This window comes from Paenibacillus sp. PastF-3, assembly GCF_029893135.1.
GTDB classification, from domain to species: Bacteria; Bacillota; Bacilli; order Paenibacillales; family Paenibacillaceae; genus Paenibacillus_AQ; species Paenibacillus_AQ nitricinens.
The window spans coordinates 115,344-173,014 of sequence record NZ_JARXWM010000013.1 but is presented as its reverse complement, the minus strand read 5'-3'; the positions used below and the strand labels follow the sequence as shown (position 1 = coordinate 173,014).

Annotated in this window: 60 protein-coding genes (1 of these 60 only partly in view); 6 read left to right on the top strand and 54 right to left on the bottom strand. The window is 38.6% G+C overall.

Translation table 11 applies throughout. The features are described 5' to 3' along the window. Nucleotides 1-61: 61 nt before the first annotated feature. The 43 genes from M2444_RS23445 to M2444_RS23235 form a co-directional block, all read right to left on the bottom strand. A complete protein-coding gene (locus tag M2444_RS23445; RefSeq protein WP_280788209.1) occupies nucleotides 62-409 on the bottom strand; it encodes a LytTR family DNA-binding domain-containing protein in 348 nt (115 codons plus the stop codon). 144 nt (nucleotides 410-553) lie between these two features. Further along, complete coding sequence (locus tag M2444_RS23440; protein WP_280788208.1) at nucleotides 554-1,093, bottom strand: accessory gene regulator B family protein; 540 nt, start codon at nucleotides 1,091-1,093, stop codon at nucleotides 554-556. A gap of 1 nt (nucleotide 1,094) precedes the next feature. Next, nucleotides 1,095-1,763, bottom strand: coding sequence for a hypothetical protein (locus M2444_RS23435; RefSeq protein ID WP_280788207.1), 669 nt, complete (start codon nucleotides 1,761-1,763; stop codon nucleotides 1,095-1,097). 286 nt (nucleotides 1,764-2,049) lie between these two features. Next, the gene (locus M2444_RS23430) at nucleotides 2,050-3,390 is read right to left on the bottom strand and encodes a hypothetical protein (protein WP_280788206.1); all 1,341 of its coding nucleotides are present in this window, start codon (nucleotides 3,388-3,390) and stop codon (nucleotides 2,050-2,052) included. A gap of 122 nt (nucleotides 3,391-3,512) precedes the next feature. Next, the gene (locus M2444_RS23425; RefSeq protein WP_280788205.1) at nucleotides 3,513-4,019 is read right to left on the bottom strand and encodes a hypothetical protein; all 507 of its coding nucleotides are present in this window, start codon (nucleotides 4,017-4,019) and stop codon (nucleotides 3,513-3,515) included. 102 nt (nucleotides 4,020-4,121) lie between these two features. Beyond that, nucleotides 4,122-4,637, bottom strand: a complete 516-nt coding sequence (locus tag M2444_RS23420; RefSeq protein ID WP_280788204.1) for a putative metallopeptidase — start codon at nucleotides 4,635-4,637, stop codon at nucleotides 4,122-4,124. A gap of 41 nt (nucleotides 4,638-4,678) precedes the next feature. Further along, on the bottom strand, nucleotides 4,679-5,014 hold the full coding sequence (locus tag M2444_RS23415) for a hypothetical protein (RefSeq protein WP_280788203.1): 336 nt from the start codon (nucleotides 5,012-5,014) through the stop codon (nucleotides 4,679-4,681). A 522-nt stretch (nucleotides 5,015-5,536) separates the two neighbouring features. Continuing rightward, entirely contained in the window at nucleotides 5,537-5,941 is a 405-nt protein-coding gene (locus M2444_RS23410) for a hypothetical protein (protein ID WP_094878503.1), read from the bottom strand. A gap of 223 nt (nucleotides 5,942-6,164) precedes the next feature. Next, on the bottom strand, nucleotides 6,165-6,554 hold the full coding sequence (locus M2444_RS23405) for a hypothetical protein (RefSeq protein ID WP_094878502.1): 390 nt from the start codon (nucleotides 6,552-6,554) through the stop codon (nucleotides 6,165-6,167). 542 nt (nucleotides 6,555-7,096) lie between these two features. Further along, complete coding sequence (locus tag M2444_RS23400) at nucleotides 7,097-8,131, bottom strand: replication-relaxation family protein (protein ID WP_256990706.1); 1,035 nt, start codon at nucleotides 8,129-8,131, stop codon at nucleotides 7,097-7,099. Nucleotides 8,132-8,572: 441 nt separating this feature from the next. Continuing rightward, entirely contained in the window at nucleotides 8,573-9,064 is a 492-nt protein-coding gene (locus tag M2444_RS23395; protein ID WP_094878822.1) for a hypothetical protein, read from the bottom strand. A 33-nt stretch (nucleotides 9,065-9,097) separates the two neighbouring features. Then, nucleotides 9,098-9,490 (bottom strand): hypothetical protein, encoded by a 393-nt coding sequence (locus M2444_RS23390; protein ID WP_280788202.1) that lies wholly within the window; start codon nucleotides 9,488-9,490, stop codon nucleotides 9,098-9,100. A gap of 156 nt (nucleotides 9,491-9,646) precedes the next feature. Then, entirely contained in the window at nucleotides 9,647-10,753 is a 1,107-nt protein-coding gene (locus tag M2444_RS23385; protein ID WP_280788201.1) for a ParM/StbA family protein, read from the bottom strand. Between the two features lie 114 nt (nucleotides 10,754-10,867). Next, nucleotides 10,868-11,179, bottom strand: a complete 312-nt coding sequence (locus M2444_RS23380) for a hypothetical protein (protein ID WP_094878825.1) — start codon at nucleotides 11,177-11,179, stop codon at nucleotides 10,868-10,870. Further along, on the bottom strand, nucleotides 11,172-12,080 hold the full coding sequence (locus M2444_RS23375; RefSeq protein ID WP_094878826.1) for an AAA family ATPase: 909 nt from the start codon (nucleotides 12,078-12,080) through the stop codon (nucleotides 11,172-11,174). The genes M2444_RS23380 and M2444_RS23375 overlap by 8 nt, the downstream gene beginning before the upstream one ends. Before the next feature lie 32 nt (nucleotides 12,081-12,112). Next, entirely contained in the window at nucleotides 12,113-12,430 is a 318-nt protein-coding gene (locus tag M2444_RS23370) for a response regulator transcription factor (RefSeq protein WP_094878827.1), read from the bottom strand. A gap of 245 nt (nucleotides 12,431-12,675) precedes the next feature. Then, nucleotides 12,676-13,068, bottom strand: coding sequence for a hypothetical protein (locus tag M2444_RS23365; protein WP_094878828.1), 393 nt, complete (start codon nucleotides 13,066-13,068; stop codon nucleotides 12,676-12,678). Between the two features lie 199 nt (nucleotides 13,069-13,267). Continuing rightward, nucleotides 13,268-14,194 carry an alpha/beta fold hydrolase gene (locus M2444_RS23360; protein WP_179283797.1) on the bottom strand — a complete coding sequence of 309 codons (927 nt, stop codon included), beginning with the start codon at nucleotides 14,192-14,194 and terminating at the stop codon, nucleotides 13,268-13,270. Between the two features lie 133 nt (nucleotides 14,195-14,327). Beyond that, on the bottom strand, nucleotides 14,328-15,191 hold the full coding sequence (locus M2444_RS23355; RefSeq protein WP_094878830.1) for a hypothetical protein: 864 nt from the start codon (nucleotides 15,189-15,191) through the stop codon (nucleotides 14,328-14,330). A gap of 41 nt (nucleotides 15,192-15,232) precedes the next feature. Next, nucleotides 15,233-16,159, bottom strand: coding sequence for a type II secretion system F family protein (locus M2444_RS23350; protein ID WP_094878831.1), 927 nt, complete (start codon nucleotides 16,157-16,159; stop codon nucleotides 15,233-15,235). 2 nt (nucleotides 16,160-16,161) lie between these two features. After that, nucleotides 16,162-17,673 (bottom strand): TadA family conjugal transfer-associated ATPase, encoded by a 1,512-nt coding sequence (locus tag M2444_RS23345; RefSeq protein WP_280788200.1) that lies wholly within the window; start codon nucleotides 17,671-17,673, stop codon nucleotides 16,162-16,164. 83 nt (nucleotides 17,674-17,756) lie between these two features. Beyond that, nucleotides 17,757-18,701 (bottom strand): CpaE/TadZ family protein, encoded by a 945-nt coding sequence (locus M2444_RS23340; protein ID WP_094877622.1) that lies wholly within the window; start codon nucleotides 18,699-18,701, stop codon nucleotides 17,757-17,759. After that, nucleotides 18,698-19,597, bottom strand: a complete 900-nt coding sequence (locus tag M2444_RS23335) for an SAF domain-containing protein (protein WP_280788199.1) — start codon at nucleotides 19,595-19,597, stop codon at nucleotides 18,698-18,700. The genes M2444_RS23340 and M2444_RS23335 overlap by 4 nt, the downstream gene beginning before the upstream one ends. 22 nt (nucleotides 19,598-19,619) lie before the next feature. After that, nucleotides 19,620-20,036 carry a hypothetical protein gene (locus M2444_RS23330; protein WP_094877624.1) on the bottom strand — a complete coding sequence of 139 codons (417 nt, stop codon included), beginning with the start codon at nucleotides 20,034-20,036 and terminating at the stop codon, nucleotides 19,620-19,622. Between the two features lie 20 nt (nucleotides 20,037-20,056). Beyond that, nucleotides 20,057-20,641 (bottom strand): hypothetical protein, encoded by a 585-nt coding sequence (locus M2444_RS23325; protein WP_280788198.1) that lies wholly within the window; start codon nucleotides 20,639-20,641, stop codon nucleotides 20,057-20,059. 68 nt (nucleotides 20,642-20,709) lie between these two features. Further along, nucleotides 20,710-23,757, bottom strand: a complete 3,048-nt coding sequence (locus M2444_RS23320) for a CARDB domain-containing protein (RefSeq protein WP_280788197.1) — start codon at nucleotides 23,755-23,757, stop codon at nucleotides 20,710-20,712. Further along, entirely contained in the window at nucleotides 23,754-24,800 is a 1,047-nt protein-coding gene (locus M2444_RS23315) for an S-layer homology domain-containing protein (RefSeq protein ID WP_280788196.1), read from the bottom strand. The genes M2444_RS23320 and M2444_RS23315 overlap by 4 nt, the downstream gene beginning before the upstream one ends. Nucleotides 24,801-24,992: 192 nt before the next feature. Further along, a complete protein-coding gene (locus tag M2444_RS23310; RefSeq protein ID WP_280788195.1) occupies nucleotides 24,993-25,757 on the bottom strand; it encodes a stalk domain-containing protein in 765 nt (254 codons plus the stop codon). 149 nt (nucleotides 25,758-25,906) lie between these two features. Next, complete coding sequence (locus tag M2444_RS23305) at nucleotides 25,907-28,108, bottom strand: CpaE/TadZ family protein (protein WP_280788194.1); 2,202 nt, start codon at nucleotides 28,106-28,108, stop codon at nucleotides 25,907-25,909. 162 nt (nucleotides 28,109-28,270) lie between these two features. Next, on the bottom strand, nucleotides 28,271-28,705 hold the full coding sequence (locus M2444_RS23300) for a hypothetical protein (RefSeq protein WP_280788193.1): 435 nt from the start codon (nucleotides 28,703-28,705) through the stop codon (nucleotides 28,271-28,273). An 88-nt stretch (nucleotides 28,706-28,793) separates the two neighbouring features. After that, nucleotides 28,794-30,614 (bottom strand): peptidoglycan DD-metalloendopeptidase family protein, encoded by a 1,821-nt coding sequence (locus M2444_RS23295; protein WP_280788192.1) that lies wholly within the window; start codon nucleotides 30,612-30,614, stop codon nucleotides 28,794-28,796. 171 nt (nucleotides 30,615-30,785) lie between these two features. Then, nucleotides 30,786-33,353, bottom strand: coding sequence for a hypothetical protein (locus M2444_RS23290; protein ID WP_280788191.1), 2,568 nt, complete (start codon nucleotides 33,351-33,353; stop codon nucleotides 30,786-30,788). A gap of 4 nt (nucleotides 33,354-33,357) precedes the next feature. Next, complete coding sequence (locus tag M2444_RS23285; protein WP_280788190.1) at nucleotides 33,358-35,259, bottom strand: VirB4 family type IV secretion system protein; 1,902 nt, start codon at nucleotides 35,257-35,259, stop codon at nucleotides 33,358-33,360. Then, a complete protein-coding gene (locus M2444_RS23280) occupies nucleotides 35,256-36,056 on the bottom strand; it encodes a hypothetical protein (protein WP_280788189.1) in 801 nt (266 codons plus the stop codon). Before M2444_RS23280 ends, M2444_RS23285 begins: the two co-directional genes overlap by 4 nt. Before the next feature lie 145 nt (nucleotides 36,057-36,201). After that, complete coding sequence (locus tag M2444_RS23275) at nucleotides 36,202-36,498, bottom strand: hypothetical protein (RefSeq protein ID WP_280788188.1); 297 nt, start codon at nucleotides 36,496-36,498, stop codon at nucleotides 36,202-36,204. A gap of 12 nt (nucleotides 36,499-36,510) precedes the next feature. Further along, nucleotides 36,511-36,888: a pilin gene (locus M2444_RS23270; RefSeq protein ID WP_280788187.1), complete on the bottom strand. Its 378-nt coding sequence runs from the start codon at nucleotides 36,886-36,888 to the stop codon at nucleotides 36,511-36,513. Between the two features lie 697 nt (nucleotides 36,889-37,585). Next, nucleotides 37,586-38,029: a type II toxin-antitoxin system PemK/MazF family toxin gene (locus tag M2444_RS23265; RefSeq protein WP_280788186.1), complete on the bottom strand. Its 444-nt coding sequence runs from the start codon at nucleotides 38,027-38,029 to the stop codon at nucleotides 37,586-37,588. A 17-nt stretch (nucleotides 38,030-38,046) separates the two neighbouring features. Continuing rightward, nucleotides 38,047-38,550, bottom strand: a complete 504-nt coding sequence (locus tag M2444_RS23260; protein WP_280788185.1) for a metal-dependent hydrolase — start codon at nucleotides 38,548-38,550, stop codon at nucleotides 38,047-38,049. A gap of 139 nt (nucleotides 38,551-38,689) precedes the next feature. Then, a complete protein-coding gene (locus tag M2444_RS23255; protein ID WP_280788184.1) occupies nucleotides 38,690-39,094 on the bottom strand; it encodes a hypothetical protein in 405 nt (134 codons plus the stop codon). Between the two features lie 93 nt (nucleotides 39,095-39,187). Next, the gene (locus M2444_RS23250; RefSeq protein ID WP_280788183.1) at nucleotides 39,188-39,646 is read right to left on the bottom strand and encodes a thioredoxin family protein; all 459 of its coding nucleotides are present in this window, start codon (nucleotides 39,644-39,646) and stop codon (nucleotides 39,188-39,190) included. A gap of 29 nt (nucleotides 39,647-39,675) precedes the next feature. Next, nucleotides 39,676-40,416 (bottom strand): transcription termination/antitermination NusG family protein, encoded by a 741-nt coding sequence (locus tag M2444_RS23245; RefSeq protein ID WP_280788182.1) that lies wholly within the window; start codon nucleotides 40,414-40,416, stop codon nucleotides 39,676-39,678. A gap of 50 nt (nucleotides 40,417-40,466) precedes the next feature. Then, nucleotides 40,467-40,862 carry a hypothetical protein gene (locus M2444_RS23240; protein WP_094877643.1) on the bottom strand — a complete coding sequence of 132 codons (396 nt, stop codon included), beginning with the start codon at nucleotides 40,860-40,862 and terminating at the stop codon, nucleotides 40,467-40,469. A 230-nt stretch (nucleotides 40,863-41,092) separates the two neighbouring features. Continuing rightward, nucleotides 41,093-41,317, bottom strand: a complete 225-nt coding sequence (locus M2444_RS23235) for a helix-turn-helix transcriptional regulator (RefSeq protein WP_256990570.1) — start codon at nucleotides 41,315-41,317, stop codon at nucleotides 41,093-41,095. A 228-nt stretch (nucleotides 41,318-41,545) separates the two neighbouring features. Here M2444_RS23235 and M2444_RS23230 point away from each other — a divergent pair, with 228 nt between their 5' ends. Further along, nucleotides 41,546-42,427, top strand: a complete 882-nt coding sequence (locus tag M2444_RS23230; RefSeq protein WP_280788181.1) for a helix-turn-helix domain-containing protein — start codon at nucleotides 41,546-41,548, stop codon at nucleotides 42,425-42,427. Between the two features lie 114 nt (nucleotides 42,428-42,541). Here M2444_RS23230 and M2444_RS23225 read toward each other — a convergent pair whose 3' ends face one another. Then, on the bottom strand, nucleotides 42,542-43,522 hold the full coding sequence (locus M2444_RS23225; RefSeq protein ID WP_280788180.1) for a site-specific integrase: 981 nt from the start codon (nucleotides 43,520-43,522) through the stop codon (nucleotides 42,542-42,544). A 41-nt stretch (nucleotides 43,523-43,563) separates the two neighbouring features. After that, nucleotides 43,564-44,892, bottom strand: a complete 1,329-nt coding sequence (locus tag M2444_RS23220) for a replication initiation protein (RefSeq protein WP_280788221.1) — start codon at nucleotides 44,890-44,892, stop codon at nucleotides 43,564-43,566. Between the two features lie 1,239 nt (nucleotides 44,893-46,131). Between M2444_RS23220 and M2444_RS23215 the strand changes: the two genes are divergently transcribed. Continuing rightward, the gene (locus M2444_RS23215) at nucleotides 46,132-47,034 is read left to right on the top strand and encodes a hypothetical protein (RefSeq protein WP_280788179.1); all 903 of its coding nucleotides are present in this window, start codon (nucleotides 46,132-46,134) and stop codon (nucleotides 47,032-47,034) included. 44 nt (nucleotides 47,035-47,078) lie between these two features. Here M2444_RS23215 and ltrA read toward each other — a convergent pair whose 3' ends face one another. The 6 genes from ltrA to M2444_RS23185 form a co-directional block, all read right to left on the bottom strand. Then, on the bottom strand, nucleotides 47,079-48,437 hold the full coding sequence (ltrA, locus tag M2444_RS23210; protein WP_280788178.1) for a group II intron reverse transcriptase/maturase: 1,359 nt from the start codon (nucleotides 48,435-48,437) through the stop codon (nucleotides 47,079-47,081). Nucleotides 48,438-49,001: 564 nt separating this feature from the next. Then, nucleotides 49,002-49,322 carry a hypothetical protein gene (locus tag M2444_RS23205; protein ID WP_280788177.1) on the bottom strand — a complete coding sequence of 107 codons (321 nt, stop codon included), beginning with the start codon at nucleotides 49,320-49,322 and terminating at the stop codon, nucleotides 49,002-49,004. Between the two features lie 523 nt (nucleotides 49,323-49,845). Beyond that, nucleotides 49,846-50,709: an ATP-dependent DNA ligase gene (locus M2444_RS23200; RefSeq protein ID WP_280788176.1), complete on the bottom strand. Its 864-nt coding sequence runs from the start codon at nucleotides 50,707-50,709 to the stop codon at nucleotides 49,846-49,848. A gap of 81 nt (nucleotides 50,710-50,790) precedes the next feature. Beyond that, a complete protein-coding gene (locus M2444_RS23195) occupies nucleotides 50,791-51,309 on the bottom strand; it encodes an AP2/ERF family transcription factor (protein WP_280788175.1) in 519 nt (172 codons plus the stop codon). 190 nt (nucleotides 51,310-51,499) lie between these two features. Then, nucleotides 51,500-51,736, bottom strand: a complete 237-nt coding sequence (locus M2444_RS23190) for a hypothetical protein (protein ID WP_280788174.1) — start codon at nucleotides 51,734-51,736, stop codon at nucleotides 51,500-51,502. A 44-nt stretch (nucleotides 51,737-51,780) separates the two neighbouring features. Beyond that, entirely contained in the window at nucleotides 51,781-52,158 is a 378-nt protein-coding gene (locus M2444_RS23185; RefSeq protein ID WP_280788173.1) for a hypothetical protein, read from the bottom strand. Nucleotides 52,159-52,324: 166 nt separating this feature from the next. Between M2444_RS23185 and M2444_RS23180 the strand changes: the two genes are divergently transcribed. The 3 genes from M2444_RS23180 to M2444_RS23170 are packed head-to-tail and all read left to right on the top strand — an operon-like array spanning nucleotide 52,325 to nucleotide 53,299. Then, nucleotides 52,325-52,522 (top strand): hypothetical protein, encoded by a 198-nt coding sequence (locus M2444_RS23180; RefSeq protein ID WP_280788172.1) that lies wholly within the window; start codon nucleotides 52,325-52,327, stop codon nucleotides 52,520-52,522. Beyond that, nucleotides 52,500-52,814 carry a hypothetical protein gene (locus tag M2444_RS23175; protein ID WP_280788171.1) on the top strand — a complete coding sequence of 105 codons (315 nt, stop codon included), beginning with the start codon at nucleotides 52,500-52,502 and terminating at the stop codon, nucleotides 52,812-52,814. The genes M2444_RS23180 and M2444_RS23175 overlap by 23 nt, the downstream gene beginning before the upstream one ends. 11 nt (nucleotides 52,815-52,825) lie before the next feature. Further along, a complete protein-coding gene (locus tag M2444_RS23170) occupies nucleotides 52,826-53,299 on the top strand; it encodes a YhjD family protein (RefSeq protein WP_280788170.1) in 474 nt (157 codons plus the stop codon). Nucleotides 53,300-53,572: 273 nt separating this feature from the next. On the opposite strand, the gene M2444_RS23165 is transcribed toward M2444_RS23170, so the two are convergent. The 3 genes from M2444_RS23165 to M2444_RS23155 form a co-directional block, all read right to left on the bottom strand. Then, nucleotides 53,573-53,806, bottom strand: coding sequence for a hypothetical protein (locus M2444_RS23165; protein ID WP_094877654.1), 234 nt, complete (start codon nucleotides 53,804-53,806; stop codon nucleotides 53,573-53,575). A gap of 134 nt (nucleotides 53,807-53,940) precedes the next feature. Further along, nucleotides 53,941-54,789, bottom strand: a complete 849-nt coding sequence (locus M2444_RS23160) for a tyrosine-type recombinase/integrase (RefSeq protein ID WP_280788169.1) — start codon at nucleotides 54,787-54,789, stop codon at nucleotides 53,941-53,943. A gap of 268 nt (nucleotides 54,790-55,057) precedes the next feature. After that, nucleotides 55,058-55,711: a hypothetical protein gene (locus M2444_RS23155; protein ID WP_280788168.1), complete on the bottom strand. Its 654-nt coding sequence runs from the start codon at nucleotides 55,709-55,711 to the stop codon at nucleotides 55,058-55,060. A gap of 149 nt (nucleotides 55,712-55,860) precedes the next feature. Here M2444_RS23155 and M2444_RS23150 point away from each other — a divergent pair, with 149 nt between their 5' ends. Continuing rightward, a protein-coding gene (locus M2444_RS23150; protein ID WP_280788167.1) for a type IA DNA topoisomerase crosses the window boundary here: on the top strand, nucleotides 55,861-57,671 show its 5' portion. Its footprint extends 325 nt past the window's final position; only the first 1,811 of its 2,136 coding nucleotides appear in the window; its start codon is at nucleotides 55,861-55,863; its stop codon lies beyond the right edge, outside the window.

Genomic DNA, 57,671 nt, shown 5'->3' with positions numbered 1-57,671 from the left:
GTGATAACATATCCTGCCGAAATGACACCAATAAAAAAACCTATCTCAGAAGAGATAGGTTCTATACTTTAGGTAAATGATTTAACCAGGACCTGAGCATTTTCGCTAGATTTCCAGATACATTAGCTCTGCTCTTATTTTTGAACAACACCTGTGACCATGTCGGATCAAAGGCAACAACACGTGATTGATTTACCACAAAAGGTCTGTCGGTTTGAGCAAAACCATCCAGATGAGCATAATCCGTAATGGTATGCAGCATTTGAAACTTTCCGTTTGGAGTAAATGCCCAGACTCGATTATCTATGAACTCAAAAAATTCGATGTCCTCAAGAGCAACATAATCAACAGAGAAAGAGTGGCCGTCTTTTCGCAGTACTGGGAATACAATTCTTTCTGATTCACCCAACTGAATTCATCCTTTTTTCATTAGTATTTTAATCTTTGTTTGGTACATCAGTAGTGAATAACCACCATTTTTGCGTTGTCGCTAATCTTGCCGAACCAGACATCATGATTTTGGTAGCTGAAGAAGCTATCATCTTCTTGATAATCAAATTTTCTCACCGCCTTTCATATTCGAAGTGAATGGAATTATCGTTATAGCTTGAAACATAAAGATATTGATTATTACTGAGTTCCCCCATAACATACTTCCAACAACCAGTAAGACGGAAATTAACTTATATCGTACTTTATGATTTTCTATTCCTTTCACAAGATCGTTCGAAGGATTAGGTGCAAATAATAAGATTATACCGAGCGTTGCCAAATGGAATAACCATTCTAGGAGTACCCCTAGAGAAAATATAGTTGCTCCATAAGCTGCTATGACAGTGACAAGGATACATCCTTCCGGCGACTTTAAATGAAAGCCACCGGAAAATCTCCTTAAAACTGCCAAGCTTATGATAGCAGTAAACATACCACTCAATTCCCCGCTCGCAATGCCAAGAAATATGGATACTACAATAACTCCTGTATTCGTGAGTAAATGAAGCATAAAAAACATCATATGACTTTCTGAATATTGATTTTCATCAGTATACTTGATGGTCCATTTCACTATTTTCTGTGCAAGCAACTCTATCATGTTATAAAAATTCCTTTTTAAAAACCAACCTTAAGATATACACCAATAATATTAAAAGTGTTAAGCCGCTGATTTCGATTAATGTATCTAGTCTAAAGTGAATAGCAATTAAAGATAGCATGAAAGCTCCAATGATACACACTGCTGCTATAAATATTCTTTTGTTAATCCCAATTAATTCTACTGGTTCCTTCGGATCATATGGAACAAACGTCACGCCCCAATGAAATCGATTCATGAGGAAGGCAAGGATAAATCCGATAATAACAGTTCCACCCTGAAGTAGTAATGCACCACTGCTGAGACCGTCTTGAGTTAAGAACTGTACACCCTGACTGCGCGTTATTAACCAATAAACAACAAACTGTATACCCGAATACAAAGCCAAAGCGCCGGCAGCTACAATAATGACCGAATAAATCCACCCAATACTAAATATCATGCGAAGTGCCAGGATCATTAGAATAATCTGGAGCAGAGTGTCCCACCCAGTAAGCCCAAACTCTCTCATTTTAAAAGAGATATAAGATAGGATTACTCCAATCAAAACGATTTGATCTAGCTTCTTGCGAAAAGAAATACGAAATAGCAACAATGAGAGAGACAAGATCATTACTATCTCAAGTGTAGAAAATACTATTGAAAGAAAAACCATCCATCCTGCATTCATTAACTTGCTCCCTACTATCTATTTCCTTTTGGATATTGAAAGACCCATTAGAAATCTCCTAATTATTATATCGTCATAAACTTCTTCTTTTTTATGCATTTATTTTAGTATAGTCTCCTAGCAAATTACTGCATTCAGCCCCCCGATCTCTTCATCAAGATTTGATTAATTGGTAACAGATGGTGCATGATAAAACAAGATTAATTTTCCAAGAATACTACGACCTCCATATATATTACCTTACTACAAAAAAACACCAGCACAAGTATCATGCTGGTGTTTTTCATTACTTTTGGGTAGCAGCAGACCAATATAGTTCTCCTAGAGGAGCCTCGACATTTAGCTGCATACTAAACAGATTCGATTGAACATTGAATTTCTCACCTAAGATATTAAAAGTATAGTTACCGCTTTTGACAACAGAAGTAGCTGGAATCTTAATTTGTGCAAGCGCTAAGTCATTGCTTTCTTTGGTATATCCTCGTGCGATTTCAATACCGCTTGGATCCATCACCTTCACTAGATATTTACCTTCTTTTGAGTAGAAGGGTAAAGCGGCTTTAATGATTACCTGGTCCGCTTTATATTCTCTAAATAAGCCTACGCTTACCTTATTGTTACCAATACCAGCAATTGGAGGAGCGGCTTGCGTCGCAGTTACAGTGAATGAAAGTGCCTTAGAACGACTCGTTGTTTTCCATGTGTCGTGTATGGATTCAATCAACACCTTATAGTTTCCGGCAGGAAGTTCATCTGTAATAATTTTATTTTTATCTTTAAGGTTAAATCCTTTTTTCTGAATTTGAACTCCACTAGAATTGTAAACATAATAGAAATTGCTTTTCGTGGCTACATCCGACGTGATTTCAGCATAGCCTTTAACATTAACAGTTAGGCTAGTTATTGAAGGTTCAATTGGTTTCGGATCTTCCTTGACATTACTCACCTCAATAAGTTCACTAATTTCTTGACTAATGTTCCCGTATTTTACTGCTTGAGCGGTAACTTTATATTTCTCTTTTGCGATTTCGTTCCGCTTCAAAGAAAACGTACTAGAAAAGTATTGGTTATTTTTATCCGTAACCTTAACTTCTTTAATTAGGCCACCGTTCGGTTTGTATAGACGGAAATAGATTACCGTCTCGTCGCCCGGTATCGGATTTGCATACGCAGTCAGTTTTACCGAATCCTTTGAAAGTTCAGCTCCCAGTGAAAGTCCACTCGGTGTAATTGGGAAGAACATGTCATTAGTGATAACAATTGAACGACCCTCTGTTTTCTGAGTTGCCTTTGTCGTACCATCATAGGATTCCCCCCTTACAATATATTCTCCAGGAACGAGTCCTTTAAATATATTTTTTCCATTCTTACCCGCTTCCTGGCGGATAACAGTTTTGTTTTTACTCACATCAAATACGGTTACAAAAAGCGTACTCGGACCTTGAGTTTCAGTAGAGATGACTCCATCGACATTGACCTCTACAGACTGGGCAAGTACCTTCGTTGCAGCTGCCATTGCCTTGCCGCTAGTTTTGAAAACCGATGTTCCGTTTAGCGGTAAAAACACAAGGATAATGGCTAGACTCAGAGCAGCACACTTTCTTAAGTACATTTGTTTTTTTGTCACTTCAATTACCTCCAATTTTGTTATTCACCCATAAAAGAAAAACAAGCAGCCAGAATTCAGGCTGCTTGTAGTAATGTTTATATTATTGTTGAATATTAATATGTGTGGTTCTCTGTCGCTGTTCACTGAATCGCATCCTTACACTTCTGTTTATCTAAACAGAAGTGAAGCGGGTCCACTCCAGTCGGATCGTCCACTACATGGATAATTACATTTTCACTCTTACAGTAATCGCATTTACCAATTTTAATTTCTGTATGATTATTACTTGGATTTAATTCTACTAAATGAATTCCGGCTTTCCACCTGGTGATGTGAATGGGTACTGAAAGTGCATTGGCAGTTTCTATAATTGATCCGTCAAGATCAATGACTTTTATTGTCGTTCCCCTCATCATATGCCACTGAACAATGCACTCTGGATCACCAATAGTTCTAGGCTTTTCAAAATTGATTCCGGCAATATGAATATCTAACAGTTTCAGTACATGGCAGACTGCATAATACTGATGGTTCATAGAATCCTTCTCAAGTCCCTCTTGAATTAATTCTTTACAATAGATAGCTACTGACATGAGACCTTCCGGAGATACCTCTACTACTGAATCGTTTTTTATTGATAAGCGCATACCAGAAGCCTCCTAATTGTTATTAGGCTTTATATCTACCAAATATCGTGAACCTTCCATCTTCTTTAAAGATTCTTGCTTATTCCGAGAAAGAAATTCTCTCTAATTCACCATATGTAAATACACAACATTGTTCTCTTTCGAAGTCTCCATTGATAATTGTTCACCTTGACGAGCTGCATCGAAAAACTCTCTGGTATCCGTCATCCATAGACCATACTTCTTCACAACCAATTGGAACTCTTCGATATCATGTCCACAGATCTGAAGAACTGGCCGTTTATCATTTTTATTTAATTTCGGACTACCATGTTTGTCCGTTGGGACGAGGTAGTGACATAATTCATGAGTGACTAAAGCTTCCTTCATCCGATCATCTAAAAATTGCCAGGCGTTCTTGTTTATGATGATAACAGCTTCAGCCTTGGTTTCATAACGTTCTAGTGCAGTAAGGACCTTGGCTCGCCCTAATACTTGTCTCCCCTTTGAATTCCAATTTCCAGTACGGAAGCGGGCAATAATATTACAGTTTTTTAAATCTTTGAATTCATTTTCTGACTTTAAAATCCTTTGTATGATCATAATCACTTCATCTGCCTGCTCATAGGATCCTGACATTATGGTGTACCTCCTCTTTTACTTTTTATTGGCTTATCTGTCTAACCAACAAAGGATGAGGATAACGGAGTCAATTCTCTACTGATCAAATCTTTACATTCCCTAAGCCATGACATCGGAGTCTTCCCTTCACTTCGAAAGAACTCTGAAGCATGTGAGAGTATAAAATTGTTTTTATCCTGTTCGTTCATTTTTGTTTCAAGTGCTAGATCAATCATTCCTACAACAAACGTCAGATAAGACTCATCAAACTCTGTAAATTCTTTGCCTAATGTTTCATCACGAAAGATCTGTAAATCAAAATTGTAAATTGAACTTAATACTTGTGCTGCATTATGTACACGCTCGCCGACTATAAAAGATAAATTCTTCTTCATAAAAAAATCGCCCCCATAAAAGTAATAATGAAATACCATCCGATCGATCGAAAAAATACTAACTAGATATGCCGCCGCGATATATTAAGCAGCTCTTCACTCTCACTCACTGAACAAACGAAAAAGCAGCCCTTCAAAAGAAAGGCTGCTTTTTGATATTGCCCATATTTGGGCTATTTTGAAAATCATTTTTTGGGATGGCCATAAATTGCCAGATGTATCGAGTTCCTTTGTCATCTTCAATAGGAATTCTCGTTTACTCAGATAGCCGGTTACTCTGATGATTCACGGCTAACCTACAAAGATCCAGAAAGCAATTTACAATCATGACTATGTGGATCATCCAATAGCCGCCCAAGTTCTTTGGGTGAGATTAACCTTCAACAATTGCTGAATCATTAATCCGGCGCCGCCGTCATGAATATGAGATGATTATAGCAAAGAGGCTAGGTATTTTGCAAGTTTGATTCTTTTTTACTTAATGTTCGTTATGTAAGGATAACTGTATGAGCGTAAAAATTATTATTTCTTGAAATGTTTTATATTTAAAATCTCTTCTTTCTTTTCGTGCCATAACTCCATATTTTTTTCCATATCAATACTGAATATTCTTTCTGTCATTGGATTCTTTTCCATAGTTACTGATAGTTCATTAATAAGTTGACCACAGAAAATGAGATACGGCGTTGCACCTTTATAATCAGAATCTTGGTATAAACGAAGCTGAACATAAGCACAGGCGATCTGCATCACTTCCGGAGGCATTCTGGTAACTAAATAATAATCAATGCCCTTGATTTCATAGGTGTAGGTTTCATGTAAATCATACAAACTAGGTAAGGTATCTATCCACTTGATTAAATTTGATCGAGTATCCTTTCTACGCTGCTGTGACTTATAAGAAGTCGCAGTGGGAATATTGCACATGAGCATGAATTCCTCCTTTCGTTAGTTTCCTTTCGGCCCATCTCATTCAAAATTAAAAATGTAACTACCTTCATAAACACCAGTATTATCTTTATTTAGTTGTTTAAAGACTAATAATCCCAATATGGATACACTTGTATCTAATATTAAATAATATGTCTTTTTTATCTAGCGAACAAGCTTTTTTGGTACTTTCTTCCTAAATTATTACTTGATATCATATTCAAAAGTCATTCAACTCATTAACTATAGGCTTCAAATCTTCTAATAAAATCCAAAACCCATGCGGACCTTCATTTATGCGAATTCCATCAATGCCATAATCAGAATGCTCTAATAACCAGGGAATCGATTCTTTTGTATCTAGTTGAACATAATATGCTTCAGCTTTTTCTTGTAAAACACCTTCAAAGCTGTTGTTCACTTGTTCTGGACTAGTGTACAAAAACAACCAAACCTTACCATTAATCTTGCCGGCATAAGCACGTGATCTATCAACTGTGCTCATGAGTAGGTACAGGTTCGGCTGCTGCAGAACCTCATTTACTAATTTCTTAAATGCTTCTTCTGTGCCAGTGTCATTAGCTTCTATAGACAATAAGTTAAATCTCATAGTCTGATCCCTCCATTTTTTAAATACCCTTTTAAAATTCCTTTTAATAATATTTTATTTTCATTATTGAACAGGATTTGTCTTTTGTTACTGATCGAGCCGGCAGCAAAATTTCGGCATCACTTTTGTAACGTGCTGGCTATACCACCCCACCATATAGCGCGACAGGAGCGGGAGCGGCATCCGGTTTATCCGGCTGCCGCTAATGGTCATATCTGAAACTCCTGTATTTCTTCTGATACGTGCTGAATGCAACACCCCACCATATAGCGCGACAGGAGCGGGAGCGGCATCCGGTTTATCCGGCTGCCGCTAATGGTCATATCTGAAACTCCTGTTTCTTCTGATACGTGCTGGCTACAACACCCCACCATATAGCGCGACAGGAGCGGGAGCGGCATCCGGTTTATCCGGCTGCCGCTAATGGTCATATCTGAAACTCCTGTATTTCTTCTGATACGTGCTGGCTACAACACCCCACCATCATATCGTGCAACAGGAGCGGGAGAAGTTTTATCTGAAGTGTTAGCCATCAATTTAATCTATATATAAAGTTTACTACCTTCTTCCGATAGATTTGATTTTATTAACGATGTTTTTAAAAACCCTTTTAAAGTATTATCTAAGGGAAGATCGGGCACTTGATCAAAATTCACACCAACAAATTCCACATACTCAAAGTGCTCGAATTCTTGCGCAAGCGCATCCACCATTCCCTCCCATGTTAGTACGATTACTTTTTTCCCATCTTGCCGATAATCTGCTGGGCTATAGCGTTTTAGCTTCCTTAAAACTCCCGTTCCTGTCATCGCGTACTCAACGATATATTTGGGTTCCCCATTATGAAGAACGGTATACGGAAAAACCCCCTTCTGGTTAAACCGTACAGGTCCGATCTTTTCAAACATCTTTTCTTGGCTTTTTTCTGTCCCCAATTTTTTCAGAAGATACATTCCGGTCTGAAAAGGGAGCAACATCACATTACTACGAAAATGATGCATTTCTTTTCTGATTATTCTTTCAAAATCCTCATACTGTTCATCTGGTTTATTCAACATAATTAGGACATGATCGATCTGAAGCATCTTTTTAACTTCTGTGATTAAGCTGTTCATCATTTTTTCAGTGGCATATTGCTCTATTGCATATATAGCGATCGTTTTCTTACCATCTGGTGTTATAAGGCAGCCGTTAATATGTGAATTTCGATCAAGAGCAAATGTCGCTTTCGTTTCTCTGCTATCCTTCATTTGATATCCGAAGGGGGTAAGCTGAACAAGAATGTCATTAACTAAAAGCACCTGCGCCATCCTTCGTCCTTCGAGTCGAAGTCTTTCCTGGTTTCTATTATATTCGTCAATAATGCCATATTCCTTCAGAGCCTCAAGTGCCTTTATTTTGATAAAGTACACGGAGGAAGACTTCCTTCCATCTTCCTTTACAATAGCTTTATCCTCGAGAAAACCGGAATGTTTTAAGACATATAATCGTTTATATACATAATTCCTCCTTTCATTTTCTCGGAAGAATAGTTCGTGTATTTGAGGCACATTTAGCGCTCGAAATTTATAGAGCACATAGAACAGTTCTAAATCTCTTTCCGTCAAAGTTATGTTAGGTCTATCTACCACTTATCCTCTCCCCTTCCATTTGACTTCACTTGAAGCGGGTATTCTATTTTATGCTCTTGGAGCTTCTGTTCTCGGTTAAGTACTGCTGGTCATACCTGCAACCTTCGATGGAGGGCTGCCTATACATACCGCCCTCCATTTGTGTTTCCAAGTATGTATATGGCGAGATTCAAAAATCCCTTATATGGCATGGGTTCATGCTATTTTTGGTGGAAAGAATGTATTTGTATATTTTATGGAGGAATACAAAACACATTTTGATTGATACAAAAGGAATTTATTCATAATAAAACACTTATGACAGGTAAAAACGGAGAGGTAAAAATAGCTTTGGTTTATAAAACCATTGTTTTTACCCCTGTTCTTTCTCCTGTTCTTTCTTTTTTCCTAAGTGATTCTACTGTCTTTTTGAATTGATAAGAAAACTTCAGATGCATATCTTTCAGGTGCCAAAAATACTTCAGTATGTGCATTTCCTTTGTCATAAAGGCCCTTTTCTGCAAACGAGAGGTGAGTCCAGGAATCTTTTAGTAAGAGTCCAGAAGATCTAAATGCATCCATAACATATTTTCTCCCTCTGTTATCAAGATCGCTTTCGATCAAATTGGGAAAACAATGAACTATATAAATAAAAGATTCCTCAAAAGGGTGGTTTTTTTCCAGCCCTCTTTCCTGCAATAGAGCGAATATTTTCATCCCAAGTTCAGCTTTGTAATCCCTTATTTCTTTTCTAACTTCTCTTAATTGCCTATTTGCCTGATCGTAAATAGGCAGCAAACCAGGTAAGGAGAAATGGAATATCCATGCCTGCCTATCTTCAGTCCAATAGATCCGCAAATCCCCCTCTTCAGGAGGTTTTATACCAAGTTCCAAACGCATAATAATCACCCTTCTCAACTCTAAAAAGAGATCTTATTCCCCTAAAAAGTACATCACTTCGTCATTAATTAGTGTCTTATTTTGAGACTCGGTTGCTTGCTCCGATACCTCGTCTTCTGGCGGAGTCAATGGACTTTTTAATGTAATCTTTGTTGTTTCAGTACTCTTATCATTGATCAGATTAAAACCGGATTGAGTAGCTGCGCGTCGTTCAATTTTCTGTAGAATTTCATTTAGTTTCAACTCTATCCTCAATTCCAAAGAATCTAGACGTGAGACTACATGATTAATGTCTTCTTTTTTTTCGAAAAAATCGATTGCTTCACGTATGTAGGCACTTCTCGTACCCATCTTCATCCCCTTTAAATGGGTCAATTGGTCATCGTCACAGCGAAATGTTACATGTTTGTTTTTCCCCTCCGGCACACTTCCCCCTCCTTTGAATTTGTGTTACAACGTTATCTTTTACACAAAATGATGTGTCACAAATGTTATTAAAGCCAATTGAAATGTGTCACAAATGTTATTAAAGTCAATTGAAAATTGTTATTCTAACTTATTGTGTTACTTTTGTGTTACACCTTAATTGGATATATACAATTGTTTCTCTCTTTCTCTGTTTTCTTTATATTCCTGTAAGCGGCCATAGATGAGGTAGCCCAATGCATCTGCAAATTGGTGGTCCTCGACAATTTCTTGATTATGGTGGAATCCTAATATTCGTTCTTCAAGATCTCCAGGTCCACCACCGCATATAAACGCAGTATGGATGAAATCTTTTTGACTTCCCCACTTCGTTTTAATCGTATCCAGGTTGATCTGGGCGACAATATCTTTTGCTCTTTTAATGTCGTTTTTAAGATCAAAGTATTTACCTTTATAATTAATTCCGCCCGATTTTAAGATCGGTTCAACTTGGGGTAAATTTAATCTTGCTCCGGATTGCTCATAAAATGCTTGTTCAACTATCTTTCGAATCTCCACCATTCCCACTCCTTCATCAGAGCTGAACGACATGTCACCAAGTGGTTTAAATTTTTCTCCTGCCTCGAAAACTATAACATCGAGCGTATAGAAGCCCATATTGATTACAGCCAGTTTCAGTCCCTGTTGAAGAAGGTCTTTGCGCGTTGGTACCCCATGGATATTCATCAAACAGGAGTAAATGCTCGCGCCCCCCTGGAGGTACACTGTTGCCTTTTCAAAACCAATTGTATATTCCGTCCCCTCAAATTTACCGGCTTTATGCTGCACCTTGCCTTTGAATTCACGTAAGTAATTTTCAAATTGCACTTTTTGAGTCTTATAAAAATCAAGCGGTAAACCAGTTATAAGATGCAAGGGTTGATCTACCCCGACTGTTAACATGCTTGTAGCCGTTGCAATTAATTGTGTTGTCGTTGGGTGATCAATTTTGTTCTTATCAAAGGCATAAGCTGCTTTCGTTGACGATAAAGCAAGTTCCCCTACAAAAATTTCCTTTTTTGAACCATCTGGCATTGTGACAACGACATGGATGTCTGTATCTTGATTTTCTACCCCAAAGGCATCGTTAAGGTCTCGAGAATACGGTGGTGCTACCAAACTTCTAATAAGTACGCGCTCTCCTCGTTCATTAACTCCTTTCACCCATCCATAACCAATATCGAGCCCAATCTTAAAATATTTCAGCATTTTGAAATTAGTCATCTCACTATCCCCTTCCATTAATCTTAGTTCGGTGCTTCTAACCAAAAACAAAAAAAACGAACAGGTGCCGTTAATCCTGTTCGTTTTAAGGTGGATTATGATATTTTCTATGCATCATGTTTCTGTCTGAATGAGCTTTTCCTCACTCTTCAGGTTTTCATAAAACCCAAGGAAATCCATCATTGTTTCCGGCTTTACACTAACGCTGAGCGTTATGATGTTCCCTTCTTTTTTAAAAGTCATAAATTTGTACAAACGAGTTACATTCATAATAAATTTATTGGTATCCGCTGCTTTTGTATGTACGATATATTTCTTAGAGAATTCAATACCGCGGATTTCCCCGTCATGTCTTTTGAGATGAAAATCATCATTCCATGTGGCCAAAAGAGTTTCAAGATTAAACTCCGAAAATGCATTACTCATTTTGAGATTCCTCCTTTTCAATCACGTGAGTCACAATCTCATTTACATCATCTTGATCTTTTTCATATAACCAGAAGACATGCTTCAAGAGATATAAATCAGATACCTCAACTATATTTCTTCCTCGGACAACTGCTGCAGCCCTCAATAAATTGAGTGAATTACGTAGTCTACGATCTGAAGGAAAAATCTCCTTTTTAAAAAGCTGATCTCTCATTTTGATGATCATATCAATTATCAACTCAGGTACCTGGACTTTTTTCATCTCTAATCTTAATTGCTTAATGTCCTCCAAAGTTATGGATCCTAAAACTTCATCCGAAGATTTAGGCTTTTGGGTTAATAACCCTCTTAAATTATCAGATTCTTTGATATAGTCGATTCGTATCCGCACAAGAAAACGGTCATATAAAGCCTGAATATCCTCGTCTTTCGGGTATGAATTCGTAGCACCAAACAATGAAATTAATGGGACCTTGGTAGAAATGTTATTTTGTATAAATGTCCTCTCATTCATTATCTCTAGAAGGCTGTTGAGGGTGTCACCAGTGGCTCGCAACGTTTCATCCAAGAAAGCTAGGTCAGCTTCAGGGAGCTTGTTTTGTGTAAGGCGTATATACTCTCCATACTCCATCCTGTAGGGTTCATACGGACCAAGAATTTCATCGATTTTAGTTTCTTTATTCATTGTCCACTTAAAAAGTTTTACTTCTCGGATAAAGTCGCAAATGTCATCTAGCACGGATGACTTAGCTGCGCCTGGAGGACCAATAAGGAGCATATGCTCGGCAGCAATTAGGGAAACAAGAGAGCAAAAAATTATTTCACTACGTTCATAATATTTCTCATTTAAATATGCATCGATGTAATTTATTTGTTGTATGACATTTGAAATGTTCATGAATCAATTCTCACCATCTTTCTATAATGAATCTATCGACGATTGGCCAGTGCACGTTCAGCAATTTGGACGAACTGATCTGTGGTAATCGTAGGTGTAACAAACAAAGTGGATCCAAGTGTATCAATTACCCAACGTGCTAACTGAGTTTTTCCTTCAATCCCTAACTTCATATATATATGTTGAAGATGCTTTTGTACATTTACTTCCGTCATAAACATAATAGCAGCTATTTCTCTCCGCGCTTTTCCTTCAAGAGTCAACCAGAGAACTTCCCTTTGCCTTTCTTTTAACTCACAACGAAACATTGGTTCTTCTAAAGCTTTTCTGATCACTTCATTACTTGTCATTCCACTCGCCTCCCTTTTCTTTTCAAAAAAAAAAAGCCTCTGTACGAGGCCAGATTTGTATTTCTAATGAATTGTTAAATCAACGAATAATAGTAGGAAATAAAAAGAAAACAGAAGAGTTAAATTCACTCTTCTGCCAAGGTTATTCGTGGTAAATTCACTTCCCCCGAAACCACTGAAGTTTCGATAAATTAATTGTACAACATTACTGTACACAGGTCAATACAGATATATAATCTTTTATATTAATGGATCTCAGAAGACTTTATCGATGAAGCTCCTAAAGATAATCGCGTAGACTCTGACATTGACTCTTGCATTGATTTTCCAAATACACCGAATGCTTTTACTCGATAATTACTAGAAAGAGAAAAAGAAACGGTACCAGGTGCTTTTACAATACCATTACTGTATGAAATGCTCCAGTCCGCTGGATCAATCCCCATTGCTGCCATTTTCTTTGATATATCCTCTTCTGCCTGTGCTGTCATTCCTCCACTTTCAGACATTGTTTCTACTGCAAAATCTGTTAATTCATGTGCTTTCCATTGCCAGTTAGCGTAAGTTATCATATCCGGCACAAAGAGAGTAAAAAATGAAAATACCATAATCCACAATAGTTTTTCTGGAGTCTGCAATTTAATCTTCCTTTCATCATAAAATTACATATTACATTAATAGAAAAAAAAACGGCCAAAATTAGGCCGCTTTTAAAATTGGTTGTGATTTATTTTTGGCAATTGGAAGTGTTGTTCATATTATTAAATCATCCCCTTAGGAACAATACCAGAGCATAGCCACTTGCTCACAGTCTGGTATAGACCCACGGTTCTACCATTATTTAATAAAATCATAAATCAGTTCCGCAGCTTTTGCCGGTTGTTTCATGCTCCATGTGTGCGTTTCGCCAGGGATCGTAACCAACTTCGCTTTTTTAATGGTAGAAGCCATCAATTGTGCATTCGCATACGGTGCGGATTGGTCTCCATCACCGTGAATGATAAGCGTCTTCTGTGTGATCTTGTTCAGATCATTAACAATATTAAATCCGATTAGTGCTTGAATATCCCCGAGTGATGTTTCTTTTGCAGGAATCAAGTTTGGAAACCACATATGGAATTCGGCTTGTTGTTCCGGTGTAGTGTTTACGGCATAATCATCTTCAATCATGCCAGGGTACATTTTATTAAATTCTTCCCCTGTATAACCACTTAGGAATCCGAAGTGCTTCCATTCTGGTGAAGTACTAATCAGTACAACCTTTTCCAAGCCTTCAATATTTCTAACAGCTAGCTTTTGGGCTGCAGAGCCTCCCATAGAAATACCGACTATCACTACTTCATTCGCGAAATCTCCGAATTCTCTGCCTTGTTCCACAAATTCAGCTACAACATCAGCCATATCGTTCACACTGCTTAATACTGGACCTTTAGAAAGTCCATGGGCAGGTAGATCAATTTGCACAATTTGTGCTTTCTCGAATTTTTTTCCTAATTCTTCAGCCAATGAATCAGTGGACAATAGGTTAGCAGATGCCCCATGAATCAATAAAAATGTGCGATCTGGATGCTTAGCTTTGCTAACGGAATCACGAACCTTATAAGAAATATTTTGCTCACCAATTTGGACTGACTTGATTACCGCTTTACGTTCTAAATTATTGGAACCCGTGTTGTTTTCTTCTGCAGAGGCGCTACTAGTGCTAAGTGAAGTTGGTGCCAAAATTACCGCTAACGGAGCTATAAAATTCTTCTTCTTAAACATGATAAAACCTCCAAATAGTTTGATTAAGTTTGTCATCTTTTTTTAGTAAAAATACTTTGTAATGAAACACTTTAAGGGTTGCCTCGGAAGAGTTGTCGTAAAAAAAACTCATTTTACCATTTCTGATTTTAGCTTATATCATAGCTCCCATACTCTTGACGAAGGCTACGCCAATTATCGCGATTGGAAGAAGAAGTACAAAAGCATAAACACCTGAACTAATAAGCTGTAAACGAGCAGGTCTCTCTTTGATAATCTTTCTTTGATTCTGTATACGCATTTCTCGCATTAATACCGACTGTCTGTTAAAAATCTGATTTGCTTCTTTTTTAGACATATCCATCGCCTGTTTCATGGCGAAAACAAATCGTTTCGCCGCACCAATGCCTACATTCTCAGCAAATCGGTTTAATGCTTGTTGTTCAGTCATAATATCTAAATCATTAGACAGTCTTTCACAATCAAGCCGTAGCACGTCTGGGGATTGTTCAGTAGCACGTTTAATGGCTTCATAAGGTGTTAACCCTGCAGAAAATAATAATATAAGCAATTCGATGAAATCTGGTAGATAAATACTCGCTTGTTTCTCTTTGTAGGCTACCGCTTTCTTAAGCCGATTTACGGGATATCGATAAAATACAAAGCCTGCAACTACCGCGAAAAACAAAAGCACGGTTGAACCGCTAAAAATACCAAATAGGGACAAGCCAACCATTGCAATACCACCTAACATCAGCTGTTGTGCTGCAATATCTTCAGGTGCTTCTTTCCAACCGACCCTATATAACATTTTTTCAAGTACGTCTTTCTGGTTATGAGACAGTTTGACTTTCCTTTTCGCAGCGCCCTCCATCATTTCAGCTACTTGTTTCCAGGTAGCCTGCTTACCGTTAGTTACATATGCTTGTGAACGATATTTCTTCTCAGATACAAAAATCGAAGCAAAAGCCCAATAAAGAACTAATAGAAAGAGCAAAGCAATCACGTATTGAAGCATCCTCTATTCCTCCCGAATTATTATTTACTAATCAACCATTATTACATCTTGGTCATTTTGTTAACTTTATGGAAGGACCATAAGATGTACAGAAACATTGCAGCAATCAGAACTTGTCCTGCTGGAAGCTTCATTAAATCGTTGTATTGCTCTGCTTGTACGAATCTAAAAAACAAAACAATGAGGATAGCAATCCCTACATTCATTCGATGTGATTGGCGCTGCTGGGTACATTCAACGCGATCTTCTTCCTTTAGGACACGCTTACTCATAATGACCTCAGCCACCTTCTTCATTGTATCGCTAGCATCCCCTCCGGCCTTCTCAACCACAAGAAGCACAGCAGCAAATACCTTGAATTCACTTACAGGAATTTTTTCATACAACTCGTCTAACAAGATTTCTAAAGAGCGCCCTGTTTTATATTCAACCATTAACATTTCCCACTGACTCCTAAGTGGATCCTGAAGACTTTCCGTTGCCCTATCCATTGCCGTTGTTAAGTTGCGAGTAATTGCATAACTTGAACTTACTGCTTCGATTAAAATTTCAACTTGTTCTTCTGACTGATCTTCAAATTGTTGCTTTCGTGTGTTCAAGTAAAACCAAGATAACCATGGACCTCCAATCGCTCCACAAAACATGACCAAAGGTGCCTTCATTAATACTCCTACAAGAAATCCTATCAGCATGCTTCCATATAATATTAACGGTGCTTTGCTACCTACTTTCCATCCAATTTCTTCTGCCTCTCTCTCAAAATCTGCTACGGAAATGAAGCGTAGAAATCCGAATCTTGACTTCTTATCTTTCTCCACTTGAACTTCAATGTGAGATTCTTCCTGTTCTGTTTTAAGCATGGCCCATGAACGATACTTTCTAGCAGGCATGCTCTTCTGAATTACAATAAAGAGAATAATAAATAGAATACCTATGGCCACATAATAAAATAGATCTTCTCTATACATGATTACGCCCCTTTCTTTGAAAAATCGTCTTCCCGCATCCACATACGTAACTCGTCTCTAGATACCCCTTTTTTTACGAGTTTTGCTATTAAAGGCTTAGAAAAAACACAATTTTCGCCCTTTATGTGTCGCCCGATAATTTTAATTTTCTGGTTTTCATCAAATTCAACATCAATATCCTCGAACTTATAAAGGTCATTTACAAGTGGTTGATTATTTTTATATCCCAAAACTTCAATAACCTCTGTGATGCGTCTAGTACCATCCACCTTTTTTTCAACATATACGATAATATCAATCGCAGTTGCTACCATTTGTCCAATAATATCCGGATCAAGTGGTAGCCCATTACGAAGAATCATTTGGAGTAGTCTCATCACTCCGTCTTTAGCGGAGTTCGCATGCAGACTGCTTAATCCACCGTCATGACCAGTATTAAGAATTTCAACCATGTCCAAAGCTTCTGCTGACCGTACTTCACCAACAATTATTCTTGATGGGTACTGACGTAACGCGTTTTTTAGTAATTTACCTAAATCAATTGTTGTTTCTGGCTTGTCAGTTAACCGGCATTCCACACTAATAAAGTGTTTTAGAGGGTAAAGCTGCTTTAACCGCAACTCTTCAGTATCCTCAATGGTAAGTGTGCGCTCCCTATCTGGTATTTCTTCGCAAAGTCTTTTAATAATTGTTGTCTTCCCTGCCCCTGTCCCTCCAACAATAAGGATATTTGCGCCTCCACGAATCAGAACCTTTAAAGAGTCGAACATTTCCTTAGTGCATAAACCAGTTTCAATCATTTTCTCTTCAGACATATTGATTGGAGGATATTTCCGAATTGTAATTGTTGTACCATTGCGAGATACTGGCGCTATTACGATATTAATACGTGTATCCGGTAAGCGTGCATCTACAATCGGAGACGCCTCGTTTACTGTTGCACCGGCCATATTCAACATCTTTTTCGCCATAGCAAGTAGGTGGTCTTCGTCGTCGAATTTCAGATTAGTAAGAGTTATTCCCAATCCAACCTTATCAATGTAAATTTCTTTTGGACCATTAATCATGATCTCTGTGATACTATTATCTTTCATCAATTCTTCAATTGGACCAAGTCCAATTATTTCGTCACACATATACTTTGCCATTTCTTTACTGCTCATCTTATCCATATTTAATTTTTGATCAATAATGATGCGCATAATTTGTTTCTCCATCACATTTCGCATTTCTTTGTCAAAGAAAGCGCGCGCAAGATCATTACCATGTTCAAGAACTAAACGTTCACGAACCTTAGTAATTGCATCAGTGTTCACAATAGCATCAATTGCTCTTTCTGCAGTTACTTTTGATCCGGTCGGGTTCTGCATTACCTCCATATACTCTTCTGTAGTTTGAAGTGCATCATAAAAGTTGTTTTGCTCATTACCCTCTACTAAAGTCTTTTCATCAACTGTGCTCAAGTTGTTTTGCTCATTACCCTCTACTAAAGCCTTTTCATCAACTGTGCTCATAATGAGAAATCTCCCTTCAAATATATTCTTACTTAATAAAAGAAAAGCCAGTGCGCCTTCAATCGCACTGGTCTTTTGAATTTTTATACTCTCTTTGTAAATCGGAATAACCTACGTGTAATGCCTTTGACTCCATTCTCTTTACCTTCTCTTGATTCTTCGAAAGGACTTTCTTTTGCAGCTGTCTTCTTTTTCTTTGGAAAACCAACATTATCAATAAAGGTACTGACGGCACTATTGAAATCATCCCCGCCTCCCTGTAGAAGGTCCAACGAACGCTCTGCCATCGTCGGATCTTCTGGAAGTATAGTGAATACTTCACGCTCCATTAGTTTTTCAATGACCTTTACCAGTGGCTGAGGTGTCCGGTTTAGAACAAGTTTGATTCGGTCATTTTCGATTTCCCGGCTAAGTCGCTTTAACTCTTTAGCTGTATACATGCAATGGGCTACTTGTCCATCAATTAATACAACTACTTCATCAGCAAGTTTCAAACTTGCCGGTGTAACAGCCATTAGCAGCTCACTAGGAACATCAATAAAGATCGCTTGAAACCCTAGTTTATCTAGAGAGTCAATAATAAATGCTGGCATATCATGTTTTAACTTTAAAGATCCCGCAAAAAAACGATCTAGGTTTTGAGAAGGTGTTAATAGAAACAAGTCCTGAGGCAGCTCCGCCACAACGTCTTGCATCTGTCTACTATCATCATACTTTTCATGCGACCAAATATTGCTGTTCAGTAAGAAGTCCTTCACATCCCTATAGTCCTCCCCCTCCTGATTCTTTGAAATCCAGGTTTCAAGGTTTCTAGTAGGATGACTCATTCCCATTGAATATGCTGTAGAAGCATGAAACAGATCTAGTTCTACTAGAGCCGTCCGAATCCCCCGACTTGCTGTTTCTGTTGCAGCTGCACGTAGAAACGTATTTACGCCCATTCCACTATCACAAGACCATCCTGTAATGACTTTACTTGTTCTTTTGTTTACCGTCTCAATACCTTCATTCACATTATTTTTTATCATTGCCCAGTCACTCCTTTATTAGCGTCGCCGATCTGCTCAATGCCTATTGTTGAACTTACGTTTGTACCTTCTATAGAAGTTTCTTTCTTCTGGATATTATTGATATCAAATTCTTTGCTTAGAATATATGGTTTAATATCGTATGGATCTTTTTCACCCAGGTCTGGAATTGTATTTTCATCAGCACTTGGCACCATAATGATGGCAGAATCTCTGAACGCATTAGATGTCGCACTGTTCAACATTCTGAATTGGTCCTCAGTAACAGCCAGTTGTACCACGGTAGGATACAATTCCTTTTTAGGAGCAACGCTTTGACCCTGAGAATTTACAGTATTGGTTGTGTTTTTAGTTGTTAAGTCTTCTGCTTTTTTGTTCTTTGTACTTATTACTTTGATGCTTCTATACATTTTTCCTGAAACCCACTGCTCTTTCGTACCAGATGTTGCATTGCTTCCTTCAACCGCTTGGAACCAAATATCTACTTTAGATCCTTCGATTACATTACCAGCAGCAATTTCAAGTAGGTTTACATTACCAGTCCAAAGCACTTGCCCAGGTTCCAATTGACGTTTAGCATAATCTAGTAATTCTTGTTCGCTGACAATCTTGTTTTGAAAAAAGTAACTGTTTTGTGAAAGTCCATATGATGCCTGTGTAAACTGACCTACTATTTTCGTCATATCCATCACAATGCCTGGAGGCAGTCCTTTTTTAGGTACATTTGTGTGTTCTATCATATCCGCAGTAATCTCGGTATGAGGGGGAATATCATTCTTAGCAAAATAAACCTGGGTCTCTTCCAGTTCTGAATTTACTCGAAACTGACTTATTGCATAAAATGAACCCACAACGATCAAAGCTGCCATTAAAGCAAGTAATTTTCTTTTCTTCATAATTTGTAATTCCTCCTGAATTTTATTGTTTTTCGTCCCAGATAAAAATGACCCTGTGACGAGGGTTATACCAAACATCATCTGCCTTGAGATACTTCATAGCCTTGGACTCACCGGGGAGAGACATTTGGGCTGCGGCATATGGAACAAGTCGTTGTACATCGTAAATCGCTGTGTATTTACTTTGTAGCGCTTTTTCTCCTGCATTCAATGTCCCATACACATAGAATTCATGATAAAAATCATTTAAATCAGTACGCGGTTTATGTTTTGTACGTATTCCTCCTTCTTCAACTGATCTCATCAGCGCAGTTTGCGTTGTATTCCTCGCTCCATCCTCAACAACAAACTTTTTTGTACCAATGTCAACAATGTCGAGCAGAAAGAAGATTAGCGAAATAAAGATCATAAACCATAAAAGCTTCGCAGGTGATTGCATTTATGACTCCTCCTATCTACCTAACCGAAGGCAGGGATAAAAAATGAAATTGTAATTCCAACTGACATTGTTATCATTACTGCTCCCGGTAAGATACGAAAATCTTTATTATCCAAACTGCTGGATGGCGCAAAAGCGTTCATGCCCGCCTTGGCCATGATATAGCCAATGGTGTTCTCAAAGATCGCTTTAACTACACGTTTAAGCCCGTATTTCCTACCAAAGCGATAAGCATCAATAAGAAATAAAATCAAAACAAGGCTAAAGAGAAATATCCTTAACGCTGATCGCATTTCATCTCTCACAAATCCCCCGTTAACTGCTAATACGTAGCAGCAAATCCCTAGACCATTAGTCATCATCATTTTAGTATCGCCAGGAGCTGTAGATCCCGCAGCCTCAAGTAATAATCCATAGAAAAGAAATGCGATACAACCCCATCCAACTGCCCATAAAACAGCAGTTCCTTGCTGTACAATAATAAGAGTTAAAAATAACAGCAAATAAAGAACATGCCATAAATTCTTTGTTATTCTCCAACGAACATCACAATACATATTGAATCCGTTGTAAACAATTAATAGAATCAAACTACTCAAAATCATTTCTCTATTTCCCTCCCTTTGAATTTCCTTCTACTCTTATAAAAAAACCTCCCTTTCGGGAGGAAGGTTTAATCTTTAGGCCAATTCCACATACTCTCATCAAAGTTATCCCAATCTATCAGTGATTGACTTTGCAATACGTCATAATTATCTTTCCACAAAGAAGTAGGTCCAGAAGGGAATAGTGGTGATGGAAAAGGTTCTTCCGGATTAATCTGTCTTACATAAAAATCGTCCATTACCGTTCCAGAGACTGTATACTGCATAAGCACGCATTGGTGAAGAGCGTTAACTCCTTCTGCATACAAATCCACGGAAACTATAAAAGTTCCTGCTGGCATATTTAAACTGGTATAAAACGCTCTACCACCAGGATAGTAATAGTTTGCATCGTTCGGATCGTTTGACCCTGGATTTGAGCCTTCTTGGTATACCACTTCATCACCATGCTTTGCGACCCATGCTGTCGGCATCGCCCATGTAACTTCGTTACCTGCTGTCCTTATCTTTACTAGGTCAATATCCTGTAACGTCCCATCCTCTTTTGGAAAGTGTGCAACTGCTCTTGTAAGATTACCTTGACGTCCTCGATCTTCGGTATACTTGGCATCAATTGCAAATGTAAATCCTTGCCCAGCTTGTACTGTAGAACTTCCACCTTGAACAAGAGGAACATCAATACCGTTTATTTCATCTGCATTTTCCTCCACATATGACCCCGACAGGCTTGAAGATACATAGGCGTTGAAATATTCATAGTAATTCCCTTCGTTCCAATTGACACAATCACGTCCAATATAGGCTCCAGTAACAGGATGATAAATATTTTCATAACGGGAACAATACGAATAAGTTCCAGAAACACCTGTGGTTGCACCAATTGAGCAAAAGTTTCCATTTGGTGGCGTAGAACCAGTTATTTCAAATGAAGCAATTTGAGTATTATCCGCGTAGGTCGTTTCCGGATCAACTGGTTGTATATTTATTGTTGCCATCAAGTTGTATCCATTGCCTATGGCCATATTTCCGCTATTCCAATCAAAGAAAACCGTTCTTGTATCACCAGGAGATGGGAGTAGAATCGATTTAGTCTCTATAAGACTTGCATTTCCGTTGGCGTCTAGAATATACAGTCTAACGGCTGCCTGTTTCTCTCCGTTAGTATCAGAAGATAATTGTTCCCGTCCGACCACAACACGTGTGGTCACAGATGAATTCTGAGTAGCTGAACTAGCAGAAATTGTTTTCACGAAGTAATTTAAATTTTTGGACATCAGTTGATACTTTTTACTGATCTTATTATCAGTCCAAGCATTAGTCCCATCAGCTTTAGTCTCATTAATAGGCTTGTTATGATTTTTATTTATTTCTGCATCAAAATAAAGATAATTTCCGCCTGGTACAATAGGAAGAACTAGATTTGAAATCCATTTTTGTTCTCTCGGTGACAAGCTGAATTTCGCAGGCTGTGATTGTAGTGTTTGGTTAGTCCACCAGTCCAGATAAGTATCAGTGACCGTCTCTGTATAGCTCTCATTCTCCACTAAAACCTCAAAATTCACTGAGTTACCAATTTGTGGCTTAGTCGGATTTAACCGAACCTCTTTAGCTCTTAGATTAATCTGTACGGGACCGACTCTTACTTCCGTTCGATTATTGAGCCAATCGATCTCGTTCGTAGGTGCGTCCTTATTCGCATTAATGTTCAGTATAAGTAAGGCCGACTGAGGCGGATAAGTAATATCAAACGTTAGGCTACGCGTTTCTCCTCTCTTAAAGTTATTGATCGGAATTTTTGATACAGTATTTCCCGCCGTGTTCCAGCGCCAAGCCAAATAGGTTGATGCGATATCTTTACTCCCCTTATTCGATACATTCACAGTAACTTTGGCTGCAGTACCAGCAGTCTGGGGACTCCCAGGGGTGATTTTAACGCTTGATGGAATTATAGCCAAGTCGTTCTTATAGGTGCCTACTTTGAAATTTGTAACTGCTATACGATCGTAGGCATCACTGACGACCATGGTGAAATTCTGTACGGTACCATCCGGTGTAATAAGTGAACTCATTTCCGACATAGGAATACTACTATTGTAGTTGTACGTTCGTTTTCCAGAAGCATCAAAAACTTTATAGATATTTGGTGAAAAATCATTAAAACGTGTTTGGTCACTTGCTCCTGACATTTCTGTTGTTGAGTTCATGTAATTCAGAACGTCACCAAATGTTTTACTCCCCTTCATAATCCAGATCTTTTGCTTGTGACCTGAATAAGAATAAGTGGTAGTCGATATTTTCAGTTTACCAGTCGCTGCACTAACTAATTCACGCTGTTCACCATTACTTTCCATTCCAAATACAGCATGTATTTTTGGCCATGGAGTCACTGAATATGTCGTTTTAAAAGCCGGATATGTGATACCACGGTTCACACCTTTTGTTGGTGTTTGCGCGATCATATCTCCTTCATCCACTCCTCCACCCGAAAGACTAACAATTGAATTGAAACGAAAGAATAGATTTTCTGTTAAGTCTACTGGAGGAATTGCTCCGACATAATAAAAATTATCTGCCGATAATACGTTAGAACTTGAAGCTTTGCCATTCAGAACAGTATTTATTTTGTTTAACACATAACTTGGATTACCGCCTGCCCAATCAGCAACCTTTTTAATAGGAGTTCCTTTTTGTGTGGTATTTACATCACCATTCGGATAGTAAGGAACTAGTCTGTAACCATCACGAGCATCGAATTTATCAGCAGACTCCTGTTCAAGTATTTGAAACAAAAGGACAGGTAGATAGCTCCCTCCTGGAGTTGCATCTGCCCATGTACTAGTAATGACGTTTTTAAACCGAACATCGTCCCAAAGAGCGTAGGCCTTCCGTGATGCAAAAAGTAAATGATCTCCTTGTTCAGGACCACTTGCTCTTAAATCTCCTATCACTTGAGTTTTAACCTCTTTTGTATACGGATAGTATCTAACCCCATATTCCGGTTGAGGTGATGCTGCATCGGATTTAATAAAGGTAACAAGAAATATCAGAACAATTAAAAGAAGCGTTGTCACAAGGACACGCTTCTTTTTTAAATCTGAGGTTTGAACTATGTTCATGAATGCTTTGCCCCCCAGATAACAGCTCCGTCAGCTGAGATACTATTAACTTGTTTTGCCTCTGCACCTACATACATCGAAATACCGAACGTCCCTTTTAGCTTAAAGGTTTTTGTTTCGCCAGCCAGAACATCGACCATTGCTGAGCTCCCGTTCTCTCCGACCAAATATACGCTATAACCACTAGGAATATTATTAGGGAAGTCGATTGTGACAATTCCATCTTTCACCTGAATAGCATCCATAACTTGGTGCATAAAAGATTCACTCTTTTTGTCTATAGGCATAAAACCAATAGCACGGGACAAAATCGTATTGGTAACTGTTTGCTTCTTTACTTCCTTCAATGTAAAGTCGCCTACATTTTTATTTTCCCATCCGTGTGAAGAGCTAGAATTATTAGATGAATTTGATGCACTATCATCCGGAAACTCTGGTAGTTTAGTCGTGTCCGATGCAGTAGTTGGACGTGGCTTTACTTCATCGAACCCATGGTCAACTGCATTTTTTATGAACTGAATCGCTTCTGCTCTTGTTAGTAACTCTGCTCCCGCATAACCCTTAACACTTGGCTTGTCTGTACGCCCTTGGGACAGATCATTTGCCAGCATATAGCGAATTGCATTATCTCCAGAATAATTCACACCAGCAGCTCCGCTTACGATTTCTGCCACTCGTCCTCTGCTCAACTTTTCAGCAGTTTTTGTTGAATCATCAATGCCTTTAAGAGACCAATTATATTTTTTTGCAAACGCATAATATCCGGAATACCATTTTCCTGTTCCTACTGGATTCTGCTTTCCAACAAAGGTATTGATAAGCATGGTCAGAAATTCTGCTTCCGTTACGGTCTGATTAGGTTTAAAAGTATGGTCTTCATAACCTTGTAGTATGTTTTGTGTTACTCCCCAAGTGATCGTGTCGTGTGCCCAATACTGATCTGAAACATCCTTGAATGATTCATTAGCAAACGATGCTGACGCAACAGTGACAAATGTAAGAGCAACGATGATTCCATGTCTAATTTTTTTCGAATTTCGCATTGACTAGACCTCCTCTTCTGTTCGCTTCAATTATCTTGTATTAAAGTTATCATGACTCTCACTATTTACAACTCCCCAAGAAACTTGTAGATGGGTTTTTATAAAAAAAAAAAGCAGCCGGGGGGGGCCGCACTTCATAACTTGCTACAAACAGAAGTTTATCACAATTCTGTACACAAATCAATACAGAATTTACGGATTGAAAATTGCATCTCCAAGTATCAGTTGTGTATCTAATACGTCGCTCTTAAGAGCGATTTTAATTTTTGATTTATTTCTTAAATCTAATTCAACATGAACAGGAGCATCATTGGGGTAGATATTTTTTGTGAAATAGGATACTTCCTTCCCGTTGATCACCTCGGTAATTCTAACCTCAACTGGTGTATTCGCATATGCAGCTTTATTAGTTGAAGTTATGGTTTTCTTTACAGCCAAATATGTAGATAAGCTGGCATATGGGTTCTTAGATAGATCTATCGCCGCTCTTGCGCTACTTCCTTTGAGAATGCCTCCCTGAATAAACTGCATCGTTCCCACTTTCAAATCGGTAGGTACTTTAGTTAGCATTAATGTTTTATCAATACTTCCACCGAAATCCGTAAGAGTTGTTGGTTCTGGACTCTTTTCGTCTACTTCCTCTTTAAGTTCAGGCTGTATTACTTCGTCTAAAGTTATGGTGCGTTTATCATTGTCCCAACCCACATCCCATCCCATATTCTCCGAAATAGCCCTTAAGGGAAGATATGTCGTGTTATCAATCGTTACTGGAGTTACTCGAAGACCCCTTGCATCCTTTAACTCTAGTTCGATTCCATCCTTTATAACTACAATTGTTTCATCTCTAGTACCAGTCACTTCATTTAATGACATAGCCGTTGTTTTATCAGATATAAGAGAAACTGCAATGCCTATTAAAGCTGTATACTGCAGGAGTTGCTTAGAAAACAATTTCATTATATCCCCTCCCATCTGAAAATCGTATATTAATATCTATATACACCGAAATAGGTTGCACCTTTTCGGTACAACCCACCCTGTCCCACAACATATATTATACTCTAACCTTTTCATTCTGTACACAATAATATACAGTTATATAAATTTTATACCATTGCTAGTAATCCTAAGTGTTCTGCTATACCATCGTACAATTCTTTTTTCCATTTCAACGATTTTAAATCGCGATTTAATGTAGCAATAACTTGTACACCTAAAACATCACTCCATGGTAATTTCGCCCCAGTCACCTCCTGAACAACTAAACCTATTTTTCCAACATCAGCCCCCATTTTCCTTAAGCTTGAAATTTGAATATCAGCCATTCCAAGGTGCTGCTCAGTATCTTGTACAACCCAAACAGAACGAGTAGCCCACTCAATTGCTGTATGAATAATCACTGGAGAACTTTGACTTTGCAAATCTGCAATAATTGATCTCCCAGGAAATGCTCGCTGGGATCGATTCAGCCATTCTTTTAATAAAGACTCATTGAATGTTTTCTTCACTGGAAATACCCACGGCGCACATAAAAATCGGTTGTTGCATACCGCCATTTCTTCCATCCCTTCTTCAATATCCGAGATGTTATACTGTGGCTTAAGATTTAAACGTCCGGCAAGTTGACCATAGCTAAATGCAATCTCAGCTAATCCAATATTATTCTCTATTGATGCTTGTGTCAGTTGGACAGCGATATTTGTTGAACCAGCACCACCTTTTGGGGAATACAGAACGACTCGATGTGGTACAGTAAACTGTATTGAACTCTGAGTATTGTCTATCATCTTTTTACCAAGCTTGATTGTAGACGAATCAGTAAACTCCCCTGTTTCCTTTTCGAGAGTTACATTATCTTCTTGTTCGTCCTTCAGTTCTTTCCGTTCCCCGCGAATTGATCTAGGTCGAGATATACTTTTTATTTTGATTTGTATTTTTCCGACGAGAGAGCTTCCTGTAGGTAATTCAGAATCCTGCTTTGTTTCATTTACTTGTGTATCATCTCCTTTTTCAAAGTCGTTTTCATCGTTTGGAACATTCAAATTCGTGTTGCTTTCTTCTTTATGCTGATATAATTTTTGCCCTATCGCTTTGATGAATTTTCGGGCAGAATCTGTTATCGAGGTAGTGTTTGTTTCGTTGTTGGTGTCTGGTAGAATGTCTTCTGCAGTAACCTTACCCTTAACTTCTATATTCTCATAAATAGTAGTGGGTTCGGAGGCTAGGTCGCTCTGAACATTAACGTTCGTATACACAGTTGCTTCTTGTGTATCAATGGAAACTTTCTTAATAAATTCTGTTTGGTTCTGGGTTCCGTCTGGGGTCTCTATGGTACTAGTTGTGCTTTCTACGCTATCCTCAACTTTTTCATTAGCTGATTCTACAAATGATTCCGCTGGACGGTGAGCTTTATCTTTAACATTCTGATCAATATCATCCTTAGTAAGCACAGATGGGACTACTTTTGAGCTATTTGCTTTTATCGTTGCTTTTTCTGGTGCCTGATTCAATTCTTCTTTCGGAATATAATTAGCGACTTCGCTAAGGGACTTTGGAACTTTAATTAACCGTTCAATATCCGAAAGTGAGAGTGATTCTGTGCAGAGGAAGTCATAAAAGCTTTTTTTCACAAGCTTTTGCATAAACGATGTACTGGATCTTTCGAATAAAAGGAATGTTAATCGTCTTCCACTTCCTTTATATTCCTCGATAAGTTGTAACATTTTCAACTCTCGTATTGTAATTGTCTCCTCATTCATTACACTTTCTTCAACAAGAATGGTATCTGCATTATTAAGGTTTTCTGCAATCTTCGCATCTTGTAAATCACACAAAGTAGCCACGACTGAAATTCCGGAAAGCCTATTTACTGCTTCAATGATAGATTTTGTTGTAGATACTAACGCCACCTTAATTCCGTTTTCACTAATCAAAGCTTTTTCTGATACGATTGGTACTTCAGATTCGGTTTCATTACTTGCTAAGCTTTTTGTTTCAGAAGTACTAGAAGGTGGGGCTTCATGATTACTTACATTCAACGAGTTCAGCCATTCCTGAACTTCTGACCCAAAACCTTGTGGTTGACCTTGATATACGAGAGAAGGTATAGGCATACTTACAATATTTTTATAAAAACTGACGTTCTGGTCAATCAGCACCCCGTCCAACTTGGCTTTTTGCAAATATTCCATCGCTGCATTCCAATCTGAAATCAACGGGGAAATAGAAATTCTAGTTGAAACATGCTTTATATATCCTGAAAGCCGCTCGTAATGCTGTGGACGGCAGATAATTACTATATGCATCATTTACACCTCTTCCTGAAGAGAATTAATTTCGACTTTAACAACTTCCTTATCACCAGATCTAATATTCACTAATTATTCTCCCTTCAATTATTTGTAAAGAAATCTAAATTTCAGTTCCTACTGATAAAAAAAAGCATGCCAGCCTGAGCCAGCACGCTTCTATTAAAAATAGTTTCGAATATTTTGCGTAATATCATTTACTATATTCATTAATTTAGTCATGTCACCCATAAATAGAAGCGAAGTAAAAGCAACTACCAATGAAATCCCACCTGCCGCCAAGGCCTTTTTAGAAAAAATGCCCAAAAGTAACAGAACAAAACCAAGTATAAGTGCAATAAGAAACAGGGGATAAGATATTCTTTCACCAAATTTTGATAAATCGTTCCCCATCTTTGTCATGCCTTTTCCAAACCTTTCTGAAGTTACTGGTGTAATATCAATAGCCCCTTGAGAATCACCAGTTGATTGATTGATGGATTGATTATTAGTAACGGTTCCTGTCTGACTATCTCCTGGCGCCGCATGTGCAGGTGCACCAAAGCAAAAAACAATAAACACAATCAGACTAAATACTCGAATACCTGATTTTTTCATCTTCCCTTTCCTTCCCTTCTCATAGTTATTATCTTTAATGATTGAATCACCTCTAGCTCCAACGGATTTCTCACCTCCTCGAATTAGTCTAAAATCTCATGTATTCCGTAGGATCAACCTGTACGCCATTCACACGAATCTCAAAATGAAGGTGATTTCCAGTTGATCTTCCAGTAGATCCTACCCCTGCAACTTGCTCACCAGCTTTTACCTTTTGCTTGGGTTTAACCAAAACACTATTATCCAACAAATGACCATATGCCGTTGAGAAACCATTCCCATGATCAATGATCACTAGATTCCCATACCCTGTTTGCTTGCCCACATAAGCTATCACACCATCAAGTGGAGCCTTTACAGGTGTTCCTGCGACTGCAGCTAAGTCTATTCCTTTATGATTCTTAGATTCCCCAGTAAAGGGATCTGTCCGAACAGCAAAGGGGCTTGAAATGGTATATAAACCAGAATCTACCGGAAGTATTGCGCTTGCCCAGAGTGGGGCCGGCTGTGAGAAGAGATCTGCAAACATTAGAACATCATCTACATACCAGTCTGCATGGTTATATTGAAAGATTGCTTTCCTAGGGTCCGAATTCATACCGTTCTTGTTCAAGTAATTTGCAGTGGAAAATATCGCGTCCCAAATATTCCAAGGGTCTGCTTTACCATCACCATCAGCATCCACACCATAACCGCCTCCTGATCGAATAACTTCAAGATTGGTAATGTCTAAATCAGTAGATACTAGACCATTACCGACATTGTAAGTCCATCCAACCCATGTAGCCGGCATAAATTGGGTATGACCTATGGCACCGGCAGATGAAACCATCGTTGGTTCAGTTGAAAAGACTGTCTCGACTCGATGAATTGCAGCAAGGTAATACCACGGTACGCCATACTTGGCTTGAGCTGCCTCATAAATAGGAAGAAACTCAGCTGGTACCTGAGCGCTTACATAACCGCTCCCGCCAAGTTGCGCAGCTCCGGGAGGAAATAAAAATTCAGAGAATTTCGGATCATAAGCTTTCGCAATTTCAATTACTAAATCCGTATCATCCTTACTTAGTCCGTTGTCGACTACGTATGTCGTCAGCCGATCACTTGATCTTGGAGTAGTGATAATCTGACTGATAACCTCTCTAGTTACTGTTGTGGTATCAGGTGCTGTACCTGTAGTTTGCGTTTGCGATTTATAAGTCAAGGTAACAACTTCATTGAATTTATCTACTTTAGAAAGAAGTTTGGATTCATAATTTTTCGTTGAACATTTAATCTTGGGAGCGGTGACTGTAGTATCAACAATTTCTCCCTCTTCTCCTTCAACCACTGGTGGAGTTACAGCTTTACACTCCGTTACTTCTGTCGAGGTTGTTTTCCATGAAAATCTTGGTCCAAGCGCTTTATAAGTTTTCTCAGGATCAGGATTACGATGTATTCCATCTCCAGTATAAGGATCTCCGATTAAGCGATCCGCCCCAGCAATTAAGGCCCAGCTCACATTGTAAGATTTCGCCTGTTCAAATTGACTAAGAGAAAAAGGTCCAGCTTCTTTTGATCCAAAACTCATATCAGCTGCTGAACCGAGTCCATTTTCGGACAATTTCTTATACTGCTCAATGAGTTTCTTGTCTTTTTCCAAGTCCCATTCTGTATCACCATCATCCAAAGCGAAAATAGAAGGTGATCCGGTCGCTACCCGAGTTTCATTTGGCTTATCTAAAAATATTGAGAGAAATGCAGAACATAAAATCACAATTAATAAGATACCTAGTATCCATGGACCAGCTACAGCCAATATTTTGAGTACTACTTGTTTCAGTAATTTCTTTCCGACCTGTTTTAAAACGTGCTTTATAAGATGTTTTGCTGCTTGCATGCCCCGCTGCAGCATACTCTCAAGGTCCATCAGTAATAGCACCTCCTATCTAAATAAAAAAAGACCCAATCTGTCTTAGCAGATTGGATCCTTCTGTACTGTCTAAAATAGCCTTTTTACTTAGCCCTTATAAATCTGTTTCCTGTCCACTTGGAGAATTATCATTCTTAAAAGCACCCTAAACAGCGAAGGCACATTATCTTAATTGGAATGACCTCCATCACTTACCTGTCCTTTCACCCCTTCTGAAATAGTTCGAGAAGGACCTGCAGACTGTACTGGGGGATTCACAACTCTAGAGGAATCTTGACCAATTGATGGAATAGAACCATTATTATATGATCCTGAGTTACTATTGTGTCCTGAACCCACAGCCCCTGTGTCGTTATTTCTGACAGGTCCGCCTGTTAGAGTCCTTTTGCTAGTTGAAAGCTGCGAATTATCAGTATTTGAGCTTGTTGGCCCTTGTGTACTACGCGGATCTGAAAGGTCTGGGGTTCGATTATTTACAGAACCGGATACGCTAGAAGAGCGTTCCACACCATTCGGAATTGGAGCTGATCCTTGAACATTATGAGAACTTGGAATGTTAGCTGCTCCATTACCAGAAGGACTGGTAATGTTTCCTTGAGGTCCTGAATCTTCACTCCCACCCCCCCTGTCTCCGAAACTAAACCCCATTCCCTCTCCACCCATGCCACCAGATCCTGGACTTTCCAGCGGTGGAATGGGACCGTAATCAAAGGACGAAGCCATTCCACTCCCACCGCTATGCCCCTCAAGCGAACCTGATGGATTCATAGGGGAAGGAAACGTAGGGAACATGTTTTTATCTTGCGTTCTATTAACCATGACTCCACTGTTATCTGCTAGAGGAGTATGAACTATTCCAGGCAATTCAAGTGGGCCTCTCCCTGGAGACATACCCACACCTGCAGGTAATGCTAATAGCGGATCCCCACTTTTTGGTGGAAGCGCTAAAGGGTGGGGAGCGGGTTCTACTTGTGTTATTGGATTATCTTTTCGATATTCGCGCCAACCAGCGATTCCTTCTTTTAAAGCTCCACCCGCTGCTCCAACGTGTTGCTTCATAAATCCCGCGCTTTTTGCCCCTAGAGAAGCGCCAACAAATCCTCCGCCAAAGTTTCCAGTTAGGGCTGAGCCCGCTATAAACCCTGCAGCACCCAGTATTGCTGTGGGTGCTCCCTTAAGAGCCTTATTTGCACCAGATTTAAGACCACTCGACATTTTTGAAGATGTAGATCCTATGGCGTACGCTGCCCCTCCCTTTAATCCTCTGGAGGCTGTAGCTGCTCGCAATCCACTATTAAAACTTTGCCCATCATTTCCAGATTCTCCTGCAAAGTCGAAACCAGACTCTATCCCTTGGCCAGCGCTGCTCCCAGCACCGTTCATCGAATATCCAGGAACAGCGCCACTATTCATACCATTAAAAGAAGGAGCATTAAGAGCACCATTATTCATTCCGTTAAAAGAAGGAGCATTAAGAGCACCATTATTCATTCCGTTAAAAGAAGGAGCATTAAGAGCGCCAGCATTATTAATAGCTTGATTTAATCCTGAAGACAACCCAGCTCCTGCCATAGCACTCGCACCACCTGCAATGGATGATGAATTTTTACCAATACCATTCGCGCCTAAATTCAGCATGTTACCACCACCATTATTTCCAAAACCACCACTTATACCTTTGACCATCATTGTCATAGCTGCAAGTGTTCCTCCACCCAAACCTCCTTTAACTGTACCACCACCAGGAGCTCCGAATAACAAACGTATAAGGCTGGTTAGTGTAGGCATTCCGATCAGAAAAGCAAAGAGTACCCAGAAGTTTGCATCATTCACAAGTACAGCCACAAATAGAGCATATCCAAGAGCATGACCTGCTTGAATAAATACCTGTGAAGCCAATTCTCTGAACCACAGATCCATCGCTTTTTGGTTCCCAGGAAATATACTCGCATAAGATACCCAAGGAAAGATAACCATTAAAAATAAGAGAGTTACCATACGGATTGCGTATTGATAATTCATCATACCGATACAAACAGCCATAACCAAATAAAGAATGGCAACTGGGAGGCTAGTTACACCTTCTACAGCAACTATCCCAAGTAAGTCAAATTGCGAAACATCCCATCCTGTTGCTCTATATAACCCATCGATGGCAAAAAGGACGATCACTTTGTTTGGGAAAAACACGATTTGAAATAGATAGCCAGCAAGATACAATCCCAGAAAATAGAAGATTAAGCCGCGTGTCATACCACCAAGTGTAGACTGTCCTTGTAAGGTGTTTCCCTTATACATGTAAATAAATGCCCATGCTAATACTGCTATAACAGCCAAATAAGCACTTACACCAATGAATGAACTATAGAAATCATTAAGGACATTGAATACCCCAACATCAAATGTATTTAATATAAGACTTGGATTATCCTGATTGAAAATTAGTTCGTTATAATCTTTCAAACTCAGTACATGAATCAGAAAATCTGTGAATCCTGTAAAGAGTTTGGCCAGCGTCTTCTCCAAATAAGAAGGATCCTTACCTTCATTACTGAATGATTCTCCAAGCATTTGATCTTTCAGAGAATCCATCTTATTTTGCGATTCAGTTTGATTGCTTTTATTCCCTTCAGCATAGGCATGCTGTACCGATATGGTCGATACAGTAAAACCGATTAAAAGGAGAATGACAAAGAGAAATGCCGGCAACCGTCTTCGCTTCCGCATCTCAGCCACTTAATCACACTCCCTTAACCGCTTCCGCATAGTCATTAGGATTTGTTGTATATAACCAATATTCATTATCAGTCGCTTGCATTTGTACAATTGTAGACTCTTCATCTACTTTCAGTATACCAACACCACTGTTTGCTTTTAGGAGAAAAGCGGCTTCACCTGAAGCAAGATTGAACTTTCCCTGGACGGCTTCGATATCAATTGCTTCTTGACGCAATAGGAGTTTAGTAGGTGCGTTTTTCAGAATACCCATTCCTTCAGGCTTTCTCAGGAAAACCTCGAACCCTTGAGTTACCGCGCACATGGAAACATTTAGTTTCCGGCCACGTCGATATGAATTCTCCAACCATTTTGCTTCTTCTTCTTCCTCCATCATAAGTTGTGACTCATCGACAACAATTCGTTTTTTCTGAGTTCGGTCTTTTTTTGCGAATTTCTCCCATATCCATTTTGTTGAAACGAAAATTCCAAGAGGTTTCATCCATTCTTCTTCGAGGTCTGCAACAGAAATACCGTAAGCACTAGCACTGCCAATAGAGAAAGTAGATTGTCCATCAAAAATGGCTTTCGATGGGTCACCCCCTTCTCGGGTAAACAGTTTGACAACACCCCAGATTGGTTCCAGCTCTTTATATTTCAGCATAAGTTTATAGTGGTCATATAAAGTTGGAGATGGCTTCTGTACCCAAACTCCGTCTTTTAACTCATATAAACTACTCGGGTCCTCACTTATTTTAAAATCTCGATACAACTGCAATATACTTTCATATACCTTAACCTTTACCTGTCCAGTCAGAGCCTCTGGGCTAACAATACGTATCATTTTAAAAATGAATGCCTGCACAGCTTTATAGCACTCATCCATGATAACCTTGACTACGCCATGCTCGTCCTCTTCCTCCGCTACATCATAGAGATTTATGCGCTGGTAGCCTTCTGACTTTGGAGATAACTCTGCGTATGCTCCACCCATGGCTAACACCGTGTTTTTATATTCACGATCTGGATCTACAATTGCTGTTTTTATTCCTTGGGCTGCGCTTCGTCGTGTAAGAATTTTAATAGCGAATGATTTACCAGAACCAGACCTCCCAAACACGACCATATTCTGGTTAGTTAGACGCCTGTCCCACCCATTATAAAAAACAGGACGACGATACTGGTCAAAGCCCAAGATAACACCGGTTCGATGCGATAATCCACCGTATCCATAAATGAAAAAATCAGCTACATTACTCGTTTCCATATCCATCATATTTTCTGAAATAAGTGCTTTATCACCGATGCCGAGCGATGCACGCCACATCTCCAGCTGTCTTGTATCAGCTGATTGGAATTTCACCCCAATTCCACCAAGCCTTTTAATAATCGTTCGACTTAATCTACGAAGCATCTCAGGAGTCTGACTGGCAACACTCATGATAACTGAGGTTTTGAACAATTTCTCTTCGTTGATCCGAAGACGTGACATTTTCGCATTCAGATCATATAACTCTTGTCGGATGTTTCCTTGCTTTGCCGGATTCCGTTCCTGTTCCAGTTCAGCCTGCAATATCGCCACTCGATTGGCCAGCCGATTCATTTCTATGCTAGCCTCAGCAGGTTCTATTACTATAGTTAAGTCCACATCTCCATCGCCTTCTGCAAGCATGATAGGATCAAGCATGCCTATCCATGTAGTGCGTCCAGTGAACTTCATGTACCATGAGCGAATATAACGAGCTCCTAAAGTATTATCACCGATTTCTAGCCAATAATCTGTTGCTTTGTTTTCACCAGGTAGACGTTCTATCATGGAAGGAGGCGCTATAAGCTGCTTTTCATGTTCCGTAAATCCCTCTTCGACTATAAATTTCTGTTCAGCCTGTATGGTATTTTTCTGTCTCTTTTTGAAGAACCACTTCACTGTGCAGACGCTCCTTTCGTATAGTGCATTTTACTAAACGAATGTAGTGTTTCATTTTCTTCTGCAGTACGATTGATCATTTCTTCCAGTGTGATCAAACTTGATATTTCACGATTTCCAGACCGATAAAGATACTTCAGCACTTCTTTACGGTCCATTAAATTAGTTGACATTCCGATACTTCGCAATGCACCCTCACAGATCCTTGTACTATTTGTTAGCTCTTGACGAGCTGTATCAATATCCTGAGATGAATTTTTAGCACTATTTTTCCGTAAAATATCATTCAAAAGAGGATTGGAAAATTCTGCCTCCATATCGTTTAAATATCGATTATCAGTTTCCAAAAAAACGTAATAATACCTGTCAGAGATTTGGTTTCTTTCCAAATATGCTGTAAACATCAATCTTTGCTCTTCGACATATTCAATATTATTAACATCCCCCGTGTCCGTTGCTTCTGCAGCGAGTTCTTCAAAATAATCTTCAAGTTTGTAAGGATGGCTCTCAGTTTTAAATCTTAAGGGATGTGGAATAGCATTAATAAAATCTCGAAATGTACTCCATATGATTTTTTGCTCAATAGTTGATTTCAAAACAAATGATATTGGGAGCACTTCAATCATGTAAAAATAGCGATCGTCTTCGGTATAGATTAATCCATCTGAATCAACTTTTTTAACCGTAAACCAATCTGCAGCTTTAGTTTTCTTCAGTCCTTTCTTTTTCCTCTTCCCGCTAAAATGTAGCCATAGATATACTGCAACCAGTCCAGCGACCAGAAGGTAATCCGTCATTTTGTGTATCCTCCCTTATTTCCATATTCATCTCTAATCAAAAAAAAGGCTCGCCTGTATGGCGAGCCTTTTTTCTTCCCTTTTATAAATTCTCTGCCGAGTGAACAAGGGAGTGACTTGACAGTGTTAATGTCATTTTGTAGCATCACAAAAATTTACGCTTTCTAATTCGGCAATGAATATAATTAAAAATAAACTTGTGAAGCGACAAACCTGTTCTTGGATGTTTGATGTGTGCAAAAGCTAAGCAAATTAAGAACGGAATGAGATGAAAAATATATCCGAATGGACCAATGCCAGGAATCGGACTTATAATCCCCCCCAATTTCATAGTTATCAACCCTCCGAGCGCCCACCATCCAACTTGTGGGTAGGTCAAACTATAAATGACTGTGCTCTTTTCGTTACTCTTAAAGGCCAATAAATGTTGTTCTCCATACATAATATGGCCTCCCTATTTTCCAGGATCAACAGGAGTCGAATTTGGAATAATGCCGTAAACAACACCAACAATTTTATCTGCGAGAATTACCAATACAACTGCCCCGATAGTCCACTTAATTCTTTCTTTCCCTGCTTGGATCTTCTGTGAATCACCGTTCGCAGTCAAAAAGAGGATACCAGCCCAAACAATAAATGCAACAGCTAGAAAACCTACAATATATCGAAAATACTCAACAGCCTTTGTAGATCCTCCCTTGATGGTTTCCTTTAATGCATTACCATCCGTTGGATTGAGTGTTGTGGCGTGTGCGACTGCTGCAAAAGTAAAGCATACTATCATTACCATAACCAATTCAAACCAAAATCGCTTTGTCTTAAAAATCCCCATTCTTTTATCCTCCATGTCAAAGTGTTATTGGCCCGATTTCCTAAATTAAATTCATCATCAAAATCCAAAGTCACCCCCTACCCTAAAAAAAAACTTCTCTCTATGAAAGAGAGAAGTCTATTTTCTATTCTCAAATTATTTTATGTAACATCTCGATTCAACCTAAAATAGAATTTTCTATAGATTGAATTACAGAAAGGCAAAGCCAAAAGAAATAAAATTATTCGGATTCCATCGTGATCATTTTGGTATAAAAAAATCATACTACCAACCAGTAAATATAAAATACATGTAAAATAAATGCTCCGAACAATAGCTAATCCCACACTTATATCTCTACCTGTTATTATCTTTTTTAAAGACTCAATCAAAATGACAATAGTAATTGAAGGAACAAACATTAGCAGATATATGCCAATATAGTCTATATCCAGTCTACTCACAGCCAGCAATCCAACTATAAGAAGAACACGGTTGTAAATCCGATCTATCAATGTCGTTACTCTAAATCCATTCCATGTATCTCCGTACATAACAAATTGTTTTAGCCAACGTATACAAAAAGACTTGTAATGAGAGTTTGGGTATCTAATGATCTTTCGCCTCATGGTTAATGACAGATCAATTAAACTAATCAGTATGAGCAAACTTCCGAATAAATAAATTAACACTATTCCCCTCTCCTTAAAATTATTCTCTATAAATTTAGCTGCAGCTTCAGCACCTCCTCGACAGCTCGCATTTGTTCTTTTGATAACTTCGTTATATGGTCATTAAGTTGAACTTTGTCCACGGTTCGGATTTGTTCGCACATAACAACCTGCATTCCTACTATGGTATCGATGATAATCTGACAATCCAATTTTTTTCGCATCGCCTTCTCTACTTGACCTGAGAGCATTACTACCACAACCGTAGTGGAGTAATAATTACCTTTATTGTTTGATATAATCAAAGCCGGTCTTAAACCATCTACTTTTTGAACACTTCCTACTTCCTTATGAGTATCCTTAATCCAATAAATTTCACCTCTTGATACCATCATTCTTTTTTTTTCAGATTCATTTAATATCCTACCCTTTTTAAATTCATCAGAATGATTACTAGTAGCACCTCGTTCATTTACTGCTGGCATCCCCATGTTGCCGACTCCCTTCTCTATCCCAGAAGATCTTTTGTATTTGCAAGGAGATGTGCAATAACATCACCTGAAATTAATTTGTATACGATCAATACAATTAAGGCAGATCGAAAAACTATATCAACAAACCGATATACCAGAAAAGGCATCCTTATTCCGTATTTTTTCTGATATGGCCAAAACAGCTGTACCCTTCCCGTTATCATATCGCCCAGAATATGAGAAATTACCCCTGCAAAAAAGGCCAATGAAATTAACCACGTATGAAAGAAAAGAAACAGAATAGGAGCTAATACAATGGTTAACCCACTAGCAAATAGCAAGGAATGCGAGAGCGTCCGATGTTTTATCGTATATTTTAAGATAACGGATATTGGAAGAACTAATCGTCCTAGATAACTCTTAGTTTCGTCAATGTCTGAGATCAATCCACCAATCGAACCAGCTAAAATACCTGCCCAAGACGGATACATACAATAACCAGCAACAGCTCCTGCAATAACATGTGTTTTCGCGTACATTTTCTCTCCCCTCTCTTTTTGGAGAACATAAAAAGAGCCTCCAATTGGAAGGCTCTAAAAATAGAAATATAAGAGTTATTCATTTGCGAAAATAATTAAGTAATTTATGAACTAATCTTAACACATGTCGTTTCTGTATTCAATAGATTACACTATCTTTCTTAATCGTTACTATACCTTCATTGTCCACTAGCACTTCTTTCAACTCCAAATCCGCTGGATAATTTCCGACTTGAGATAAACTAAAACTCAACTTTTGGATTAACTCTGATACGCAAAAATCAGGTGTTGAATTATTAGAAAGGTCCAACTCAACCTCTAACCAATGACTGTGAATTGAAATTCTTTTAACTATACGATTACCTGGATGCCTTTTGAGTTGATTAATGATACTTTTGATCATAGTGAGAGTGCTTGAAATGGTAGAGTAGTGGGAAATAGCAACTCGACAAATAGGAATGGTCGAAGGATCTGGTCTCTGAATTATGAAAGCCAGTTTCTCATCCTTTATTTTTTTTGACTTGTTCTGATTAGATTTCGCCATAACTCTCCTTTCTGAAGATAGTTTTGTATGTAAACACAAATACACTTTTACCGAATATGCGTTTCATCGCATATTCAACAAAAGTGTCTGACTTCATAATATAGTTGGGAGTTGGTTAAGATCGAGCTTACCAATAGTTCTCCATACCTCTTCTCCATTCCTCATATGTATAACGGTTGGAGTCCCTATAATATGTTCCTGTTCCACTAACTTCTCATTCTCTTCATCCATTACATTGATTGCATAAATGGGCAGCGCATTGCTCTTACTACTATATTCCTCAATAGATGGAACGAGATTTTCACTTATAATGCAGTCATTGGAATAATAAAAAATCAAATAGTCGTCTTCTCTTGGACTAACAAATGCTTCAGACGAAACTTCCTTCATTTGCTGTGGAAGAGAAGCAATGAAATTAGTTTTTACATCTTGTTTTGTTTCTTCTTCTGGTGCCAATGTGTAGTTTTTTATAAGGGCTATTGAAATAATTGAACAAATGGAAACAATTGCTATACCAAATGTAATGAATCCTACTCGCTTTCTCTTTTTCATGTTTCCTCCCAAGATTTCAGATTTTATTTTTAAGAAATTGAGATTTCTCTTGTCATTAAAAGTTTTCTGAAATGCCGCTTGGCGACCCATAAAATGAAATATGGATTTCTTTCGTTCTGGGGATTTTCAAGTAATTCATCTGCCTCCAGAATTTCTCGATAAACGGGAAGCGGGATACGAAAGACTTTTTTTCCTCCCTTTATGAAGGAGTACATCAATGTTTTTATATAGCTGTAAGGAGTAGATTCCCCTTTTTGTGAAAATCTTTGTTTCTTATTCACTTCTAAATGATCAGATGCATCAGTTCCATTCAGATCATTCCTAACTTCATCGGGATTAGTATCACTACATAGATGTGCTTCTTCATTTTCATCTATTACGGTTGTAATGTGTTCTTGTTTGTCCAACTCAGTTTCATCTTTTACTTCTATTTTAAATTCGATTTCCCCAACGCATTTCTTTTGCAAGTGCTCTATTTCTTCCTCACTGATTGGCAGCATGTCCAGTACCTTAAATACACCAGGTACATTTTTTAATAGATGCCATATTTCACCAGTCATATCTTGTAAAAGCTTAACAAAAATATAACCATTTAATACTGGCTCAGCGTCAATCCTACGACCTTTACTAGTCATCTTTACGATCTTTTTCACACCGGAGAAGATGTCCGTAATTTTATCGGCTAAGTTCTTGAAGTTCGCATATTTATAAATCACTTCGGCTATTTCAAACTCTTGACCCGTTTTAACTTGAAGTGCGTACCAAGACATTGCTCATTCTCCTTTGTAAATGTGAATTTTGATCTAAGATAACAGCAGTTTTATTTCTGAATCCTGTTTAATCGAATAAACGTTGTGATCTTACGTGTAGCTTTTCGAAGTATTTCCATAACCTCACGAATGGGTATTTGGCATGTATCACTAATGGAAGAAAAATCTTCCTGCTTTTCAATCCGAAGAACAATTACCTTCTCTTCAACAGGATCTAACAACTTCAACAACTCTTCATCAATTTTTTCTCCTCGAATGCCTAAGGTATCAAGAGCAAAGTTGCAAGATGATACTGCACTACTACTCAAACGATGATTCAAAAGCGCTTCTTTTTCCTCTTGACTAAAATAATCACCTAAATGAACAACTGTCTTTCTATTTCGACCTTTTAATGCTTTACTTCGATCACTTTGATAACTGGCCTTCATTTCTAAATAGCTGCTCACATGGCACCTCCTTCACTTTAGTGTTTAAGGCAATTACGCTTCATGTTTTTTTGTCGCCATTTGTCGAATTGTGGCAAGTATTCTATTCGCGATTGATGTGATGTGTTATAATGTAAATGACTAAATACACAGGATATAAAATTCTGTATCAAAAATATACTTTTGTGACTTTGACTTTTTATAACAATTTGATATGATTAATTCAAATACAAACTTCTGTATTCATACGTTTACAGAATTTCGCAAAAAAAAACGTCGTTGATATCCATTTTAAAATATCTTGCAATAGCAAATGCCAACCAAAGTTCAGGGGAACCTCCTTTTTCTATCTTGATAATCGTTTGTCTGTCTGCCCCTACAGACTTAGCTAGTTTTTGTTGACTTAGCTGGTTTGCTTTTCTTATTCCCTTAAGGTCATTAGTTATTATGTATTGAGGAGTGGAACAAGCTTTCAACGATTACCGTCCTTTCTAAAGTATGATAGGAAGCAGTATTACCTTTTCTGGTGTGGGCCAGAGTGGTTTATATTTTGAATACTCATTTGAAATTATACTCATAATATAACTGTATTCCAAGTAACTGTCAACGATCATATACAGTAAATTGACTGTTAATTGTATTTTATTGATTACAAATGATTCATCTCGGGTAAAAATGGGCAAATTTAGGAAGGGTGAACTCTTATGTTAACTTCAGATGAAAGAGAACTATTGAAGAATGAGTTAATGAATGAAATGCGAGAAGAACAGCGTAACTTTTTGAGAGAAAAATTAAGAGCTGAAATGCAACTATCTAACTTAACATCTTCTTCATCAGTAAAAAAGAAAAAAGGCAAGACTACAAAAATGATTGTGGAGGAACTCTCTGAAGAAGAGTTACTAGAAAGATCTCGAACGCAAACTAGCTTTGGAAGATATCTTGAGCAATTAAGAATATCTCATGGACTGTCACTTCGAGATGCTATGAAACTTACTGGCCTAAGTCATTCTTATATTGCAAAACTAGAGAAAGGCTCCACCCGTAAGACCGATCGAATAGATGGCGGAGTTTCATCTGATGCTTTAAGAAAACTTGCTCATGCATACCAAGTTCCTGAAGAAGAAATGTTCATTATGGCTGGTTATACTGTCGGCGACAGCGTCGTGAAATCTGAGGAGCCTCAAATTTTCAATGAACGTATTAAAAAATTCGGAGAACGATTAACTGAATTGGTTAATCAATCAGTCTTACCTTTAGAGTTTATTTCCCTTAAGACCAACATTACCGACATAAAACTCAATGAGTTAATGAACGGGAAAGCAAGACCGCGGTTGGAGGATGTTTATAGCTTAGCTCCAATATTCGAAGTCACCCCGGATTATTTATATGGATATGTCGATGAAACAAATGGTTATCATACAGAAATGCCAAAATTGCCTGATCTTATTGATTTCATTACTTCAAACAGCTTTCAAGCATTTGGTAAGCCAATGTCTGCAAGCGATAAAGAAAAAATCGTTTCATTATTAATGAATGTCTTAGAAGATTCACATCAAAGAGCAACTGATGAAGAATCAAATGAATAGGTGATTTTCAAAAAAAGCGTCTACACAGATTGCTAAAACCAACCTGTGTAGACGCTTTTTTCAATTTAAATCAACAACTCCAGTCAAACTCCTTGATTTCCTCGAACAAAAATACTATAAACCGATATCTTTAGCAGCATTCTCATGGAAAAGTGTACCCATCCTAATGTACTTACGCACCATTTTTTCTGACGTATGTCTGGTTTGCCCCATGATTTCTCTTTCATTTTTTCCAGCCATCGCAGCTGATGTCGCTAGACCAGAACGGAGGCTGTGACCTGAAAAATCATCAGCGTCAAACCCGCATTTTCTTATATATAATTTTATTACATCAGCAACTGCTCTATCAGATAAACGATTGATTCCTATCTGACCGTGACGGTTTACCTTTCGGAATATTGGTCCATTCTGAATCCCTGAGATCTTCAACCAGTTCAAATAGGCCTGAACCGGACAAGTTAGAGGTTGGCTACCATACGGTATACCAATCAGTTCTCCCTCACCCTCCTGGTCAGTCTTCGATTTCTTAATTTGAACAATCAAACCTCCAGAGGATTCTTGAATATCTTCAACGTCCAAAGCTGTGAGTTCACTTCTCCGAAAAGCACCGGCAAAACCAAGCAGCAGAAGTGACTTATCCCTTATCCCTTTATTATTTTCTGGGACCTGATTAATCATTTGCTTTATCATTTCCACTAAAATTGGCTTTTTACCTGTTTCCTTACTACCATGTTCTCTACGAATACCAGCCACTGTATCTCGAACAGTGATATCGACCGGATTTTCGTACTTTGCGTATTCATGAGCTTTTACCAACGCACTTACACGCCTTTGAATTGTAGCTACTTTTATCCCACTTAACGCTAACGATGATAAATAGAGATTAATCGTATGTGCTGTTGCAGGCAAAGATATAAGATTGAATTTCAAACACCAATTTTGAAAGTCACGCCAGTCACTTTCATAAGCTTTCTTCGTGTTTTCTGCTTTTGAGTTACCTAAATATCCAAAAGCGCTCAAATTTAATGCCTCAAGATCCTCCGCGGCATTGCTCAGATCAGTTTCATTATCTACAAGAATTAATTCTTTACTCACCGCGGATCACCTCCGATTTCAATAACTCATATATCAATGTATTACTCCGCACTGCTCTGCCATAGTTGGAATGCCTTTCTTAGCTGTGAGTCGTTGCTTACATCATCAAATATAAGAGGTGGCATTTTACTTTTGGCTCGTTCTATTTGAATATTGGTTATAGCATTGATTAGAAGCTCGTCCCGCTCCCTACCAAGAGAAATAATCTTATCTCCAGATTTTTCTGCAGCAGCGCGCATTACTATTTCCTGATAAGTCATTACAATTTCCTTTAATGAATCAATGTTTTTTGCCGTAACCATCTCTAAAGCCCCTGCTGCATTAGACAATCCTACACCAAAGAATGGATCAGCTACTTTCTCTTTTACATAAGGTGAATCGGCATAATTCTCCTCAAGAGCCTTAACAATATAGCCGGCAAGGTTATTGATATTTTGACCTGCATTTATTCTTTGTACGTGACGAACGTTCTCCTCTATGTAATATGGGTGATAATTCTGCAGTAGCACGGTTGCCTTTTTACGATGGATACCATTTTTCACAAGTAAATGGAGGATACGTTCTACGTCATAAGTAGTTTGATCCAGGCTTTGTCTTGTTTCCACGTTATGATTATTCTTCCGAATATGAAAGATAAATGACTCAATTGTTCTTCCTATTTTTTTATAAACATCATAACTAAAAGAAATGTCTGTTTTTTCCTCAATTTCTTTTTGAGCTGACTCAATGACCGTTCTCAGATGTTTTATCATTGTGTACTTATCATCCGCTATAGCTAACTTATGTCGAAGCTCTTTGACTTTAATAATCCGACTACTTTGCAATTCTCTTTCTTTTAGTAATTCATATATTCTCCAAGAATAAGTTGATTTTAATTGAATAGTATTAATTAAACGGTACTTTGTGAATGCTTTTAATTCACGCAGGTATGGTGCCAAATCTTCAGAGAGTTTAATAATAATTCGACCCTCACCCTTGTAATAAGTAGCACTCTGAACCCATGTTATACGTTTAATTTCTTTATCATTCTCAAAAGTAATTTGTTTAGATTGTAGCTGCGTTATTGTTTGCTCGACACGTTCATATAATGATGCCCCTGTCTGTCCAAATAATTTAGCTAAATCTCTGACATACAATGTATAAGTTTTAAATTCTCTATCTGAAGGTTGAACAAGGCTTATGATCGAAGTTATTACTTTCATTTCTGTAATGTTTAGATCATGTCGAGCATTTATCATTTCCCTAGATTGATTGACCCAATAGTGAGGTTTTATTTCAGCCACTTCTGTAGTAAATTTCATAGCTAATTGGCCTTCCCCATCGTACTCTAGTGTATCTTCATCGTTATCATGTATTTCTATAAACCCCATCACCGTTCCACCTCCTCTTATTAATATTAAAAGAAGTATATTGATTGAGCGAATCCCCTATATTTCATAATCCTTCTTCTCTGTCATAAAACTTCCACTTAGCTATTCCGTTATGCAAAAAGCTAAGTTTTTTATGTATATGTCCAGAGATAGGGAGTCTAGCGATCTTATGCAAATGTAAATGTCCAGAAATAAGGAGCGACTTTAGAGGTTTTACTATTATATGTCCTGATTTACGGAGCGTACGAGTAATATGTCCAGAAATGAGGAGCTATTGCAACTCTTTATTCCATATATATCCTGTGTTTTAAATAAATTATCTCTCATACGTTTGAATGGCTCCGTTTATATGGACATATCAATACATTTTTTGAATCAATTATCTTTGAGACTCCCTTTTTCAGGACATATCACTCCTTTTATATGGACATAACACTCCGTTTGATTGGTCTTATGACTCCCTTTTTCAGGACATATCACTCCTTTTATGTGGACATTTCATTCCTTATTTATGGACATATAGCCTCTCAAACCCATATGGCTCTAGCACTCTACTAACTCCTAACAATACAAAACATATTAAAACAAATATAAACAAAATTAATAATAGAAACATACAGAGTTTTTAAAATATATGTCGCCTAATAGAAAATCAATATCAGAATGAGACCTAATGCAGTTATATGTCTATAAAAAAGGAGCCAAATCTATAATATTCTTAATTATTTCAACAACTAGACTGTTCAAGTTTTAAATATTTAGTCCAAAATACTATTTTTCAAAGATAAACTCTTAAAGAAAATTATGATTTTTTAACTTTCTATTCAAATTAATAGAAAAAAAGAAAACACTACATACTTGTTATACTCCGTTTTTATGGACATATTTAAACCTTAAATACGGTTGTTTAATAAAACCTAGGTTAAACAATTCTCTCAATCACATTTCCGTGCTAATAACTTTTCTTCTCCAAAAGCAACAATACACTATCTCACATCTCCTCCCTCTTTTAACTCCATATAAAGACAGCGTTCTAACTTCCGATACACTTCCATTATCGGAAGTTAGAACGCTATTTCATTATAACACCGCATATCAGTCCGAATCTACTATTTTATGGGTAAAAATTATGATATACTAAACAAAATGTTAACCTATTTTTAGCGGTTAACCAGTTAACTTACTTATAAAATAAGGATTTTGTGGTTAACCATTTTTTTAAATAAGGGGATAATAAAGATGGCGACAAAAGGGATTAAAATGAGCGAAGAAGCACTGGAAGTGGTAAATAGTAGAATTGAAGCATCCGGAATGGATGCTGGTGAGTGGCTAGAGTCCCTCATGGCGCTAGAAGTGATAAAAGAGATCCAGAAACATGATCCAGCAGTTGAATACGACCTGAAGGATCTTGAGAAGCACATGAACCGTGTCTATCATATCTTGATTCGGATCTATCAACGTGGAGCGGATTCGGTTGAGGAGATAAAATTAAACTCTCTAGAAGAAGCATCTAATTTATCCCAAGAGTTGGAGTCTCTTCGTGTTGAGTTTTCTCATATCCAGAAGCGCCTTTCACAAAAAGAGGAGGAGCTAGTCGAGGCTTCAGCTACGCAAATAGATCTTCGAACAAAAATGGATCTTTTAGAGAAAACAGCAACTACGCTTGAGGAGTTAAATCGTTTGAATAACGATAAATTAAAAGAATTGAAAGCGAAGATCGATGAACAGCTACATATCGAACAAGAAGCATTTAAGATTAAAAATGAATTAGTAGAACAAAGAAAATCATATGAACAAGAATTACAAATGCAAAAAGAGGAAGTAATCAGAATACGTAAGGAAAACGAAGAATTAGAAAAAGACAATGATATTAAAAAAATAGAGCATGATTCAAAAATCGACCAATTAATGAAGGCTCATGAACGTGAGCTAGAAATCCTAAAAAAAGAAATGGAGATGACCGCAAAAGAAACCTTATTAAAAGAAAAGTCTTTGTGGCAAGAAAATAGCAACATAAAAATCGACCAATTAACTAAAGAACACATGCATTCTATGACTGAGTTAATTAAGAAGTTTCAATCTAATTCTAAAGACATTAAAATTGAAGGAAATCGAGTAGGAGGCTACCCATTAGTTGAGTAGCCGACCTCTCACACCACCGTACATACCGTTCGGTATACGGCGGTTCAACCGCATAAGTGCATGTTACGTAGACGCTCGTACTGCGCAGGAAAATCATAATATCCTGCTTGTGCGAGCTTTTCGTTTGTTATGGAACGAGACAGCACCGGGCTTCCGGCGATCCGCCAGTATCCGAGACGGGTGTTTCCCCATTGGTAAGCCTGCCACCCCGGTATCCCCAGTTTGCACAGATTTTGTACCTTTGTTTTCGGCTTCTTCCATTGCTTCCAAATGTACATACGAAGTCGCCTTCGCAGCCATTCACTCCAGCTTTGCAATATCCGTTTCATATCAGCCACATAATAGAAGCCGATCCATCCCCGAATGTAGACCTTCACCTTCTCCATGACTTGGCGAACATTCCTGCCTTGACTACGGCTCGTTAGTCCTTTCAACTTCTTCTTTGCTTTTGCGAGCGATTGCCCATGAACTCGAATATACACACCACTTCTGTTCTTTCCTAAAGCAAAGCCAAGGAATTTGAAATGCTTCCGGGCCACTACACTGACTACCTTGCTCTTCTGCGTATTCATTTGGAGCCTCAGCTTGTTCTCTAGGTGCTTCCGGCATGATTCCAGAAGCCGCATTGCTGCCCGTTTGCTTTTGGCCAGCACTACGATGTCATCTGCATAGCGGATGACATTCACTCCCCGGCTTTTCATCTCCTGGTCGAATTCGTTCAGGTAGATGTTCGCCAGTAGCGGCGATAAGGGCCCTCCCTGCGGAGCGCCCTCCTCCGTTTTGCAATGCACCCCATTCTCCATGACTCCACTTTTCAGATATTTCTTAATCAGATCGGTTACACGTTTGTCCCCGATTTGTTTGCGCAGTAGATTCATAAGCAGCTCATGGTTCAGTGTGTCAAAGTATTTAGAAAGGTCGATTTCTACCGCGTAACCGTAACCCTGCTTTGCATACTCTTTTACCTTGCTAATGGCTTGCTGCGCGCTCCGCCCTGGGCGGTAGCCGTAGCTCCCCTCCGAAAAGAGTGGCTCAAATAGTGGCTGTAGCTGCTGGGCGATCGCCTGCTGGATGATCCGGTCTATGACCGTGGGTATGCCAAGCTTCCGGACTCCACTTCCGTCTGGTTTGGGAATTTCCTTGCGTCGCACTGGGCTTGGCTTGTACCGGTCTTCCTGGATATTTTGCAATAGCTCATCTCTATGTTCCTGTAGCCATGGCAGCGCATCTTCTACTGTCATTCCATCGATTCCTGGCGCACCATGGTTGCGTTTGACCTGCTTGTAAGCTCTGTTCAGGTTGTCTCTGTTCAGTATCTGCTTCAGTAGGTCCGTTACACCGTCTCTTTCTTCACTTTCCCGAGTGCCGGCGCTCCGCGCTCCCGCATACTCTTCGCGCTCCACGCTATCCCTCTACGGGCAGCCCTTTCGGTATTCTGCTTTCATGGCGCCAACTCTCCTTCCTGTACATACTCGAGACTTACGATTGTTCGACCCTTCCCGAAAAAAAACTTTCCGGTACTATGGCCTCTGCTGACTTCTCACAGCAATCTTTACTCCGTCTTTCGGTTTTTTTTCTTCCTACTTCACGTCTGTGAGATCTCCCCGGGTAAGAGCGATAACCTTCCCCTCATCTATCTGCCACATTTACAGGATAGGATTCGGGCAGTATTGGACTCCGCTTTGTAATGCAAGCTCATCCGTCCCATCATGCCTTGTATGTGATTTCTGTTCGTCAGACCAAGGGTTTGCCTCCGGCTTCCTTCAGATTCCACCTCGCGGTGGACACCCTTGCCTTTGGCTAACAGTTCCTACTGCCAAGCCTGTAGCGGACTTTCACCGCCGAGTTATCGCCCATGCCGGGCGCACATTAATCAATAAAACAGCAACCTTAGACCCAAGAATCTAAGGTTGCTGTTTTATTGAATTTGCATCTTAATTGTTATTGTTAGCCAACACGATATGATTCTATTTGGGTGATTTTGTGTAGTAGACATGACAGTGGCCAGTCCCCCAACCTTCCCAGTTTGTACCATGCCCTGTAGGATTAGTAGTATGAGAATCTTCGTCCGTTGACCGAGAAAACTCCACTTTATGCAATACATATGTGTAAGTACCTTCACCTTCAGGAGGGTTATTCCATCCATAAATTAATTTCTCAGCCTCTGGCTTACACGCTGATTCAGAATACGCTGCCCTTACTTCAGGTGGGGCAGGACTATGTCTACCGTATATTTTATAGTACGCGCTAACTTCCAATGGATTTCCGTCTTTATCAATCCACATCAATATTGGGAGACCCTCGTATAATAGATCCTCTCCATTTTTATGGGATTTCCCCCCCAATAGATCCCAACTACATTTCTAGGATTATTGAGATCAAAATTAAAATTTTTACTCAGTACAATCCCTCCTCATCTTCCTCTAAAATTGTATGTGTAACATCCTTATATTTTTCTAAAACACAACTTTATATACACATTTTAATTCCCTCTTTATCATTAGCTTGAATTTGTTCATAGAAGAAAAAAACGAAAACGCAGACTATAGACCCAAAAAAACCACGTACCCATCCTTTAGAAGGGTACGTGGTTTAAAGATACCTATCATCTATTCGACTTCATCGGGAATATAGTAGGGGCGTGAGCTGCAATTGCTGGTCATGCCGCTGGCGCTTCTCGTTCAGTTCCATACCGACTTGCCAGTCTATTACTTTACTTTTACATATTGCATCATTAAGCGACATTAACACAATTAAAATGTACTTATGATACATAAATGTTTAGTAAATCAATTCTGGATGACTCTTTTTTTATATTATAAACTCTGTAAACACTGGACTTCTAAGCATTCCAGATTTGGTCCAGTTCCTCATTCGCACCTTTGCCCGTAATCTTGGCTCAAGATGTACAAAATCCTTATCCTCGCCTTTTACAAGCTGCTGAGCTACTCCTTTGAACGCCTGCTTATGAATCGGTGACGCGCCGAGTTCGATGATCCCAGCTGGACGTAATTTTCCAGATGAACCGGACGGTACAGCAGCCAACCAACCAAATTCCTGTTTGCGATAACCAGTTATGAAAACATCGGCATAGGTCCAATTGATAACCTTCTGCCACGCGTGAGAGCGCCGACCAGTCTCGTATATGCTGTTTTTACGCTTACCTACTACGCCCTCCATACCCATTGTTTCAATCTGTTTGAACAACGCCTCTCCAGCACCTTCCACGTGTGGTACTATTCCAAAGCTATTAGACGGTAGAGTTAATCCCGCCAGTATCTCTTTACGGCTCATAAGGGGCAACCCACGTAGATCCTGACCTTTATGCATCAAGATATCAAAGATGGCATAATACGCTGGGAGTGTCCCGGTGAGTTGTACTATCTTCTCTGCTCGCCTTGTCTGAAAACGGCTCATAACAGATTCGAAGTCTGAAACACCAGTTGTAGGATCGACACAGGCAACCTCGCCATCTAGGATTACATCGTCCGTAAAGGGTAGATGAAGTTCAGGATATTGCAGAGTACATTCGTTATCGTGTCTTGTATATAACCGAATCTTACCAGACTCTTGGGAAAAAATAAGTCGATGGCCATCTATCTTTGGTTCAAATATATAATCGCTGTGCGAAAATGGTCCGGCAGCAGTTTGTAATAACATAGGGGATATAAACATAGTTTCACCTCAACCTAATTATAAATGCCAATGGGAGAGGAAAGGGCAGGGAAGTATTGGGCATAAAAACACCCGTCAACCTTAAGTGGTCGGCGGGTGTTTTATTATTTCTTGTAATTTATCAATATAGGGTTGATGATATTTCTCCTCAAGCTCTTTTCTAGCTGCGATTGCTGCGGTCTCACTTTTGTGAGTGCCGCCTGATATACGCTTGCCTTTAACAGTGATAGATACCTCGAAACATTCCTTTCCTTGTCGATTCCGACGGGATACACCTTTGTGACCGGAACCACTATCAGACCGTACCTTTTTAGTAAGTAACGGCACCTGAACACCATCAACCGTCATATTGCTTTGAAGGACTCCTCTGGCGTTTGCGATTTGTACGGGATTCTGACACCCGCAAGATATTGTTTCGCTTCTGCGCAGCGAAGTCCCATTAGCGACTGTATTTCCGCCACAATCACATTGACAGAGCCATAAGGCATTGCCGTTTTTTGTACTTCCAGCGCGTTCAACGACAAGTAATAACCCGAATTTTTTATTTTTCAGATCCAGTGTGTTAACAGGAGACTTTTTTCGTCCATCAGATTCTTTCATATTTCATCCTCAAATCTACTCTTTAACCATAGATGCCGCCCCTCGAATATCGCGTCGGGTCTCCCAAATCGAGTTTCTTTGCCGCGATAGCCCGGTTTCATCATTGCCGTGGCTGTTTTTGTTACGTTTTGCCGCGTGGTACCAAGATAATCAGCAAGCCAAGCGGCTCCAACGTATTCAAGGGGCGGTGCTACTTTACCAGCGTCACGCCAGTAGGGTTATTCCAATCGCAGGCTGAGGACTCGTCTGTCGTTTCGTGGTCGATCACTTTCCATGTGATGATGTAAGTGTTACCCTCAGCGTCTAATGCTTCAGCAATGTACTGCTCGCCATCATCGGAAACGTGTGGGTCTTGAGTTGTGCGGAGCTCTTTACCTTCAACTTCTATAATGGTGCTGTTCATTTCGTTCAGTTCTTCGAACTTCATCGTCAATTCCCCTTATGCCCGGCCCCTTGTTGAGCCTGCGGCAACTACAACCAAGTAGCTACGCCTTCTTTTATTTTCAGGGTGCGAGTTACGCCATTGTGTACAAATGTAAGTGCGTCTCTGAATGACTCTCTGTTGTACAATCTGCCTTTTTTCCCAGTTTGACCATTTGTGCCAGTGTGAAAACTAGCTTCAATGTTTGCTGCATAACCAGAGTAAACTTCCAATCCTACGATATCGTCAACGACTACATAAATCGACCGATCTTTAACTTGTGTGATAAGACCAAAGTCAGCTGCCACTTCTTTTGTTTCGGACCATGCCATAGCAAGAGATTGAGCGAGATATTCTTTTACCTTGCCACCGAATCGTGTTACAGCACCTTTAGCGATCTCCCAAGCTCTTACCATGACGTTTTTCATCTTCGTTTCCTCCTTTGGTTTGTCTCTTGCTCTGATATAAATATAACAAATTAGGTTGCTTAAAGCAACCACTTGGAAAGAGGTATTTTGATTTATTTTCCATTGCTTAAATTTCCCTAATACGGTTATAATACAAACAAACGTTCTTATTTTCGGAGGAGATCACATGAAAATGAGTGTCGGTCAAACCATTGAAATCATATACCAGGACAAAGCGGGTAAGATTACGCAACGTAAGATCGAGATCCTCGGTATCCGTGGCGGACGTATCCGGGCCACATGCCTGACTACTGGCGCTCCTCGGGTATTCTTGGTTGATAGCATATTATCCTGGAGACCGGTTGCGGAGAAGCATCATGCTTGATGATACTCCGCGCAAGCTGCTGCGAATTATATCGCAATTTAGATATCAATTCAGGCGGATGCCAAACATCAAAGAGTTGGGACGATTGAGCGGACGCCACCCGGCGGAGATAATCAAGGGTTTTAAGGTGCTATCTGCGGAGCATTATATAGATTGGGATGTGTCTAAGCCTATAGAGACAACAATTATTATTGAGGGCTGGGAACGGAACGTGCCGTACGAAAAAACGCAACAACAAGGCGCAGAGAGCGGCAGTGGTGGTACTAATATTGATTACTGGCTTTATCATTAGGAGGGGTCACTATGACCAAATTAGACGGTAATGAACGCTGGAAAACAAAAATGATCATGACTGAGCATGTTGAGCAGTACGAGGAACAGCAGCGTGAGAACCCAGATAAAATGATAACTATGGAGGAACGCACGATGGTTCGAGACCTCATTTTGCTTCCCTACATAGATACGATGGTCGGCAAGAGCCTGAAGGAACTCGAACACTCCAGCAGCATTCTTAAGCGTACCTTCTTGATGGCTGGCGAATCCATACAGCGCCGGATCATGCAGGATACATATCGACTACAGAAAGAACTGAAGATGCGGAATATCAAAATGCTGGCGGATGAGCAAGATGAATTTATCACGTATTACAAAATCTTTTGTCGAGGATATCAGGAACGCTTTGGATTAACTCGAGATGTTATGCGTACAGAGATAAGTTTAAGGTTGACTAAATATACAGCTGAACTCGGAGTAATATTAAAAGACCCCCTGAAATAACGAAATCCCGTCAACCATAATTGGTCGGCGGGATTTTTTGAATATTGTTACTAGGGTCTTGAAGAAGTTGTAATATTGATAGCATGATCTTCACTTGAAAATCCAGCGTTGTCAATGACGCGTACGATACAAAAAACGATTAGTACTTGTTCATAGACTACGCAAAATATATTTTGCGATCATCAAGAAACCAGGAGCGGCCACTGACAAATAAGCGTACAAAATGAGTTGTTCTGTGTGTATCTTGTGGTAATTAAGTTGATCAAATTATTTCTACTCTCGCATTCTCGGCATAAGATAAAAATAAGCTTCATAAACTTTCTCAATCTCCAAGAGCAGAATAACCTCAGGTACATGAATTACTTTTGCTTGGCTTATAAGCATCCATACCTCAACCGATACTCTTGCTGACAAGTCAATTGTATTTTTAGGTTTACCATACTCCGGACCTTCTTTAACCAGCAATACATCTTTCCACTCTTCAACAGTCCTTATACTCAGTTCCATATACCTACGCTCCCTTCACTATAGCGATAGTCTTTGTTTAGCTGTTTGCTAATTTTAACAATTGAAACCCCACTATCCCAAAGTCGTCGGATCTCAAATGAGTCGTAACCATTCTGGTGCTCCCCTACTTCACTTTATTGACTTATATTTAAAGCTAATATTTCTTGTGGCAGCTGTAACTGGTTAACCCCCATATTTGCCGCTATTCTCTCGATAGATACCCCACTCTTATATTGCATTACAGCGTAGGTATTTCTTAATTTGCGGGGCAGGATAGAGATCCCTCCCATTTTGTTGGATAAATCCTGAAATATTAAATGTATAGACTTTGGTTGAAGATGCCCTCCACCACGACCAGGGAAGACGTACATTTCGTTTTGATTCAACAATGTCAAATACTCATCTAATGGTTCAGCATAAACACCTGTGATTTCAACTATTCGCTGTGATCCAACCCTGATGAAGATTTGAAATCCATTTTCAATGGGAAGAATATCTGTTCTTAGTAAACATCCCCCTTCTTTCATCTGTAATCCTGTATACATGTATAAATAGGTAAGTGCTCGCATTCTTTTCGTAATGATGTCATCATCCCGTGTAGCTATTATCTCTAACAATGAAATCAACTGATTTATTTCAGGTTCAGTTAAGTATTCTCGATCACTTCTCTTTCCCTTTCTTTTTATCTTAACGCTAGGATCATAACCAGCCAAATAATTGTTCATCCATAAAAAATCAAAATATTTTTTTATGATAGAGATTTTTTTATCTATTGTTGTTACTGCTTTTTGGTCAATTTCTTGATTTTTTAAATACCCTTTAATAATTTCTTGATTTATATTAAAATACTCAGTTTTAGGATAAACTTGCTGAAACCAACTCATAAATTTCCTGATTTCAACAAGGTACGTATACACTGTTGCCTCTGTCAAATCGGATTTAATAAGATATTTCTCAAACTCTTCCTGCTTGTATATACTCATAGTTCAGCATCCCCTCACATGCTTATTGTACCTCACAAAAGTTTAAGAATATATTCCATATAAAATATTCCACTTGCTATATTTGCAGCATAACCAACGGTTCGAAAGGTTTAATTTCCAGTTTCAATAGAACTGAGTTATGTAAAATAAAGGACAAAGATAATTCGGAGAAATTGTCCTTAACAGTAAAATACACAAAAAGCAGAAAGGCTATATTCATAACTTGGCCTCATCTGCTTGAGTTTTTCCCTATTTCTTCTAGATAATATCAAACTAATATGTTTTTGAAAATACTAGCAGCATTCCATTTCACTTTATCTCTTGTAATGTTATTTTCCATGGCTCTCTTAAAAAAAACATGAATTACAAAATCCTGAATTGCTTTTGTTCCCACATTTCCCGTAAGCACATGGATTATATCATTTTCCTCGACTTGGTTCAGCTTGCATTTAGCTGCATACTGTTGCCACTCAATATCACTCAGTGAGAATACAGCTTGTATCTCTGATGCTCCCAAGCGCAAATGGTTATTCTGGAGCAATAGAGCCACTCTAATCATGGCTTCTCCAGCATAATATCCGTTTTCATTCATGTGATCCAGCTGTCTGCCTAAGGATTCATACTCTTTTGTGAGATATGTTGGAGCATCTAGTATTAATCGTTCACGCTCTATCCATCTTAAACACAATGTTAATTCATCAATCAATTCTGCAAGGGTAGAACAATACATTTTTATAATTATCAAAGCTTGTATCCACATTTTCTTTTGCCTTCTTCTATTCTCTAACTCATTTTGTTGACAAGTATCTTTTTGTGATGTTTGTCTAACACAAAATGAAAGCATTATTTTTCGAAGATTTTCTATTTTTACCAGTCGACTATCAGTTGTACTCAGAACTAAATTAGTATTCTTCGTGATCATTTTTATCGACACCCTATTCATTAGTATTGTTGCCTGTATGTAAATCATACTATAAACATTTTTATTGTAAACGTTTATGTACAGTAATTTATATGTTTGTTACTATATTCGTAGGAAATGACTCCCTAAAGAATATAGGAGGCTTTAAAATGACTATTCTAATAATTGCCGAGAAACCAGATATGGGAAGAAAGATTGCTGAAGCATTAGGTGGCTTAACAAAAAAATCGGGTTATTTCGAAAGCAACCAATATATCGTAACTTATGCTGTTGGGCACCTTTTAGGCTTAGCTGAGCCTGACCATTATGATGATCGTTATAAACGATGGAACCTTGAAGATCTGCCGATTGTGCCTGATAAATTTCAGTTAATTCCTTCCACAAAAACAAAAGATCAACTTAAACTTATACATACATTGTCCAAGCAATGCTCTTCTATTGTTAATGCTTGTGATGCTGGTCGCGAAGGCGAATTGATTGCTGGATATATCCTCCAGTACCTTAATATTAAGAAACCGGTTCAAAGATTATGGATTTCTTCGCTTACTCCAGAAGCTATTCGTGAGGGTTTTAAAAATTTGAAGAATGGAGAAGAATACTATCCTTTGTTGACTGCCGCACGCTGCCGAAGCGAGGCAGACTGGTTAATTGGAATGAACGCAACACGTGCCTTTACAACTAAATTTGGCGGTCCAGGAAATGTATTATCTGTTGGTCGGGTTCAAACTCCAGTTCTGGCAATGATCTGTGATAGACAAGATGAATTGGAACGCTTTAAACCTCAAACATCATACACAGTTGAGGCCAACTTTCAACAAGAAAATACTTCTTATACTGGATTATGGCATACAGAGGAAGACGTAGTCGATCGTACAGTAGCAGATAGAGTTTCTAATAAGGTTAAGGGTAAAGTTGGCAGGATAGAGTCTTACGAAGTAAAAGACGGAGCAGAGAAACCTCCTCTACTATATGATTTAGGAGATCTCCAGTCAGACGCAAACAGGATGTTTGGTTTTTCGGCTAAAAAGACTCTACAAATCGCACAATCCCTATATGAGGATCACGAGATAATTCATTATCCTAGAACATCATCAAACTTTGTTGCAGCTGACAACATACCAGTTATGCACAAGGTTTTTAATCTACTTAGATCATTAGATAAATACCAGACTCTTATATTTGCTGGAGATACAAATTTAGTTTCTTCCAGTAATAAAAACATTTGTAGACCAGAGAAAGTTGAAGACCACCATGCTATTTTTCCGACACAAAAATTACCAGGCAATTTAAACATAGATGAAGAAAAACTTTATGACTTGATCGTACGTCGTTTTATAGTACATTTTTATCCTAGCGCGAACTACAGGCATCATCGAATCAACACTGTAATTGAGAACGAACAATTTAAGACTTCCATTCGAGAAACCATGGATGAAGGTTGGAAAGTGGTCTATAAGACATTAAAAAATGAAAATAAAAATAAAGATACTGAGAATACAGAAAACAGTGAGGAAATGAATGAAATATCGAACTTCAATTTCGACCCTGAACAAATGTCTTTCTGCATTAGTTCTAATACTAAAGAACGTGTAACCAAGGCTCCACCAGCGTACACTGAAGGCACACTCATCAAAGCAATGAAGCATGTTGGACGTAAAATATCAGACACTCAGTTAAAAGAGGGAATGACTGATCTACAGCTAGGTACTCCAGCTACTAGAGATTCTGTAATTGAAAAATTAAAGGATCAGAGTTATATCGAGCTGAAGGGAAGAAAAATATCTCCCACCTCAAAAGGTAGAGAATTAGTATCAAAATTACGAGAATTAGAATTAGCAGTTTTAACAAGTGCTGAAATGACAGCAATGTGGGAAAAGAGGCTGAACGAGATTGCAAAAGGTCAAGCAGCCCATGATAAGTTCATGCATAATGTTATACAGTTCACTAATAAAATTGTACA

What these genes read in the sequence shown, in the direction of transcription:
- M2444_RS23440 (WP_280788208.1), bottom strand. Translation starts at nt 1,093, where the DNA reads ATGATAGAGTTGCTTGCACAGAAAATAGTGAAATGGACCATCAAGTAT.
- M2444_RS23435 (WP_280788207.1), bottom strand. Translation starts at nt 1,763, where the DNA reads ATGAATGCAGGATGGATGGTTTTTCTTTCAATAGTATTTTCTACACTT.
- M2444_RS23425 (WP_280788205.1), bottom strand. Translation starts at nt 4,019, where the DNA reads ATGCGCTTATCAATAAAAAACGATTCAGTAGTAGAGGTATCTCCGGAA.
- M2444_RS23420 (WP_280788204.1), bottom strand. Translation starts at nt 4,637, where the DNA reads ATGTCAGGATCCTATGAGCAGGCAGATGAAGTGATTATGATCATACAA.
- M2444_RS23415 (WP_280788203.1), bottom strand. Translation starts at nt 5,014, where the DNA reads ATGAAGAAGAATTTATCTTTTATAGTCGGCGAGCGTGTACATAATGCA.
- M2444_RS23410 (WP_094878503.1), bottom strand. Translation starts at nt 5,941, where the DNA reads ATGTGCAATATTCCCACTGCGACTTCTTATAAGTCACAGCAGCGTAGA.
- M2444_RS23405 (WP_094878502.1), bottom strand. Translation starts at nt 6,554, where the DNA reads ATGAGATTTAACTTATTGTCTATAGAAGCTAATGACACTGGCACAGAA.
- M2444_RS23395 (WP_094878822.1), bottom strand. Translation starts at nt 9,064, where the DNA reads ATGCGTTTGGAACTTGGTATAAAACCTCCTGAAGAGGGGGATTTGCGG.
- M2444_RS23385 (WP_280788201.1), bottom strand. Translation starts at nt 10,753, where the DNA reads ATGACTAATTTCAAAATGCTGAAATATTTTAAGATTGGGCTCGATATT.
- M2444_RS23380 (WP_094878825.1), bottom strand. Translation starts at nt 11,179, where the DNA reads ATGAGTAATGCATTTTCGGAGTTTAATCTTGAAACTCTTTTGGCCACA.
- M2444_RS23375 (WP_094878826.1), bottom strand. Translation starts at nt 12,080, where the DNA reads ATGAACATTTCAAATGTCATACAACAAATAAATTACATCGATGCATAT.
- M2444_RS23370 (WP_094878827.1), bottom strand. Translation starts at nt 12,430, where the DNA reads ATGACAAGTAATGAAGTGATCAGAAAAGCTTTAGAAGAACCAATGTTT.
- M2444_RS23360 (WP_179283797.1), bottom strand. Translation starts at nt 14,194, where the DNA reads ATGTTTAAGAAGAAGAATTTTATAGCTCCGTTAGCGGTAATTTTGGCA.
- M2444_RS23355 (WP_094878830.1), bottom strand. Translation starts at nt 15,191, where the DNA reads ATGCTTCAATACGTGATTGCTTTGCTCTTTCTATTAGTTCTTTATTGG.
- M2444_RS23350 (WP_094878831.1), bottom strand. Translation starts at nt 16,159, where the DNA reads ATGTATAGAGAAGATCTATTTTATTATGTGGCCATAGGTATTCTATTT.
- M2444_RS23345 (WP_280788200.1), bottom strand. Translation starts at nt 17,673, where the DNA reads ATGAGCACAGTTGATGAAAAGGCTTTAGTAGAGGGTAATGAGCAAAAC.
- M2444_RS23340 (WP_094877622.1), bottom strand. Translation starts at nt 18,701, where the DNA reads ATGATAAAAAATAATGTGAATGAAGGTATTGAGACGGTAAACAAAAGA.
- M2444_RS23335 (WP_280788199.1), bottom strand. Translation starts at nt 19,597, where the DNA reads ATGAAGAAAAGAAAATTACTTGCTTTAATGGCAGCTTTGATCGTTGTG.
- M2444_RS23330 (WP_094877624.1), bottom strand. Translation starts at nt 20,036, where the DNA reads ATGCAATCACCTGCGAAGCTTTTATGGTTTATGATCTTTATTTCGCTA.
- M2444_RS23325 (WP_280788198.1), bottom strand. Translation starts at nt 20,641, where the DNA reads ATGATTTTGAGTAGTTTGATTCTATTAATTGTTTACAACGGATTCAAT.
- M2444_RS23320 (WP_280788197.1), bottom strand. Translation starts at nt 23,757, where the DNA reads ATGAACATAGTTCAAACCTCAGATTTAAAAAAGAAGCGTGTCCTTGTG.
- M2444_RS23315 (WP_280788196.1), bottom strand. Translation starts at nt 24,800, where the DNA reads ATGCGAAATTCGAAAAAAATTAGACATGGAATCATCGTTGCTCTTACA.
- M2444_RS23310 (WP_280788195.1), bottom strand. Translation starts at nt 25,757, where the DNA reads ATGAAATTGTTTTCTAAGCAACTCCTGCAGTATACAGCTTTAATAGGC.
- M2444_RS23305 (WP_280788194.1), bottom strand. Translation starts at nt 28,108, where the DNA reads ATGATGCATATAGTAATTATCTGCCGTCCACAGCATTACGAGCGGCTT.
- M2444_RS23300 (WP_280788193.1), bottom strand. Translation starts at nt 28,705, where the DNA reads ATGAAAAAATCAGGTATTCGAGTATTTAGTCTGATTGTGTTTATTGTT.
- M2444_RS23295 (WP_280788192.1), bottom strand. Translation starts at nt 30,614, where the DNA reads ATGGACCTTGAGAGTATGCTGCAGCGGGGCATGCAAGCAGCAAAACAT.
- M2444_RS23280 (WP_280788189.1), bottom strand. Translation starts at nt 36,056, where the DNA reads ATGACGGATTACCTTCTGGTCGCTGGACTGGTTGCAGTATATCTATGG.
- M2444_RS23275 (WP_280788188.1), bottom strand. Translation starts at nt 36,498, where the DNA reads ATGTATGGAGAACAACATTTATTGGCCTTTAAGAGTAACGAAAAGAGC.
- M2444_RS23270 (WP_280788187.1), bottom strand. Translation starts at nt 36,888, where the DNA reads ATGGGGATTTTTAAGACAAAGCGATTTTGGTTTGAATTGGTTATGGTA.
- M2444_RS23265 (WP_280788186.1), bottom strand. Translation starts at nt 38,029, where the DNA reads ATGGGGATGCCAGCAGTAAATGAACGAGGTGCTACTAGTAATCATTCT.
- M2444_RS23260 (WP_280788185.1), bottom strand. Translation starts at nt 38,550, where the DNA reads ATGTACGCGAAAACACATGTTATTGCAGGAGCTGTTGCTGGTTATTGT.
- M2444_RS23255 (WP_280788184.1), bottom strand. Translation starts at nt 39,094, where the DNA reads ATGGCGAAATCTAATCAGAACAAGTCAAAAAAAATAAAGGATGAGAAA.
- M2444_RS23250 (WP_280788183.1), bottom strand. Translation starts at nt 39,646, where the DNA reads ATGAAAAAGAGAAAGCGAGTAGGATTCATTACATTTGGTATAGCAATT.
- M2444_RS23245 (WP_280788182.1), bottom strand. Translation starts at nt 40,416, where the DNA reads ATGTCTTGGTACGCACTTCAAGTTAAAACGGGTCAAGAGTTTGAAATA.
- M2444_RS23230 (WP_280788181.1), top strand. Translation starts at nt 41,546, where the DNA reads ATGTTAACTTCAGATGAAAGAGAACTATTGAAGAATGAGTTAATGAAT.
- M2444_RS23220 (WP_280788221.1), bottom strand. Translation starts at nt 44,892, where the DNA reads ATGGGGTTTATAGAAATACATGATAACGATGAAGATACACTAGAGTAC.
- M2444_RS23215 (WP_280788179.1), top strand. Translation starts at nt 46,132, where the DNA reads ATGGCGACAAAAGGGATTAAAATGAGCGAAGAAGCACTGGAAGTGGTA.
- M2444_RS23200 (WP_280788176.1), bottom strand. Translation starts at nt 50,709, where the DNA reads ATGTTTATATCCCCTATGTTATTACAAACTGCTGCCGGACCATTTTCG.
- M2444_RS23195 (WP_280788175.1), bottom strand. Translation starts at nt 51,309, where the DNA reads ATGAAAGAATCTGATGGACGAAAAAAGTCTCCTGTTAACACACTGGAT.
- M2444_RS23190 (WP_280788174.1), bottom strand. Translation starts at nt 51,736, where the DNA reads ATGAAGTTCGAAGAACTGAACGAAATGAACAGCACCATTATAGAAGTT.
- M2444_RS23185 (WP_280788173.1), bottom strand. Translation starts at nt 52,158, where the DNA reads ATGAAAAACGTCATGGTAAGAGCTTGGGAGATCGCTAAAGGTGCTGTA.
- M2444_RS23180 (WP_280788172.1), top strand. Translation starts at nt 52,325, where the DNA reads ATGAAAATGAGTGTCGGTCAAACCATTGAAATCATATACCAGGACAAA.
- M2444_RS23170 (WP_280788170.1), top strand. Translation starts at nt 52,826, where the DNA reads ATGACCAAATTAGACGGTAATGAACGCTGGAAAACAAAAATGATCATG.
- M2444_RS23165 (WP_094877654.1), bottom strand. Translation starts at nt 53,806, where the DNA reads ATGGAACTGAGTATAAGGACTGTTGAAGAGTGGAAAGATGTATTGCTG.
- M2444_RS23160 (WP_280788169.1), bottom strand. Translation starts at nt 54,789, where the DNA reads ATGAGTATATACAAGCAGGAAGAGTTTGAGAAATATCTTATTAAATCC.
- M2444_RS23155 (WP_280788168.1), bottom strand. Translation starts at nt 55,711, where the DNA reads ATGATCACGAAGAATACTAATTTAGTTCTGAGTACAACTGATAGTCGA.